The following is a 57,671-nucleotide window of genomic DNA, read 5'->3' as shown; positions in this document are numbered from 1 at the left end:
GGAGACCGCGGGTCCCTCCCGGGTGCTGCACCGGTCCCGCAGCCGGATGCTGCACGGACGGGCCGGCCACGTCGCGTACCCCCACTACCTGATCAACGGCCGCCTGCCCGAGAACCCTTCCGTGTTCCGCTGCCGTCCCGGTGACCGCATCCGGGTGCGCATCATCAACGCCGGCGCCGAGACCGCCTTCCGCGTCGCTCTGGGCGACCACACCATGACGGTGACCCATACCGACGGCTATCCCGTGCGACCGAAGGAGACCGACGCCCTCCTGGTCGGCATGGCGGAGCGGTACGACGTGCTCGTCACCGCCGGGGACGGTGTCTTCCCCCTGGCGGCGCAGCCCGAGGGGAAGAGGGGGCGGGCCCTCGCCGTCCTGCGCACCGGGAGGAGGACGCGCGCGCTCCCGCCGGTCGGCACCCGCCCGGACGAACTCGACGGACGGACCGTCCCGGCCCGCCGCCTGGTGCCGGACGACTCGGTGGCCCTCGACGACCGGGAACCCGACCGCGAGATGCGCATCCGCATCACCGGCGGCATGGAGGACTTCGACTGGGGCTTCGACCACCAGGCCTACTCGCCGCAGCGGCGCCGTCCCGTGCGGGCCGGTGAGCGGGTTCGCCTCACGCTCATCAACGCCACCGACATGTGGCATCCGATGCACCTGCACGGGCACACCTTCTCCCTCACCGGCCTGGACGGCGCCGGCGCCCGCAAGGACACCGCGGTCGTGCTGCCGCACCGCAAGCTGGTGGTCGACCTGGACGCGGACAACCCCGGGCTGTGGATGCTGCACTGCCACAACCTGTACCACTCCGAGAGCGGGATGATGACGGTCCTCGGCTACCGCAGGTAGTGGCGGCCGGCTCGTCGGCGTCCCGTGGGCCGGCGGGCCGGACCGGCCACCCCGGTGCCGCGCACCCCGCACGGGCGACCCGGTCCTGACGGCCGTTCCCCGCCTCCGCGCTCCCCTGCCGGCCCTGTCCCCCGCGTTGCCTCCGCCCCAGCGTCCCGCCTGCTCGCGAACGGTTTCCCGGCCGCCGGGCCGGTGGGCAACAGGAAACCCGTCGACCCCCGGACCGCCGCGGCGCAACTCTGGATCCGTCAGCCGACGGCGGTGAAGGGAGGCGGAGTCCATGCGACGGGCCCTGGTGTCGATCTGCGCGACGGTGGTGGCCACCGCGGCCGTCACGGCCGGGTGCACCGGCGGCGGTGAGGACGACGGCCGTGCGCCGAACCCCCTTCCGCGTCCTGCGGCGTTGACCTGGCAGCAGGAGGTGCGCGTCGCCGACGCGCAGCAGCGTCTGACCAAGCAGTGCATGAACCGCCAGGGCTTCACCTTCTGGGAGGACCGCGGTCTGACCCTCGACGAGAGCCGGCCGGTGCGCTTCGTGCAGGACGACGTGGCATGGGCCCGTACCCACGGCTACGGCGGCCGCATCGAGGCCAAGGGCCAGGCCCTCCATGCGCGCAACCCGGTCGGCACCTACCGCCGGAGCCTGTCCACCGGCCGGCGCGCGGCCTTCGACACCGCCCTGGACGGCGGTTCGGACGCCCGCGTGCTCACGGTGGCCCTGCCCGGCGGCGGGGAGATCCGCAAGCGGCTGGGCGGCTGCATGGAAGAGGCCGAGCGCAGGCTCTACGGCGACCCGGCCGCCTGGTTCCGTACCGGCAAGATCGTCACGGGCCTCAACGCCCTGTACGGGAAACAGCTCATGGGGGACCGTCAGCTCGCCTCCGCGCTGCGGGCGTGGTCGCGGTGCATGAAGCGGGCGGGGCTGGCCCACCGGGATCCCCAGGCCGCCCGCGACGCCGTCCGCGCCGACACCGGCCGGCTGGGACCCGAGCGGTCGGACGAGGCGTTCGCCGCCGAGCGGAGGACCGCCGTCGCGGACGCCACCTGTGCCCGGCGGGCCTCCCTGCGAGCCGTGGCCACGGCCCGGGAGACGTACTACCTGGACCGCCTGCGTGACCGGTTCGGCAAGGACATCGACACCTACCGGCACCTCGGTCAGCGGGCCTACGACCGGGCGGTGCGGATCGTTCCGGAGCGCCGCTGACCACTCGGCGCTCCGGAGCGGACACCGCTCACCGGTGCGATGCGCCGGGCCGCCGGCCCGGCACACCCGCACCTTCGCACGACCGGCAACACACCGAACAGTGACAGGAAAACGAGGGGAAACAGCATGCGCAAGATCAGCGTCACCGCAGCGGTCCTGGGGCTCGCGGCCCTGGGCCTCGCCGTGCCCGCCACGGCGCAGGCGGCCGAGAGCGCCGTTCCGGGCCCCGGCTGCAACAGCAAGTGGGGGCCGCGCAACGGCTCCATGTACGCCTGGCAGGACCTGGACTGCGGGGGCACCCTGCTGATCGCCACGCCGGGCAACAGCAGCAACTGGGGCACCGCCGCCAACGACAAGGCCACCTCCGTCATGAACCGCGGCTACACCGGCGGCCTGGACCACGTCGCCTTCTACGAGAACGACAACCACACCGGCGGCCACGCGTGTCTGGCGCCGGGCGAGCTGTACGCCGACAACCTGACCGACAACCGGTTCACCAGCGGCGTCATCGTCAACGACAACATCACCTCGCACCGTTGGGTGGCCAGGAGCGCCTGCGGGGCCTTCCTGACCTGACGCGCGGGCCGGAAGGAAGCGGGCGGCCCGCGACCGTGCGGGCCGCCCCGTCCTTCCGGTGACCCGCCCTGAACCAGGGGGAACACCATGCGCAAGAGCTACTTCGCCGCGGCGGTGCTGGGGCTCACCGCGCTCGGCCTCACCGTTCCGGCCACCGCGCAGGCGACGCAGACCACCGTTGCCGGGCCGGGCTGCGCCGCCCAATATGGCCCGCCCGACGGTCGGCTGTACGCCTGGGACGCGCAGGACTGCCAGGGCTCCCCGCTGGCGGTCCCGAACGGCTGGAACTGGGGCCCGGCCGCCGACAGGGCCTCGTCCCTGATGAACCGCGGCTACACCGGTGGCCTCGACCATGCGGCCGTGTACGACAAGCCCGACTACGCGGGCGGGCACGCCTGCCTCGCCCCGGGCGAGCAGTACGCCGACGATCTGGCCCACAGCCGGTTCACCGACGGCACCCCGGTGAGCGACGCCATCAGCGCGCACCGGTGGGTGAACAGGAGCGCCTGCGGGGCCTTCCTGACCTGACCCGGCGCCGCGAGCCATACAGAACGTCCGGAACCGCCCCATCGGTTCCGGACGTTCGCGTTTTCGCCATGCCGGGGGAAAGGCCCGGCTGCCCTCGACGCCCCCGCAGTAGCCTGGGCATCCGCCGTCTCACGGACGCACTGCCATGGGGGACACCGTGGGAGACCCGCAGCACGGGCATGACACCGACGACCGGAACGGGCGGGACGGGAGTGCGCCGACCACGCGCTCCTTCCCCGCACAACTGCGACGACTGCGGCAGGCACGCGGCCTGTCGCTGACCGATCTGGCACGGCAGACGCACTACAGCAAGGGCTATCTCAGCAAGATCGAGACCGGGACGAAGCGGGCGACCCTCGACGTCGCCCGCCTCTGCGACCAAGTGCTCGATGCACACGGGGAGTTGCTCAGACTCGTCCAGGAGAGACCGCCCTCCGACGGCGGCGACGCCCCCGAGACCGCGCTCACCGGGCGCCGGTCCGACGAACCGTGTCCCTACCGCGGCCTGTCGGCGTTCACCCCGCAGGACGCGGAGTGGTACTTCGGCCGGGAACGGGCGACGGCCGCCCTGGTGGAACGGGTCTTCGAACGGGTGGGCAGCGGCCCGCTGCTGGTGGTCGCTCCCTCGGGCGCGGGCAAGTCGTCGCTGCTGAACGCCGGACTGGTGCCCGCCCTGCGGCGCGGCGACTTCCCGATGCCGGGCGCCGACCGGTGGCCGGTGGTCACGTTCACGCCCACCTCGCGGCCCGTGGACGAACTGCTGGAGCGCACCGCCAAGGCGGTGGGCACCGACCTCGGCGTCACCGCGGAGGAGGCCCGGCGTCGCCCCGAGGCGGTGCCGGAGGCCCTCCGGACGGCGACCGAGGTCCCGTCCGGCCGTGCGGGGAACCGCCGGCCCCCTCCCTGCCGGCCGGTGCTGATCGTCGACCAGTTCGAGGAACTCTTCACGCTCTGCGCGGACGTGGACGAGCGCCGCTCCTTCGTCCGGGTGCTCCGCGCCCTGGCGGCGTCCTGGCCGGAAGGGAGCGGGCACGGCCCCGCCGTGGTGGTGCTCGGCATGCGGGCCGACTTCACCGGCAACTGCCTGGAACTGCCCGAGCTGGCGCCGGTCTGCACCGACGGCCTGTACGTGCTGCCCCCGATGTCCCTGGCGGAGCTGCGGGAGTCGATCACGCGCCCGGCTGAACTCGCCGGGCTGACCCTCCAGCCGGGCCTGGTCTCCCTGCTCCTGCGCGACGCGGGGCTGCGCGACGGACCGGGTGGCACTCCCCCGGGCACCGCCGAGGGGAACCGGCCCGGCGCGGACGAGACGCCCTCGGGTGCGCTCCCCCTCGTCTCCCACGCCCTGCTGGCCACCTGGCAGCGGCGGGAGGGCTCCGCGCTGACCGTCGCCGGGTACGAGCGGGCCGGCGGGATCCAGGGCGCGATCGCCCGCACCGCCGAGAACGTCTTCGCCCGGCTGTATCCGGCCGAGCAGAAGACGATCCGCCGCGTTCTGTCGCGCCTGGTGTACGTGGCGGACGGGGCCGGGGCGACCCGTCGCCGGATGAGCCGGGCGGCGCTGATGGAGCAGCTCGCCGACGCGGACGGCGCCGCCGCCGCCCTCGACGCCTTCGTACGGGCCCGGCTGATCACGATGGACAGCGACACCGTGGAGATCACCCACGAGGCCCTCCTGCACGCCTGGCCGCGGCTGCGCGACTGGATCCACGCCGACCGCGCCGGACTGCTGCTCCACCAGCAACTGGCCCACGCCGCCGCGGAATGGGAGCGCGAGGGCCGCGATCCGTCCGCCCTGTACCGCGGCACCCGGCTGAACACCGTGGGTTCCTGGGCCGAGGAGCTGGACGGATGGAGCCGGCTCAGTCCCGGCGAGGAGGCGTTCCTGCGGGCGAGCCTGGCCGAACGGCAGGTGCTGGAGCGGCAGGCCAGACGCCAGGTCCGGCTGCGGCAGTCCATGCTGGCCACCCTCGCCGTACTGCTGGGGCTCGCCCTGACCGCCGGCGCCCTGGCCTACCAGCAGCGCGAGAGCGCCCTCGACCAGGAGGCCGTCGCGCGTTCCCAGGCCCTCGCCGTACGGTCCGCGTCGCTCGCCGGGGGTCAGCCGGAGGCGTCGATGCTGCTGGCCGGGGATGCCTACCGGGCCCATGCCACCACCGAGGCGCGCGGCGCGCTGCTGAGCACGCAGTCCCAGCCGTTCTCCGGCCGGCTGGGCGGCCACCGGGGCCCGGTCAACGCGGTGGCCTTCGCACCGGGCAACCGGTCGCTGGCGACGGCCAGTTCGGACGGGACGGTGACGCTGCGCCGGGTGCGCGACCGGCGGACGACCGCCACGCTCCCGGTGCGCGGCCCGGTCCGGTCGATCGCCTTCAGCCCCGACGGCCGCCTCCTGGCGGCGACATCGGCGCTCGGACCCGTGAGCCTGTGGGACGTCGCCGCCGCCCGGCGCACGGCCGTGCTGGGCGACAGCACGCGCGGCGCCCGGACGCTGGCCTTCGACCCCCGCGGGGGCAGACTTGCCGTCGCGACCACGCGCGGGGCGATCGAGGTGTGGGACACCGGGCGCACCCCGCGGAGCACCGCCACCCTGACCGGGCACGAGGGATCGGTCAACGCCCTGGGGTACGCCCGGCACGGCCGGACCCTGGTGTCCGCCGGCACCGACCGGACGGTGCGGCTGTGGGACACCGACCGCGAGGAGCAGCTCACCGTGCTGAAGGGGCACACCGACGAGGTGCTGGGCGCCGCCTTCTCCCCGGACGGGCGCGAGGTGGCCTCCGGCGGCATCGACCGGACGGTCCGGCTGTGGGACGTGCGCGACCGCCGGCTCAGCGCGACGCTGTCGGGGAGCAGTGACGACATCAACGCCGTGACGTACACCCCCGACGGCGCCACCGTCATCGCGGCGGTCGGTGACGGCACGACCCGGCTGTGGGACGTCCGCAGCGGCCGGCAGACCGCCGTGCTGGCCGGTCACACCGACTACGTCATGGGCGCGGCCGTCACCTCCGACGGCCACCTGCTGGCCACCGCCGGGTTCGACCGGTCCGTGGTGCTGTGGGACCTGGGCGGCCCGGTGCTGACGGCGCGTCCGTTCACGGAGGTGTGGCAGGCGCGGTACAGCCCCGACGGGTCCCTGCTGGCCACCGCCGACACCGACCACACCGTGCGCCTGTGGGAGGTGCGCGGGCGGCGGCTGCTGGGGACGCTCCGGGGCCACACGGAGACGGTCTTCTCGGTGGCCTTCGCCCCCGACGGGCGCACCCTGGCGTCGGCGGGCTCCGACGGCACGATCCGGCTGTGGGACGTGGCCACCCGTTCGCCGCTGAGGACGCTGACCGGCCACACCGGGCAGGTGCTCTCCGTCGCCTTCGCGCCCGACGGGCGGAGTCTGGCCTCGGCCGGGGCCGACCGCACCGTGCGCCTGTGGGACGTGGGCGCACGCCGGCCGCGGGCGACGCTGACCGGCCACCGGGACTACGTCAACGGCGTCGCCTTCAGCCCCGACGGCCGGACCCTGGCGAGCGCCGGCGACGACCTGGCCGTCCGGCTGTGGGACGTGTCCGCGCGACGGCTGCTCGACACCCTGGACGGCCACACCGGCGCGGTCCGCAGCGTCGCCTTCGCCCCGGACGGGCGGACCCTGGCCAGCAGCGGCAACGACGGCACCATACGGCTGTGGGACGTCGGCCGGCGCCGCGCGCAGGCCGTCCTCACCGGACACATCGGCTCCACCCGGGGCATCGCCTTCTCGCCGGACGGCCGCAGGCTCGCCAGCAGCGGCAACGACCGTACGGTGCGCCTGTGGGACGTCGCCCGAAGGCGGCCGTGGGCGACGTTGACCGGACACACCAACGCGGTGTGGAGCGTGGCCTTCGCCCCGGACGGGCGCACGGTCGCCAGCAGCAGCACCGACGGCACCGTACGGCTGTGGGACCTCGACCCGGGGGCGCGGCTGGCGGAGATCTGCCGGCTGCGCGCGGACCTGGACGACGACGAACGCGCCGCGCTCCTGCCGGGGGTCCCCCTCTCGGACGAGGATCCCTGCGACCGGGACTGAGGCGGCACGCCTGCTCGCAGGGGGTTTCCCAGGTGTTTCCCGTTGCCCGTCGGCAGGAGTCGACGGGCGGGACGTCGACGGACCGGCGGCGCGGCCAGCAGGCTGCTGGCGACCACTTCTTCACCGCCTACAGGAAACGGGGGTCCTGGCATGGTCCGCCGGACCGGTCTCATCCGCACACTGATCGCTCTCATGGCCCTGATGTTCTGGGCCCCGGTGGCTGCCGCCGCCGCGCCCGGCCCGGCGGCCGCCCCGCGGGCGGCCGCCGCTTCGTGCGGCGCCCAAGCGCCCGGGGCCTCGCCCGCGGCCGAGCGGGCGATCGCCGCCGCCTGCGCCGAGGTGGCGGCCGGCACCTGGTACACGTGGGGCGGCGGCCACGGCTCCCAGCCGGGCGCCACCTATGGGCAGGTCGATCCCACCGACCCGGACAGCGCGCACGACCCCGAGCGGCTCGGTTTCGACTGCTCCGGTCTCGTACGGCACGCCTACGCCGAGGCGACGGGTTCCGACATCCTCGACGGCATCGCCAGCCAGCAGTACTACACGCACCGCGCGGCGGCCCGCTTCACCGCCGCGCAGGGCCTCGCCCCGCTGCTGCCCGGTGACCTGCTCGCCTGGGGCACGTCGAAGGACCTGCACCACATCGCCATCTACCTGGGCGCGGGCAAGATGGTCGAGGCGAAGGAGTCGGGCACCCGGCTCATGGTCAGCGACGTCCGGATGAACGGCTACTTCGGGGCCGTCCGCGTCAACACCGGCCAGGTCACCGGTCACATCCACCAGACCTGGGGCACCGACGTGTGGACCAAGGAGAAGCCCTCGCTCGGCGCGGCGCGCGTCTACGCCTTCCCGTACTCCACCACCATCCGGGTGCAGTGCCAGATCCACGCGGAGATGGTCAGCGCGGAGGGTTACGACAACGACGCGTGGTCGTATCTGCCGGACTACCGGGCCTGGGTGAGCAACATCTACATCAAGGGGCCGGCGTGGCTGGACGGTGTCCGGGACTGCGGGACGACGAATCCCGTGCCGATGGTGTGACGAAGGCGTGACGCCGTGCGCCGGGGCCCGGCCCGGCCGGGCCCAGTAGGCTCTGGCCGCGGCCGGGGACCGCGAGCCGTCGTCCGAGGTCGGGGCGGCGGCCGACGAGCCGCCGCACCAGGGCCGCTCGGGAGGGGACACGCCATGATCGCTGCGGAGTACGGTTACGAGGTGCTGCCCGGAGTGGCGGTCGACACCCCGGGTGTGGACGACGTCCTGCGGCGGCGTGAACGAGGACTGCGGTGGGGCGTCGGGGCGCTGACCGCCGAAGCGCTGCTGCTGGTGGCCGTCCTGTTCCTGGCGGGCCCGAACTCCGCCGCGGGCGTGGTCACCGCCGCCTGTCTGGCCCCCGTCATCGCGGTCACGGCCGGGCTGACGCTGCTGTGGCGCCGGGCCCGACGCCGGGAACGGCTGGTGGTGTCCACGTACGGCTGGCAGGTCTGGCCCGTGCGCACCCAGGACGTCCGGGTGGTCGACGCCGAGGGGCAGCGGGTCCGGGGCCGGCGCTGGGGGACGGACGGGCGGGTGGTGCTGCTCCAGCCGGACGGCCAGAGCCACTGCTCGTTCCCCGTCCCCGCGGACGGCTGGGACGGCCCCCGTCCGCAAGGGACCCGCCCGGCGGACCGGGTGTGGTTCGCTGGCGACACCCGGTTCGGCGGCATGGTCGCCGAACCGGGCGGGCTGCCCTTCCGCTACGTCGTCCGCGCCACGCCGGGCAAGCGCCGCGGCACGCAGGCCGAGGACGAACTGGCGCGCCGCGCAGGTTTGATGCCCCGGAACCGGCGGCCCTAGCGTCTCGTGAAGCCTCCTGGCCGGGGTGGGGTGCCGGACCTGATCGGCTCGCGCACCGGCGCCTGGGAACGCGGCGGGGCCGCACCCTGCCTGTGCAGGACGGGATCTGACGTGCTGTCAGGGAACCAGCGGGCCGGCGAGCACGGCCGATCCCGCCTCACGGTCCCCGGCCCAGCTCACCGACTCGGCATCGCGCGGCTTGCGCCCCCACAGCATCAGCAGCAGGTCCTCGGCGGTGCCCGAGACCTCCGCGACCGGCTCGCCCTTTCCGTAGGTCCAGCAGCGGCCGGAATCGGTGGCGGTGATGCGCACGGACTGCTCCGGAGCCGTGGCGGCTCCCCTGGAGATCATGCGGAGCGCCATGGTGTCGAAGACCTCGGCGACACCGTCGGAGGCAAGGGCGGGAGGCAGCGAAGTCGTCGAGCCGAGTGCGTGCTGGGCGTCCCACCGGTGCATCAGCGTCTCCTGGGTGCGGCGGCGACGCCAGAATCCGACCGTGCGGGGCGGGAAGAACGTCCAGGCCGCAGTCGAGGGGTCGACCGACAAGGCCGCCACGAGCGCGTCGGCCGACTCGGCGTACCAGGTCCTGAGACCCGCCCGGTCACGGGGTGCGGCGTCCTCCGCGTAGCCGTCGCCGTGCCCCTCCCGCACGGCCGCGACGACCCAGAGGTTCCCCGCTCCCATGTGGACGGCCAGATCGCGCAACGTCCACGCGCCGCAGTGCTCGACCGGAACCGACAGATCGCCGTCCAGCAGGGCACCGAACGCATCCAACTCACGCCGCAGTTCGACCAGATAGTCCACGGCGCCACGCTACAGCGGCCCGCGTCGCGACCGCCCGGTGTTTCGCTTCCAGGTGATCCTCAGCGCTTCCGGGCCATGCCCGCGGCGATGAGGTGTTCCCATACCGTGAGCTCTCGTCTCCCCCACGGGCCGTCGGTCTCGTCGGGACGCCACAGCGACGCGGGGACGATCCCGGGGTCGAGGATCTCCAGGCCGTCCAGCAGGGCGGCGATCTCGGCGTCCGTGCGCCACCGGCCCCGGCCGAAGGTCTGCTGGAGGACCTTCTCGGCCTGGGTGGTCTCCTGGTTGTCGCCGGAGCGGAAGTGGCTGAGGAAGAAGTAGCTCCCGCTCGGGACGTGGTCCCGCCAGTAGCGGACGATGCCGGCCGGGTCCTCGTCGTCGTTGACGTGGTGCAGGATGGCGCTGAAGATGACGGCTACGGGGCGGGTGAAGTCGATGATCTCCCGCGTGGCCGGGTGGGAGCGGACTCCTCCGGGGTCGCGCACGTCGAGCGCCACGACCCGGGTCCGGTCGTTGTCCTCCAGCAACGCACGGCCGTGAACCAGCACTTGGCCGTCGTTGTCGACGTAGACGACCCGCGACTCGGGAGCGTGGCGCTGGGCGACCTGGTGGACGTTGTCGGCGGTCGGCAGGCCACTGCCCAGGTCGATGAACTGCCGGACGCCGGTGGTCTTCGCGATCTCGCCGACCGCCCGGACCAGGGCAGCGCGGTTGGCGAAGGCGATGGCCACCGAGCCCGGCAGGTCACGCTTGAACACGTCGCCGATCTCCCGGTCCACGGCGTAGTTGTCCTTGCCGCCGAGCAGGTAGTCGTAGACGCGGGCGATACTCGGCTTGGTCGGGTCGATGAAGGAGCCTTCGAACGTCATGGCGGCCATTCTTCCGCCGGCGACGCCCACGCACCCGCCGTTCCGGGACGCCGGCCGGCCGCCGACGGTCGCCCTCTTCTCAGGACTCCACGCACTGCCTGCCGGCGGCGCGGCGCGGACGCCGTGGGCCGGTCAGAAGCTCAGCGGGCCGGCCTCGGTGATGCTCGCCCAGTCGTTCTCGGGGTTCGCCCAGAAGGAGATCTTCAGATAGCGGACGTCCACGGGCCCGGTGGTGAAGAGAACCGTCTCGGGCGCGGTGGTCGTCCCCGAACTGCGGCCCTCCCAGACCTTGGTGTAGGCGACGCCGTCCGCGGAGGCGTGCAGGGTGTAGTCGTTCCACCGCAGATCGCCGCGGTGCCAGGCCACCGTCGCGCCGCACACGTGGCGCAGCGTGCCGGTGTCCAGGATCAGCGCGGCGCCGAAGCCCTGGCCGGACCAGCGGGTCGTCAGATCGCCGTCGACTGCGTTGGCGGGTGGGTTCGCCGGTTCGTGGGTGGTGGCGGTCGCCGAGGTCACGGGTGCGGCCCGGGTGCAGGTCCGCTGCGGTGTGACGTCCTTGTGGACGGCGCGTTCGTCGCCGAGACGGAGGGCGTCGTAGTACATCACGCGCTGGGTGGTGCTGGACGGGGCGCCGGTGTTCCAGTCCCACTTGTAGATGCCGAACTTGAAGTACGGTGAGCGCGGGCCGCCGTCGTGGGTGGCGCCGGTGCGGTTCACGACGCGTTCGCCGTTCTTCCAGACCTGCAGCACGCCGCTGCTGTCCGTGCGCCAGGTGACGTGGAAGACCCAGTCGACCCAGGTACCGGTGGTGTACGCGCCCAGATCGAGGAACTGGCCCCGGAAGTCGATCTTCCAGCGTCCTTCGTCGGTGAGGAGCGCCAGGGGCGGGGAGCCGCCCGGGCAGCCGACGTCGCACTGGTGCCACTGGCTCACGATCTCGGCGGAGGTGTCGTAGGCCCAGCTGGACGCCAGATTGATGCTGAAGCCGTACCAGCGCTCGGCGTTCGCCGGCTGCTCGTCGCGCTGCGATATCTCCGCCCGTTTGCTGCTGGAGACGATGGGATCGCTCTTGCGCAGCTCGAAGCGGGCGGCGTGCGAGCCGTCGCGTGTGGGGCCGGTGACGTTGGTGGCGCCGTACGAGGTTCCCCACTGCTTCAGTAAGTTGGGTGGCGCGGCGGCCGGGAGCGTGCGGTCGGCGGCCTGTTCCCAGTCGAGGGTGCGCAGGACTCCGGCGGGGTCGGCGGCCGCCGGTTGCGCGGGCGACAACGCCAGTGCTGCGGTCAGCACGGGCAGGACGACGGCCACGAGCCAGGCTCTGGGGCGCGATCGTTTCATGGTGCAAGTCCTCCCGGGGGACGCGGGACGGGCTGCCGCGGAGGCGCGGCGCCCGATGGCGGGCCCGACTCTCCCGCCGGGAGGACGGGCGGGCAAGGCCCGGCAGCAGGGCGCGCGGGAGCATCCGGACCCCGGCCCGCACCACCGACCGATGGCGTAGACCTCCACCGACGACGGGCGTAGGCGTTGCGCGACGGCGTGTGGACGAAGGACGCATCACCTCACGCGAGCGCTTCGCGCAGCCCTCGTGGGGAGCCGCCCGGCCACGGCGCGTTCTCGACTGCGCGACCATGGCCGGGTGACCACAGCGAGAGGTCAGAAGCTGACGCGTGTGGTGCAGAAGTCTTCCGGCACTCCGACATCCGTCAGGGCGTCGTAGGCGGCCACTGCGACGGGTGGCGGGATCCGGCTCACGGCTCGTCGTGCCCGTCGTCGTGCGGGGACGGCAAGGGGTCCGTGACCCAGCCCGCGGTCAGCACGAGCCGTGTGTGGCGGTGCAGGGCGAGGAAGCCGAAGGGCCGGTCATAGGTGGCGCTGATCCGGGTGGTGACGTAGCGGAGGTCGGGCAGAGCTCCGCCGACGGCACCGAACGCCGTCACCGAGGCCGCCTCGAAACCCAGTGCGTTGAACGTGGCCGTCGTGTGCTGCTGGGCCGACCCGACGGCGAGCGGGAAGTCGCTGATGCCGGGGAAGTGCCCGCGCGAGGTGTCCCGTGCCGTCGTGAGCCCGAACAGCCGGTGCATCAGCAGGAGATCGTGGCACGCGGACATGTCGTACGCCGCGGTCGTCACGTCCAGCGACGGCGGTTCGGGCCGCGTGTTGCGCACCTTCTCCACCCGCAGGCCGGGACCGGCGTGCCCGTAGGGCAGCCGAGGGCCCGGCACGACCGCGTGCCGGCCGGCGAGGATGTCGACCCCGGCCTGCAGCACCTGCCCCGGCTCCATGCCCTCGTCGCCGAGCAGCAGGTGCACGTCCAGGGCGTTGTTGCCGAGCACCTTCAGCTCGGTGACGTGTCCGCCGGGTGTGTCCGCCACCGCTACCCGGTCCAGCACCGCACTGGAGCGCTGCAGCCCCAGCCGCGGCGTGGTGGCCCACGGCTCGTACGCCGTCTCCAGTTCCGTTTCGTCGAACGGGCTCAGCCACCGCGTGCGCAGGGTCAGCGCGCTCGCCAGCACCAGGTGCGTGTCGCGGGTCAGCCCCATTGGCATGCGGTCGATCAGCCCGTCGGTCCGCTTCGCCGCCCAGGCGTCCAGCGCGCGCCGGTCGGTGGCAACGTCCCCGGTGAGCACCCCGTGGGCGTCGGCCGGCAGGCTCTGCCGCCACTGCTCCTTCAGCTCCAGCGTGCGCTGCGTCCACAGCCCGAGGGCTGTGTCCAGTCCTCGCATGGCGTTCATGGCGGTGAGCACCTCACGGGCGGCGGCCGGCGCTTGTCCGGCGTCGAGTCCCAGCGCCTCGGTCAGCTCGGCGCGCGCCGGGCCCCCGGCTCCGTCGGCCAGGTGTGCCAGCAACGGCCACACCGCCGCCGCCGAGAACACCGTGCCGCCCTCCGAGGCACCCGCCCACCGCGCGGTCAACCCGTTCACCGCGCGGACCGTCGTCGTCGCGACTCTCATGCCACCCCCGTCGTCGGCGCCGCCGCCGCACCGCCGCACCGCAGCTCGGCGCCTCACTCCTCGAACGCTCCGCGCAACATACAGCGTGATCGCAGCGTGGCCGTCACGTCCGCGGGCAGGCCCTCGCGTCCGCGCCCCGGCGGGGTCGTGGGGCGTCCCGGCCGTCCGCCGCCCCCGCGCCCTCAGGGGGCCTCGGGCGGTGCGCCGAGCGTGTCGCCGTAAAGGCGGAACAGGCGCAGCTGCGCGGGCCCGTCGGTGCCGGTTCCGCGCAGGCGTTGCCAGCAGTCGGCGGTGAGGCGGCGTGCGTGGGCGCCGGGCCAGGGCCGGGGCAGCAGTTCCGGGGGGAGCAGCGGGTCGGGGTTCATGGCCCTGGTGAACTCGGCTGCCAGTTCGACGGCCGTCGCCAGCCGCCCGGCCGCCGCATCCACGGTGCTCTCGGCGTCTCGCGGTGCGTCCAGCTCGGCCAGGCAGTGCCGCGCGAAGGTGGTGAGCCGTTCGTAGCGGGTGGCGATGTCCGGCAGGGGCCACAGCGCGGCGGCCAGGGCCGCCGGGTCGGTGACGGAGCCGATGCGGAGGTCGGTGCTGGTGAGGAAGGTCATGGAGTCCAGGACGCCCAGGTGGCGGGCGTGGGCCTCGACGATGCCGGTGACCGGGTTGGCGGTGACGTAGAGGCCGCCCTGGAGAGGCGCCGCGCCGAGGTGCAGGAGGGTGTCGCGCAGGGCGTCGCGGACGCTCCGACGGGATTCGGGGACGGCGAAGGCGAACAGGTGCCAGACGCCGTCCCAGGGGGCGAGACCGGCGTCCTGCCGGTAGGCGTGGCGTACGTACTCCGCGTCCGGTGCCAGGGCTCCGGTCGGGTCGGCGACGGCCCGCAGGACGGCCTTGCGTCCCCGGCCGTCCTGGGTGAACCGGCCGTCGGCGACGAGGCGTTTGACGCACAGGCGCACCTGCTGGTCGGTCATGCCCAGCAGGCCCGCGACGCCGTACAGCTCGGCGGCGTCCACGGTGCCGTCCTCCCGCACGAGGGCGTGCACGAGCAGCCGGGTGGGGACCTCCGGCCGGGGCGGACGTGCGGCGCGCCCGCCGGTGACCGGGGTGCCGGTGTCACCGAGGCCGTCGGCGTCGGGGGTGCGGGTGTCACCGAGGTCGTCGGCGTCGGGGGTGCCGGCGTCCGTCACCGCGCGCCCCCGTCGGTCCGGTCCGCCTCGGTGACGGGGCGGTACATCGTCGTCACGGCGCCGAAGCCCAGCAGGCGGCGCAGGTAGGGCGTCCGCTCGGTGTGCCCGGCGACGAAGCCGTGCCGTTCGTACAGGGCGCGGGCGCGCGGGTTGGTGTCGATGACGTCGAGGCGGACGCGACGACAGCCGTTCTCGGCCGCGACGGCGGCGACCTGCTCGAGCAGCAGGCTGCCGATCCCACCGCCCCGGTGCCGCGCGTCCACCGCGATGCCGTCCATGACGAGTTCCGCCTTCGCGGGAGTGCGTTCGAACAGGGCGAGGACCGCGAGCCGGGGCAGGCCGCGGAGGACGCCGTAGGTGGACAGGACGTCCGGCACGTCGCCGCCGGTGAGCGCGCGCCCGCCGAGCCGGTAGCCGGCCACGCCGACCACCTTTCCGTCGACGAGGGCGGTCACACCCCGGTCGTGGTTGAGGTGGGCGGCGATGAACTCCCGCCCGGTTTCCGGGGGGTCGAGGGCGGGGCCGAGTTTGCGGCCGAACGCTTCCCAGTAGAGGGCGGCCACTTCCCTCTCGGCTCCTTCCGGCACACCTCGCCGGCACGCGACGGCCTCGGCCCCCCGGCCGCCGTCCGGTGGGCCCTCCGCCGTCGGGCGCTGCGGGCTCGTGGGCTCCATGCTCCTGCTCCTCCTGCCTTCCCGGTCACCGTCCACGATTGATTCTAGTACGTTCATTCCTGGCACGAGCGTTTTTCGAACGATAGATTTTGCTGGACGACGGATTGCGGAGGTCCGATGCCGGTACGACGGGGAGCAGTGCGCGCCAGGCGTGGTCGGCGGTGGCTGCTGTGGGTTCTGGTGGGCGCCGTGCTGGTGGCGGGGGGTCTCGGTGGGGTCGTGGTGTGGCAGAACACGTACGCACTCCGGGAGGAGCGCGTGGTGCTGCGCCACGAAGGTCACCGGCTGGAGGGCGTACTGGCCCGCCCGCCCTCGGGTGAGGGGCCGTTCGGGCTCGTGGTCTTCGTGCACGGGGACGGGCCCGTGGACGCGACCCACGACACCTTCTACCGGCCGGTGTGGGAGGCGTTCGCGCGGGCGGGTTACGCCTCGCTGTCGTTCAGCAAGCCCGGCGTGGGCGGCTCGGAGGGCGACTGGCTCGACCAGAGCATGGACGAGCGCGCCGAGGAGACGCTCGCCGCGGTCGCCTGGGCGCGCGAGCGTCCCGGGATCGACGGCCGTCGCATCGGGCTGTGGGGGGCGAGCCAGGCGGGATGGGTCCTGCCGAAGGTCGCCGCGCGGGACCGGCGCATACGGTTCGTCATCGCCGTCTCCCCGGCCGTCAACTGGCTGCGGCAGGGCCGGTACAACCTGCTCGCCGAACTCCGCCGCGAAGGCGCCGGCCGACGGCGTGTCGAGACGGAGCTGCGCCGCCGCGAGACGACGCTGCGGCTGCTGAGGCGGGGCGCGTCCTACGCGGAGTACCGCGCGACCGTGGGGGACGCGGGCGACATCACTCCCGGCCGGTGGCGGTTCATCGCGGAGAACCACACCTCCGACGCGGTCGCCGATCTGCGCGCCATGCGGGGGACGCCCGTCCTTCTCGTGCTGGCCGGCCACGACGTGAACGTGGACGTCGCGGAGACGCGGGCGGTGTACCGCAGGGAGCTGCCCGCCTCCGCACTGAGCGTCGCGCACTTCCCCGACGCCACGCACGCGCTGGTGGATCACGACATCGAGCGCTCGTCGTGGCGGCTGACCGCGACCGCCGTCTTCGCGCCGCGCAAGCTCTACGCGGCGGGATTCCTCGACCGGCAGGCCCGCTTCCTGCGGGAAGCCGGCGCGCGGGAGGGAGGGGAGTGAACCCCGCAGGGGCCGGTGCGCGCGCCGCGGCCGGTTCGGTCCCGGGCGGTTCTCACTCGACCGAGCAGGGTGTCGGTGACCGGACAGCTGTGTCCGCCGCACGACCATGACACAGATCCGGCAGGACCAGGCACGGGCGGACGTGCAGGACGACTCCCAGGTGGCCGGTGACCGCCGCGAGGCGCCGCCGGGACGCGAGGGGGGCGGGCAGGCCGGCGGCAGGGAGCCGTCGATCGGTCAATCGCTCGGTTGCGGAAGGATGTTGTGCGTGGACCGGAACAGGTTGTGCGGGTCGTACAGCGTCTTGACGCGGCGCAGTCGCTCGTAGTCGCCGGCCGCGAAGAGCTCCCGCACGTGCTCCGGTGACAGGGGGCCGCCGTCGTGGTAGACGGAGTTGAGGCTGCGGCCGACGGTCCAGGGTTCCAGTGCGTCGTAGACCTGCCGGTGGACCGGCCGGGCGGCCGCGGGCGGCGCGGCCGCGCCGCCGGTCATCACGCGCAGCATGTACGCGGCGTCCCTGGTCCCGACCGCGCCCCGGTCGGGGGACGGGCGAGCGAAGGCCCCGCCGAGGTGGCGGATCTCGATGCTGCACGGTACGGCCGCGCCGGGTCCGGCCACGTCCACGACCGTGCCCAGGGCCGTGGGGTCGAGTGCGCGCAGCAGGACGTTGCCGCCGAAGTAGGCGTGCGGGGCGTGCGGATCCCGGTAGATGTCGCCCACCCGCGTGTAGGGCATCTCCCGGACGGTGTCGAGCAGCCGCGGGCCGAGTGCCCGCAGGGGCGCAACGAGCCGTTCGCCCTCCTCGGCGGAACCTGTGAACGCGATCCGGATGTGTGCCGCGTAGCGTCCGTGCAGCGGCTCGGGGACGTTCGGCCACGGCGGGCAGGCCATGAGGCACAGGGAGGAGGTGAGTTCGTCGGGCAGGGTCGACGTCCACGCCCGGTAGGCGAGCAGCAGGTCGAGGGGGCGGTCCGCGGCGAGGTGGAGGCTGCCGCCGTAGAGCCGCGTGAGCGGCATGAGGGCCGTTTCGACGGCGGTGACAGCGCCGAAGTTCCCGCCGCCGCCGCGCAGGGCCCAGAACAGGTCGGGCTCGGACTCGGCCGTGACATGGCGCAGGACGCCGTCCGCGGTGACGACGTCGAGGGCGCGGACGTGGTCGCTGGCGTAACCGGTGCGGCGGCCGAGCAGTCCGGTGCCGCCGCCGAGGAGGTAGCCGACGACACCGATGCCGAGGGCCGAGCCGTTGACCGGGGCCAGACCGTGCGGGGCGGACCGCTCGACGACCTCTCCCCACAGCACCCCCGCCTGCGCTGTGACCGTCCCTGCGTCCGGGTCCACCGTGAGGGTCTTCATCCTGCGCGTGGTGATGAGCACGCCTTCGCCGTTCAGGGCGGTGACGATGCCGTGTCCGGTGGACTGCACGGCGACGGGCAGCCTCCGCTCGGCGGCGAACCGGACCGCGGCACGCACGTCCTCGGGGCGGGTGGCGCCGACGACGAGAGCGGGGCGGTGGCGGAAACCGGCCTGGAATCCGGCCCGTTCGTCGTCGTACCGGCTGCTGCCGGGCAGGAGTACGGGGCCTTCCACCTCGGCGGCCAGCGTGCCGGCGTCGCCCTTCATCCGTTGTTCTCCTTCCTCGGGCGTCCGGTCACCGCGACGCGAGGGCAGCCGCGCCCTCAAGTCCGTCAGCGCAGGGACGAGTTGTCCTGCATCCAGTGGAAGCCGCGGCTGACGAGAGGGAAGGTCTCCGGGGGGCGGCGGCGCAGGTGCAGGCGCAGGTGGGAGCCGTCGGCCTTGCCCTCCAGGATCAGCCGATCGTCGGCGGGCCGCTCGAAGGCGAACGTCACCTGCCAGGCGGGATCGGCCATCTTGACCAGGGAGAGGGAGCGGGCGTTCATGTCGAACGCCGCCATGCAGGGGTCGAGCGAGTCGTCCATGTGCTGGACGGCCGCGGCGTCGGCGGAGTCCACGACGAGGCGGCGCCAGCGTCGGCCGTCGGTCGTCACAGGCGGGCGCTGTTCGCCGTCGACCCGGAAGTCGGTGACGTCCCAGACTCCGTACAGTTCGGGCTTCTCGCGTCCGCCCGCGTGGTTCTTCCAGAACGTCCAGTCGTTGCGCAGCTGCGCGCCGAGGAGCCACAGCCCGGCCCCGGCCTGGAGGGCGGTGGCGATCCGGTTGGCCCGGCGGGAACGGAAGAGGTCCGTGAGGGCGGCCGCGGGCAGCGGGCGCTCCGTGAGCGCTGCCTCGGCCAGGCGGGGCGCGTGCGGGGCCAGCAGAAGCAGGCTGAGCAGGAGCAACTGGAAGGAGTGCACCTTGACGGGGACGTCGAAGGTCATGTTGAGCAGGAGCACCTGCGCCATCTCCGCGGCGGACAGCAGCGCGCCCAGCGACGCCGTGCGCGGCACGACGAGCAGCAGTCCGCTCGCGATCTCGGCACAGCCGAGGACCATCTGGTAGGGCGTCGAGGATCCCGTCTGCGCCCACAGCAGACTCATCGGGCTGAGCGCGCCGAGCGGCTCGACGAGCTTGGACGGCGGCAGCTGGAACTGCAGCGGGACGGCCTTGGCCGCGCCGTAGGAGAACATCTGGCCCGCGAGGCAGAAGCGGGCGGCCAGGCGGAGCCACTTGTCCGGCGTCGCACCGCCCGTCCGGCGCCGGTCCAGCACGGACCACAGCGGTGTGGCCGCGGCGGCGCCCGCGAGCCAGCAGAGCTGCCCCGCCCAGGCGTGCGCGTCGTCGCCGCCCTCGAAACGGTCACCCGGTTCCTTGCCGAGGACCCGGACGGACATCCAGTTGCGCACCGGGCGGATGGCCCAGAGCTTCGCCCAGGCGTCGGCCGCTTCCTGCAGACGCCCCATGCCGCCCCCGCGCAGCGCCAGGTAGACCTGCGGGGAGGTCAGGCAGTACAAGCCCGTGTAGACGCAGCCGAACCGGTAGGCGGTGCGGGCGGCCGCGAGCCGGTTCGGCGTGGCAGGACCGGTGGCCTGCGACGCGATCGCCCGCCTTGCGGCCCGGCCGGCCGGGGCTGACGCGGCGGTCCGCAGCCACTTGCCTACTCGCACCTTCATCGTTCCTCACCTTCTCGGGGACCGTGGTCGGTGGTCGCGGTCAGTCGCGGCGGAATCGTCCGAGCCAGGCGTGCACGTCGAGGAGTTCGGACGTGGTCGGGATGACGCCGCGCATGAGGGACTCGTCGATCGACTCGACCGTCCAGCCCTCGGCGAAACCGTCGCGCAGGTGCTCGGCCGAACGCTTGAGGGCGGGCGGCTCGTCCTCGTCCGGGAGCGGGGCGGGGATCTCCTCGATGGCGTCGGCCAGCCGCGCCTGCATCTCCGCGGACCCCCGGTCGCTGATCGAGAGGATGTGTGCCACCGCCCCGGGGCGGCAGGCGCGGTGCAGGGCCGCCGCGTAGGCGCGCAGCCTGTCGCCCTCGAAGGTGTGGGCGAGGCCGGAGTCGATCACGGTGTCGAAACGCCCTGCGTAGTCCGTCAGGTCGAGGGCGTCGGCGACCTCGAAGACGGCGCCCAGCCCGCGCGATCCGGCCTTGTCCCGGGCGAGGGAGATCGCCGTCGGGGACAGGTCCAGCCCCGTCACCTCGTAGCCCTTGCCCGCCAGGTGGAGGGCGTCCTCACCGGTGCCGCAGCCCGCGTCGAGCACCGCGCCGCGGATGAGGCCCGCCGACTCCAGGGCGACGTACGCGGGTTGGGGCGCCCCGATGTCCCAGGGCGGGCGCTTGCCGAAGGGGCTCTCCCCGCGGTAGACGGCGTCGAACACCTCGGTCATCACCGCGGCGGCGTCGGGTGCGCCGGCAGGTTCAGTCATGGCTGCCATGATTGCGGCGGCCCCGGCGCCTCCCCGGTTCTCTTGCGGACTTCTGTCACCGGTGCGCCCGGCGGCGGCCGGTCCTCAGTGGTGGACGGCAGCGAGCAGGGCCGCCATGTGGATGGCGTCGGCGGCGGCGGCGCCCGCCGCGGTCGACGCGGTGACCGACTGCTTCCAGCGACTGGTCAGGTCCCCGGCGGCGTACAGACCCGGCACGCCGGTGGACTGGGAGGCGTCGACGGCGACGAAGCCGGCCTCGTCGACGGTCAGCTTCAGCTCGTCGGCCACCCGCTGGACGACGGGTTGCTGGCGTTGGCGGGGCGTCCACACGAGGGTCTGCCGCTCCAGGACCCTGCCGTCGGCCAACTCGATGCCGTACAGGGCCCCTTCCCGGTGGCGGAGGCGGCGGACCGTGCCCGTGACGACGTCCCCTCCCCCGCTGCGGGCCGTCGCGCGAGCGGTCTCCAGGCCGGGCATCGTCTCGGGGCAGATCGCGATCGTGTCCTCGCTCCAGGCGCGGAAGGCGACGGCCGACATTCCCGCGAGTTCCGCGTTGTCCGCGACGGTCGCCCAGCTTCCGCCCGCGTTCTCCTCACCGAGGCAGAACGGGCAGTGGATGACGCTGCGGCCCCAGCACTCGGCGAAGCCGGCCACGTCGGCCGGGTGGACGTCGACGACACCGGTGGCGAGCAGGACGGTCCCGGCCTGGACGGTCCCACCGCTGCCGAGGGCGACCCGGAAGCCCCCGTCCGGAGCGCTGGACACGCCCTCGGCCTCGTCCTCCAGCCGCTCGACGGTCGTGTACCGGGAGAGTTCCCGCCAGGCCCGGGCCCGGAACTCGGCGGGAGTGACGCCGTCCATGCCGATGTGTCCGTGGACCCCCGCCGACGCGCTGTTGCGCGGTGCGCCGGGGCTGTCCACGACGATCACCGGGTGCCGGTACCGGGCCAGACACAGTGCCGCGGTGAGCCCGGCGGGGCCGGCTCCCACGATCACGGTGGGGTGGTCGGCGTGTGAGGACATCGGTCGATCCCTTCCGTCGGGCGGCATGAGCGGGTCCGCGCAGGAGGCGAGCGGTCGGGCGGGTGCTCGACGGGCACACCGGCGCGGGCGGTCGGCGGGCGGAAGCCGTCGGCCCGCATTCTGGTCGCCACCGCGGTGGTGGAAGGGGGCGGAGAAAGAGGTGCGCCAGACACGGGCGCGGCGGCGCGGTGGGAACGGTGGGTTGCCCGGTGGACCGCGTGGGCGCTCCGGTGCCGGGCTCCCTCCCGCACCGGCGGGGCCCGCTCCTCGGGACCGACGCAGTCCGGGACGCGGTCGTGCCCCCGCCCGGAGTCGCCGGGCGGGGGCGCGGACTTCCCGGCGTCAGGCGCCGACGTACTGCGCGAGGTGCTCGCCTGTGAGGGTGGAACGGGCGGCGACGAGATCGGCGGGGACGCCTTCGAAGACGACCCGGCCGCCGTCGTGCCCCGCGCCGGGGCCCAGGTCGATGATCCAGTCGGCGTGCGCCATGACCGCCTGGTGGTGTTCCACGACGATCACCGTCCTGCCGGCGTCCACCAACCGGTCGAGCAGGGCGAGCAGTTGCTCCACGTCGGCCAGGTGCAGGCCGCTGGTCGGCTCGTCGAGGATGTAGACACTGCCCGCTCCGCCCATGTGGCCGGCCAGCTTCAGCCGTTGCCGCTCACCCCCGGAGAGGGTGGTGAGCGGCTGGCCGAGGCTGAGATATCCCAGGCCGACCTCGGCGAGCCGGTCCAGGACGGTGCACGCGGCCGGCGTCCGCGCCTCACCGGTGCGGAAGAACTCGGCGGCCTCGGCCACCGGCATGGCGAACACCTCGCTGATGTCCCGGCCGCCGACCCGGTACTGGAGCACCGAGGGCTGGAACCGCTTGCCCCCGCAGTCGTCGCAGGTCGTGGCCACACCGGCCATGATCGCCAGGTCGGTGTAGATGACGCCGGCGCCCTTGCAGGTGGGGCAGGCGCCCTCGGAGTTGGGGCTGAACAGAGCGGGTTTGACCCCGTTGGCCTTGGCGAACGTCTTGCGGATCGGTTCGAGCATGCCCGTGTAGGTGGCCGGGTTGCTGCGCCGGGAGCCCTTGATCGGCGACTGGTCCACCGTGACGACTCCGTCCCGGCCGGCTACCGAGCCGTGGATCAGGGAGCTCTTGCCGGAGCCCGCGACCCCGGTGACCACGGTGAGCACGCCGAGCGGGATGTCCACGTCGACGTCGCGCAGGTTGTGGGCGTTCGCGCCGCGCACCTCCAGCACACCGGACCGCTCACGCACGGACGGCTTGAGCGAGGCCCGGTCGTCCAGGTGCCGTCCGGTGACGGTGCCGCTGGCGCGCAGCCCTTCGACGGTGCCCTCGAAGACGACCTCGCCGCCCTTGGTGCCGGCGAGGGGCCCGAGGTCGACGACGTGGTCGGCGATGACGATCGTCTCCGGCTTGTGCTCCACGACCAGGACCGTGTTGCCCTTGTCGCGCAGCCGCAGCAGCAGTTCGTTCATCCGCTGGATGTCGTGCGGGTGCAGGCCGACGGTGGGTTCGTCGAAGACGTAGGTGACGTCGGTGAGCGCGGAACCCAAGTGGCGGACCATCTTGACGCGTTGGGCCTCACCGCCCGAGAGCGTGCTCGAGGACCGGTCGAGCGAGAGGTAGCCCAGGCCGATCTGGACGAACGAGTCGAGGGTCTGGCCGAGCACCGTGAGCAGTGTCGTCACCGACGGGTCGGTGAGGCCGCGGATCCAGGCCGCGAGGTCGCTGATCTGGAGGGCGCAGGCGTCGGCGATGCTGAGGCCGTCGATCTTCGCGGAGCGGGCGGTCTCGCTGAGCCGGGTCCCGTGGCACTCGGGACAGGCGGAGAACGTCACCGCCCGGTCCACGAAGGCGCGGATGTGCGGCTGGAGTGTCTCCTTGTCCTTGGACAGGAACGACTTGCGCACCCGGGCGAGGAGGCCCTCGTAGGTGGTGTTGACGCCCTTGACCTTGACCTTGACCGGGTCCCGGTGCAGGAAGTCGTGCCGTTCCTGCTCGCTGTAGTCGCGGATCGGCTTGTGCGGGTCGAGGAAGCCCGACTCGGTGAACGACTGCACCACCCAGCCGTCGGGCTTCCAGCCGGGCACGACGATCGCCCCGTCCGCGAGGGACTTGGAGTCGTCGAACAGCTGGGCGGGGTCGATGTCCGAGACGGAGCCGATGCCTTCGCACCTCAGGCACATGCCGCCGACGACGCTGAAGCCCTTCTCGATCTTCTTGCCGTTGACCACGAGGACACCCGACGCGTCGGCCGAGGCGACGTTGAACGCGAAGGCCTTCTGCGAGCCGATGTAGGGCTTGGCGAGCCGGCTGAACAGGATGCGCAGCAGTGTGCCCGCGTCGGTGGCGGTGCCCACCGTGGAGCGGAGGCTGGTGCCCATCGGCTGCTGGTCCACGAGGATCGCGGTGGTGAGCCCGTCGAGGACGTCGACCTCCGGCCGCGCCAGCGTGGGCATGAAGCCCTGGATGAAGGCACTGTAGGTCTCGTTGATCAGCCGTTGCGACTCCGCGGCGATGGTGTCGAACACGAGGGAGCTCTTGCCCGAGCCGGAGACTCCGGTGAACACGGTCAGCCGCCGTTTGGGGATCTCCACCTGCACGTTCTTGAGGTTGTTCTCACGTGCTCCGTGCACACGGATCATGTCGTGGCTGTCGGCGGCGCACAGCTTCGCGGGCTGGGTGTCCGTCTGCGTGCCGGCGGTCATGGTGTCCCTCCCGTTGGTCGGACGCGGCACGCCTTCGTCAGGTGACGTGGTGACGAGTTCCTGAACGTCCCGGTTCATGGGTTCAAGCGTATACCTGCAAACTCGGTCGAGACTTTTGCCGAATCGGCCCTGAGAATCTCCGCTAGAGTCTCAAAGCGTGAAGCACCTGCGTCCCCACGATCTGGCCCGTGAGCACGGCATTTCCACCCAGGCGGTCCGCAACTACGAGCGGGACGGGTTCATCCCGCTCGCCGGGCGCACGCCGTCCGGTTACCGCGCCTACACCGAGGTCCACGCGGCGGCCCTGCGCGCCTACCTGGCGCTCGTCCAGGCCCACGGCTACGCCACGGGCGGCGAGATCATGCGGTCGCTGAACACCGGCGACCTCGACGCCGCGCTGACCGCAGTGGACCGCGGCCACGCCCAACTGCTGCGCGACCGCGGCACGCTGGACGCGGTGGGGCGGGCGGTGGAACATCTGACCCGCGACACCGGCGTCTCCGCTCGGGCTTCCTCCGACGGAGAGCCGCTCAGCATCGGCGAACTCGCGCGCCGTTTGGGGGTCACGGCGGCGACCCTGCGCAACTGGGAGGCGGTGGGCATCCTCTCCCCCGCCCGGGAGCCGGTGACGGGTCACCGTTCGTTCGGTGCCACGGACGTGCGCGACGCCGAACTGACCCATCTCCTGCGCCGCGGCGGATACCCGCTGGAGCACATCCGCACGGTGGTCCGGCAGATCCGCACGGCCGGCGGCACCGAGGCACTCTCCGACGCGCTCGACGACTGGCGTCGACGGCTCACCGTCCGCGGTGTCTCGATGCTCGACGCGGCGGCCCGCCTCGGCGGATACGTGGCCCTGCTGGGCATCGCCCCGGCCGGACCGCGGGCGGCCGCGGCACCCGCTCCTGGGCCCGAGTCCCCACCTGCGGTTTGAGACCTCACGGCTGAGCAGGTCCGGCCGCGGCACCGGCGGCTTCGCCGGAAGCCTCAACAGGTCTTTCAATGATTCGATGGACAGACATGAGCAAGGACTTCCACGACCTCCCCCTGACCTCGTGCTCCGTGCTGGCGCTCGGCGAACCCACCCACCGCGAACCCGCCTTCGGATGGGCGCGCAACGAGCTGTTCGCCCGGCTGACCCGCCTCGGCTTCCGTTCGATCGCCCTGGAGACCGACCGCGTGGCCGCGCTGCGTGTCGACGACTTCGTCAAGGGCGGCGAGGGGGACCTCGATGAGGTGGCCCGGGAGGGCTTCTCCCACGGCTTCGGCGACCTGGAGACCAACCGGCGCCTCATCGCCTGGATGCGCGAGCACAACGCGGGCCTGCCCCCGCGCGAGCACCTGACCTTCCACGGCTTCGACGTACCGACCGAGACGACCAGCGCGCCCAGCCCGCGGCGCTGTCTGGAGCACGCGCGGGACTACCTGGGGCTCGATCTCGACCTGAGCGGGCTGTCCGGCGCGGACGAGCAGTGGAGCCGTACGGAGGCGGTGACGGACCCGGCCATGTCGGTCGGCGCCACCCCGGAGGCCGCCCAACTGCGTTCCCTCGCCGAGGACATGCTCACCCTTCTCCACTCCCATGCCGCCGAGCGGATCGCCCAGACCTCGCGCGCGGAGTGGCTGCGGGCCAGGACCCACCTGACCGCCGGCCTCGGTCTGCTGCGCTACCACCGGCAGGCGGCGCAGCGCCTGGAGAGGAACGCCCGGCTGTCACGGCTGTTCGCCACCCGGGACGCGCTCATGGCGCAGAACCTCCTCGACATCCGCAGCATCGAGGGCGGCCGGGGCCCCACACTGGTCTTCGCCCACAACGTGCACCTGCAACGGACCCCGAGCAGCTGGAGCATGGGAGAGCTGCACGTCGAGTGGCCGGGGGCCGGCACCGTCGTGGCCCCGCTGCTGGGCGAGCAGTACGTCTTCGTCGCCGGCAGCCTGGGCCGCAGCGAGGCCGTCGGGCTGGGCGACCCCGAGCCGGGCACCTACGAGAGCGTCCTGCGGGACGGAGTCACCGACTGGGCCCTGGTCCCCGCCGGCTCGGTCACCGCCGCCCGGACCCGGACCGACACCACCCCTCAGCAAGGCTACTTCCCGCTCGAGCGGGCCGTCCTGGACACCGCGGACGCCGTCCTGCACGTCCCCGACGGCGCCGCCGTCACCTGCGCGGCGGACCTCCCGGGCGCCCTGGCCGGCGTCGGGAGCGAGCGCTGACAGAGACGGGAAGGATTCGCCGGGCTCCCCGGCCGCCGGAGGTTAGGTTCACCGTCGGTCAGGGAGCCTCCCGAAGGAGCTGAGCGCGCTTGAACACGGTTCCTGAACTGTTCGAGTCGATCGTCGCCCGGTGGGGCGGGGAGCCGGCGCTCATCGACGCGGAAGGCACCCTGCGGTACGCGGAGCTGAACACCCGGATCAACCGGCTCGCCCGCAGGCTCGTCGCGCACGGTGTCGGTCCCGACTCGCTCGTCGCGGTGGCGATACCGAAGTCCCGGGAGCTGATCGTGGCGATCATGGCGGTGCTCAAGGCCGGCGGTGCCTACCTCCCGCTCGATCCCGAGTATCCGGCGGAGCGCCTGGCGTTCATGCTGACCGACGCGCGGCCGGTGCTGCTGTTGCGGTCCTCCTCGGTGGCGCCCCTCGGCTCGGGCCCGGAGGAACTCGTCCTCGACGACCCGGCGTTGCGCGCCGCGTGCACGGCCCTGCCGGGGCACGACGTTGCGCAGCACGAGCGCCGTGCCGCGCTGCGCCCCGACCACCTGATGTACGTCATCTACACCTCGGGGTCGACCGGGACGCCCAAAGGTGTCGCCGTGCCGCACGGTGGTGTGCGCGACATGGCGGCCACCCAGGCGGCCGTCCTGGGGGCCGGTCCGGGTGACCGGGTGCTGCAGTGGGCGTCCATCAGTTTCGACGCCGCCTTCTGGGACGTGTCCCTGGCGCTCCTGTCCGGCGCGGCCCTCGTGATGGTGCCCGCCGAGGAGTTGCTGCCGGGCCACCCGCTGGGCAACACCCTGCTCAAGTACGGCATCACGCACGCGGTCCTGCCCCCCGTCGCGCTCAGCGAGACCGACGCCGACGGCGTCCTGCCCGGCGGGACGGTCATGTCCACGGGGGACAGCTGCACCCCGACGCTGGTGCGCAAGTGGTCGCGGACGCGGCGGATGTTCAACGGGTACGGCCCCACCGAGGTGACCGTCGGGGCGACGATCGCCGGGCCGGTGCGGGACGCCGGTGACGTAGCGATCGGCACACCGTGGGCGGGCAAGGAGGTGCACGTGCTCGACGAACACCTGCGCCCGGTGCCGTCCGGCACGGAGGGCGAGCTGTACATCGCGGGCAGCGGGCTGGCGCGCGGCTATCTCAACCGGTCGTCCGCGACAGCGGCGAAGTTCGTCGCCGACCCGTTCGGGCGACCGGGCACCCGGATGTACCGCACGGGCGACCGGGGCCGCAGGGGGCCGGACGGCCGGCTGTTCTTCACGGGCCGTGCGGACGGCCAGGTGAAGGTGCGCGGCTTCCGCGTCGAGCTCGGCGAGATCGAGACGCGGCTCGCCGCCCATCCGGTGGTGGACGTGGCCGTGGCCGTGGTGCGGGGTGAGCTGGCCGACGCGCATGTCGTCGGCTACGTCACCACCACGGCGCCGGTCGACTCCGCCGATCTGCGCGCCCACGTCGCCGCGTCGCTGCCCGCGCACATGGTGCCCGCACGGGTGACCGTGCTGGAGCGGTTCCCGACGCTGGCCAACGGCAAGATCGACCGGGCGGCCCTGCCGCGGCCGGAGGCGGGCCCCGAGAGGCCGGCGGGCAGCGGGCGGGAGTCGGGACCCGGGGAGGCGGACGACTGCGCGGCCGTGGTCTGCGCGATCGTGCGGGACGTCCTCGGGACCCCGGAGGCGACGACCGCCGACAACTTCTTCGAGCTGGGCGGGCACTCGGTGCAGGCGACCCGGCTGGTCTCCCGGATCCGGGAGCGGTTCGAGGTCGCGCTGCCGATGCGGACCGTGCTGGAGGCCGCCTCGATCGCCGAGCTGGCCGCGGTCGTCGAAAGCCGCCTGCCCGGCTGACACCACCTCAGCGGAAGGCGACCGGCAGACTGGCGTAGCCGTTGAGGAAGTTGGAGTAGATGGGGGCGGGCTCGCCGCAGATGTCGATCTCGGCGACGGAGGCGGCGAGTGCGCTCAGCAGGGCGCGCAGCTCCGCCCGGCCGAGGAACGCGCCGACGCAGAAATGCGGGCCGTGGCCGAAGGAGAGGTGCTTGTTGGGTGTGCGGGCCGGGTCGAACCGGCGTGGCCGGTCGAACACCTCCTCGTCGTTGTTGGCGGAGGTGTTCCACAGCGTGACGATGTCGCCCGCGCGCACCTGCCGGCCGCCTATCCGCAGGTCCCGGGTCGCCGTGCGGGCGAAGTGCATGGCCGGTGTGGCCCAGCGCAGCACCTCCTCGACGGCGGTGTCGACGGCGGCCGTCCCCTCGCGCAACGCCTGCCACTGGGCGGGGTGTTCGGCGAATGCCTTCACCGCGCAGATCGCCGACACGCGGGAGGACTCGTCACCGCCGAGCACGAGGCTGTAGCAGTTGAGGGCGACCTCCTCCAGGGTCAGCGGGTGGTCGCCCGCCTGCGCTGCGGCGATCATGCTGATCACGTCGTCGCCGGGGTCGGCACGGCGGTGGCGGGCGAGGTCCATGAAGTAGCCGATGATCTCGTTGCGGGCTTCCAGGGAGTCCAGCCGGTCCGACTCGGCGGCGTCCGAGGAGAGAGCCAGCTTGTTCCAGCGCAGGAGCTTGTCGCGGTCCGTCTCCGGGACGGACAGCAGATCGCAGATCGTGTTCATCGGGATGTGCTCGGCGACCTCCGCCGCGAAGTCGAACGCGCCCTGCCGGGTCACGGTGTCGATCAGCCGTGAGGTCCGCTCCCGCACCTTCTCCTCCACGGCCCCGAGGACGCGTGGGGAGAAGGCCCGCAGCATCAGGTTGCGCAGCTCGCGGTGGCGGGGCCGGTCGGTGACCGCGAGCATCTTGCCGCCGGCCGAGTCGCCGCCGCTCAGCAGGACGTCCAGGACGGTCCCGCGCGCGGAGCTCAAGGAGCGTGCGTCGGTGTAGCAGGACTGCACGTCGGCGTGCCGGGCGACGACCCAGAAGCCGGGGTTCCCCTCGTGCCAGTAGACGGGCCGGTGCCGGCGTACGTCGCGCCAGAACGCGTGGGCGTCGTGCTCGACGAAGACGCTCGCGCGGGTCAGGTCCAGCTCGGTCGGGGTGGTCATGCCGGAATCGTCACATCGGGGGCGCGGACGGCGGGCAGCTCTTGCCTACGTCTTTCCCCTGAATGAGAGAGGAAAGATTGCTGATCAGCCGGTTCCCTCCCGTGTCACGATCGGCACCACCGGTCCTCCTACGCGCCGGACAGTGCGGGTGCGGGCGGACCACGACGACGAGGAGGCGGCGTCCTGAGCACTCTGACGTACGGGGACTATCTCCAGATGGAGACCCTGCTCTCACTCCAAGAGCCGCACGTCCCTCACACAGCCGGCCGCGCGGTCGTCCTGGCCGAGCAGTTCTTCATCATCACGCATCAGACCTGCGAGCTGTGGCTCAAGCAGCTCGGTGCCGATCTGGACGCCGCCGCCGAGGCGCTCCTGCCTCCCTGCGACCCGCACGACCTGGAACTGGGGCTGGAGTTCCTGCTGCGGGCCGGCGACGTGGTACGGGTGCTCCAGCAGCAGTTGCTGGTGCTGGAGAGGCTTCCGCTGCGCTACTTCGCCGAGTTCCGGGCCTATCTCGGCACGGCGAGCGGTGCGCAGTCGGCGCAGTTCCGGAGGCTGACGGCCCTGCTCGGCAACAGCCACGACCAGGGCAGTCTGTACGAGGCGTTCGCGGCGGCGGCCGAGTACCACGGGCAGTCCGTCGACGAGGTCTGCCGGCGCGGCGTGGAGTGCGGGGTGCTGCACCGGCTCGCGGAAGCGCTGGTCGACCTGGGGAACGGATACTGGCACTGGAAGGTGGCTCACCTGGCGCTGGTGTCGAAGATGATCGGTGAGCAGAGCGGGACCGGCGGTTCGAGCGGTGTCGACTTCCTCGCCCGCCGGGTCACCCGGCCCTTCCCCGAACTCCGCCGGCTGCGCGGCAAGGTGCACCACGCTTAGCCTCCCGCCCGTCGCCTGTGTGCGTCCACGACAGCGGCGGCAACAGCGGGGAGGGAGTACCCGGCGCAGCCGGCGCCCGCTTCCGGCGGAGCGGTCAGCTGCGGGCTGCGAGGGCCTCGATGCCCGCGATCAGCAGGTCCAGGGCGAAGCCGAAGTCGCGGTCCAGCATCTCGGCCACCGTGTCGCCGGCCCGGGTCGCCATGACGTCCCCGGACCCTCCGGCGGCCTCGGCCGTGCCGGGGAGCTCGTCCACCAGCGTCATGGACTGCCGGAAGTACTCCTCCGGGGACAGACCCGTTTCGGCGATCCGGGTCAGGAAGTGGCTCTCGATCGTGCCGTAGCCGTACACGAACTGGAAGACGGCCGAGATCGCCCCGGTCACCCCGTGCGCGGGCAGCCCCGCCCGGTGGACGAGCCGCTGGATCACGCGGGCGAACGTGAGCGAGTTGGGTCCGATGTTGAGGTAGCGCCCGGCGAGCGGCGACAGCCAGGGGTGGCGGACCAGCAGTGCCCGGTAGGCCCCGGCCAGCCGCCGCAGCTGCCCGCGCCAGTCCTCGTCGGTGCGGTCCGCCTCGGGCAGCCGCAGTTCGGCGTAGACCGCGTCCAGGGCGAGTTCCAGCAGGTCGTCCTTGGTGTCGACGTACCAGTACAGGGACATCGCGGTGACGTTCAGTTCGGCGGCCAGCCGGCGCATGGAGAACCCGGCCAGGCCCTCGGCGTCCAGGAGCCGTACCGATGCCGCGGTGATCCGCTCCCGGTCGAGGCCGGAGGGCCGCTCACCGCGGCCGCCGCGCCGGACCTCCCGCCTTCGCCAGAGGCTGTCCCGCGCCGTCGTCTCCGCCTGCTTCGTCACCGGCGCACCTTCCTTCGACGGGATCATGTCCCGGCGCTCGATCCCCGTCGTCACACTCCCACCCGCTGCGCGTCGCTTCGCACGCCGTCCTCCGCGGCACACACCTGCCGCCGCGGGGCCGGTCCTTCGGGCGCGAGCGGGAGTGGGACGGGGGCACCAGGGCCTGTCGTTCGGATCATGACGCGGACAACGGTTCCTAGCGGGTCTCGACCTCCAGGGCGTACCCGCGGCCCCAGGCCGTGCGGATCACCAGGTCGGTCGGTGACAGGCGGCGGCGGAGCCGCATGATGTGGAGGTCGAGCGAGTTCCTCGTCGGCCGCTGCACGCGTTCCGCCAGCCGTTGGGCGAGTTCGTGCCGGTAGACCACCTCCCCGAAGTGCTCGATGAGCAGCTCCATCAACTCCGTCTGGACGTTCGAGACGGTGATCGAGTGTGCTCCGAAGGTGAGTGTCCCCGCGGAATCGAGGGTGGGTATCTGCCGGCTGTCGAGCCGGTTCTGCAGAGCCCTGACCCGGGCGTCGAGATCGTCCCGGGAGATGGGCGCCCGGACCCAGTCCTCGAACGGGTCGTTGCACACCGGCGGACGGGCACCCGCCTCCACCACGAGGAGGCGGGGTACGCCGTCCCTCCTACATCGGTTCCGAAGGTCCGTCTGGGCCGGCCATCGGACGAACATGACATCGCTGGTCGTACATCGCACAGCGTGCGCCTCCCCGTCGACGCATACAGGTGGTCACCGTCATCGCCGGCCGACGGCGCTCGCACGCCGGCCGGACAGGCACAGCAGGCCGCGGTCCGCGGCGCGGCGCTAACCGTTCGTCGTCTCCCGGAGGCTGCGCGGGCGCATGTCGGTCCAGTGCTCCTCCACATAGGCGAGGCTCTCGGCTCTCGCGGCGGGGCCGAAGACGCTGCGCCATCCGGCGGGCACCTCGGCGAAGGCCGGCCACAGGGAATGCTGGTCCTCGCCGTTGACCAGTACATGGAACCGGCCGCTGTCGTCGTCGAACGGGTTGGTGCTCACCTTGTGTCCTCCAGATCTCGTCTCAGCAGGTGCGGGCTCCGGCAGGGTCACTGCTGTGCCGCCCGCAGTATCCGGTTGATCGTGCGGCTGATCTCGGCCGCGTTGCGTGGCCAGTACATCTCGTTGTGCGCGCAGGCGATGTCGATGCGCTGCACACGGCCGTCGACGTGGTCCTGCCAGAGCACGTCGAGATCCTCGTCCAGTTCCCGCTTGTCGTGGGTCTCCGGGTCGAGGAGTGCGTTGAAGAAGACGACGTCACCTCGGTACCGCGGTGAGGTGAACCGCCGCATCTGCTCCATCTGTCCGATGAAGATCGAGGAAGCGGTGGTGACGAGCGACGGGTATTCCTCCATCCCCGCCAGATGTCCCATGTAGTTGGCGAGGTAACGGCGGACCACGGACTCGTCCAGCGCCTCGAGATCCGCGAAGTGGCTGGAGGGCGCGGCGTCCAGCAGTGCCAGGAGCGCCACCTCGTGCCCGCGGCGCTGGAGTTCGGCCGCCATGGCGTGCGCGAGAGTGCCGCCGAAGGACCAGCCCAGCAGGTGGTACGGGCCGTTCGGCTGGACCCGCAGCACCTGTTCGAGGTAGTCCTCGACCATCTCCTCGATGGAGCCGGCCGGCGCGGTGGTGCCGTCGAAGCCGCGCGCCTGGATGCCGTACAGCGGGCGGCCCGGGTCCACGTGACGGGCGAAGCCGAGGTAGGGCCAGCTCAGCCCGCCGCCCGGGTGCAGCCACCACAGGGGCGGCTGATGTCCTTCGGTGCGGATCGGCAGGAGCACGGCGAACGGGTCCTCGAAGTGGGCGTCGGCGTCGGTGGTCAGCTGTGCCGCCAGCTCCGCGACGGTCGGGTACTGGAACACCGTGCGGATCGGGACGTCCACGCCCAGCTTCTCGCGGATCTGCCAGGCCAGGCGCGTCAGCCGCAGGGAGTGGCCACCGCAGGCGAAGAAGTCGTCGTCGATGCCGATCCGGTCCAGGCCCAGCACTTCGGCGAAGAGCGCGGCGAGTTGCTCCTCGCGCGGGGTGCGCGGCGCGCGGTGTTCCCCGCCGACCGGGTCCGGTTCGGGAAGCGCGGCCCGGTCCACCTTGCCGTTCTCGGTGAGCGGCAGCCGGTCCAGCACGACGATCTCGGCGGGCATCATGAACTCCGGCAGCCGGCCCGCGAGCCGCCCGCGCAGCTGAGAGGGCAGCCGGGAGGCGCGGCGGGACACCGCGGGGACGTTGGCCTGCCGGGCCGTGGGCGCGCCGACGGGCCGGTAGAGGCCGTCGCAGCAGACGGCGTCGACGTCGGGCACGACGGCCGCCTCGAAGCAGTCACCCGCCTGGGCCGACCACGTGCAGTACACCGCGAGCCCGCGTCCGGCCCCCCATGCCTCCAGTGCGGCGGGGTCCAGGGTGCCGCCCAGTTCGGCGGGGGCGCCCCACTCGGCGGCCTCACCGGCCAGGCGGGCGTTGGGGACACGGGTGAGGCGGAGCCGGCCGCCGCGCCGGGCGAGCGCGGTCTCCAGGTCGTCCAGTGCGCGGACCTCGGCCCCCCAGACCGCCTCGGGCAGGTCGCCGAGGTCCAGCGGCTTCGCCGGCGCCTTGTGCAGCACGACCTCGTAGCGGTGGCGGGTCAGCTCGTTGTGGTAGGTGCCCTGCTTGAGGCGGATGTCGGCCGCGACGGCGTCCGGACGGGCCTCGGCGTAGCGGGTGAAGAAGCCCGGGTCGACGACGAGTTCCTTCTCGGCGAGCACCGCGCGTTCGACGGCGGCCTGCACGGCGGCGGGGCCGTCGGCGGGCTGCCGGCAGCGGTGCACGGCGGCGGCGAAGGTGCGCAGGGTGCGGTGGTTGCGCACGTCGCCGAGCACGACGCGCCCGCCGGGTGCGAGCCGGTCCATCGCGAGGTCGAGGACGCGGCTGAGGTAGCCGGCGTCCGGGAAGTACTGCACGACCGAGTTGAGGATCACCGTGTCGAAGTACCCGGCGGGCAGGCCGTCGGCGTCGTGGGCGGGCTGGCAGCGCAGGGTCACCTTGTCCGCGAGCCGCCGGTCGGCGCCGGTCTGGGCGCGCAGCCGGTCGATCACGGGTGCCGAGAAGTCGGTGCCCCAGTACTCCTCGCTCTTTGGTGCCAGCGGGCCGAGCAGCAGGCCGGAGCCGACGCCGATCTCCAGCACCCGGCGCGGGCGCAGGTCCCGCACCCTCCGCAGCACCGCTTCGCGCCAGGAGCGCATCTCCTCCAGCGGGATGGGGCGGCCGGTGTAGGAGCTGTTCCAGCCGGTGAAGTCCTCCCCGACCGTGTCGGCGGCGACCTCCGTCCCGCCGTACATGGAGTCGTAGACCTCGCGCCACTCGTCGACCTGTTCGGCGGCGTCACGGCCGGTGGAGGCGGTGCCGTCGGGCACCACGTAGGCGACCATGCGGCGTTCGCCGAGCCGGTCCCGGCGCACGGCGACCACCGCGTGAGCCACGCCCTCCTGTTCGCGCAGCACCGCCTCCAGCTCGCCCGGCTCGACGCGGAAGCCGCGCAGCTTGAGCTGGTCGTCGCTGCGGCCGACGTAGTGGAGGCGGCCTGCGGCGTCCCAGCGCACCAGGTCGCCGGTGCGGTAGACGCGGGTCCCGGGCCGCGCGCACGGGTCGGGCACGAAGCGGGTGGCGGTCAGGCCGGGTCGGCCGGTGTATCCGCGGGCGACTCCGTCGCCGCCGATGTACAGCTCGCCCACCACGCCGGGTGGCACGGGCCGCAGCCGGTCGTCCAGCACGAGGAGCCGGCTGCCGTCCATCGGGGTGCCGATGGGCAGCGGGTCGCCGCACTGCTCGGCGGAGGTCATCCGGTGCCGGGAGGCGAACGTGGTGGTCTCGGTGGGGCCGTAGCCGTTGACCACGGTGAGGCCGGGGCAGGTGTCGAGGACCGTGCGGACGGCTGTCGGCGACAGGACGTCACCGCCCGCCCAGATCTCCTGGACGGCGCCGAAGCACGCGGCGTGCTGTTCGGCCATGACGGCGAACAGCCCGGCGGTCAGCCACAGGGCCGTCACCTCCTGCTCGGTGATCAGCCGGGCGAGTTCCGCGGCGTCCGGCCGGCCGGCGCGGGCCAGCACGGCCGTGCCGCCGCCCAGCAGCGGCACCCACATCTCGTACGTCGACGCGTCGAAGGTGTGCGGCGAGTGGACGAGGACGCGGCGATGGGCGCCGGTGCGGAAGCAGCCGTCGAGGGCCAGGTCCACGACGTTGCGGTGGGTCACCTCCACGCCCTTGGGCCGGCCGGTGGAACCCGAGGTGTACATCACGTAGGCGGCGGCGTGCTCGTCGACGCCCTTCAGCTCGGGCGGCGTGCCGGGCAGCCCGGCCAGGTCCTCCTCGGCGAGTCCCTCGTCCACGGTGACCGCCGGTGCGAGGTCGGCCAGGAGGAAGTCGATGCGCTCGGGCGGATAGGCGGGGTCGACCGGCGCGTAGGCGGCGCCCGCCTTGAGGACGCCGAGTATCGCGGCGACCAGCAGCGGCGAGCGTTCCATGACGAGCGCGACGCGGTCGGCGGGGCGGACGCCCCGGGCGCGGAGGTGGTGGGCGATCCGGTTGGACCAGCGGTCCAGTTCCGCGTAGGTCCACGTGCGCGCGGTGTCCGGGGCGGCCAGCGCGGTGGCGTCCGGTGTCGCGGCGACCGCCGCGGCGAACCGTTCGGCGAGGGTGCCGGCCCGGAATCCGGCGTCCCGGGCCGGGCCGCTCCAGGCGCTCAGTGCCCTGCTCTCCTCCTCGGTCAGGACATCGACGGATCCGATGGGCGTGTCCGGTGCCGCGACCGCTCGGCGCAGGAAGTGGCGCCAGCGGTCGAGCAGTTTCCTGACCGTCTCCTCGTCGAAGAGTTCGGTGGCGTACTCCGCGAAGCCCTCGATGCGGGGCAGCGCGCCTTCCTCGTCCCGTTCGGTGACGCTGATGAACAGGTCGAAGCGTGCGGTGCCGAGGGAGAACGGCTCCTCGGTCACGGTCAGGCCGGACAGGTGGAACTCCGGCCGCGTGTTGTTCTGCAGCGCCAGGCACACCTGGAACAGCGGGTGATGGGCGGGCGAGCGGACGGGATTGAGCACCTCGACGAGGTGCTCGAACGGGACGTCCTGGTGGTCGTAGGCGGCGAGGCTGTTCTCGCGGACGCGGCCCACCAGTTCGGCGAAGGAGGGGTCGCCGGAGGTGTCCGCGCGCAGCACCCACGTGTTGACGAAGAAGCCGACCAGTCGGGTGAGCGCCTCGTCGGTGCGTCCGGCGATGGGCGAGCCGATGGGCACGTCGGTGCCCGCGCCGAGCCGGGTGAGGAGCGCGGCGAGGGCCGCCTGGAGCACCATCGACACCGTGGCGCCCGTCTCCCGGGCCGTCCGGCGGACGCCGTCGGTCAGCTCGGGGTCCAGGGCGAGCGGTACGAGATCGCCGGCGTAGGACGCGACGGCGGGCCGGGGACGGTCGGTGGGGGGCGTGACGGTCTCGGGCAGGCCGGCCAGCCGGGTCGTCCAGTAGTCCAGCTGCCGCCGGTAGAGGCTGCCCGGGTTCTCGCTGTCGCCCAGCAGGTCCCGCTGCCACAGCGTGTAGTCGGCGTACTGCACGGGAAGCGGTTCCCACTCGGGCGCCCGGCCCGCGCGGCGGGACTCGTAGGCGGCGGTGAGGTCCTCGGCGAGCGGGAGGGCGGACCAGCCGTCGGCGGCGATGTGGTGGGCGCCGACGAGGAACACCGCTTCGCGGGGGCCGGTGCGCAGCAGCCAGGTGCGGAAGGGGATCTCGGCCGCCAGGTCGAACGGGCGCCGCGCCGCCTCGCGCAGGAGGCCGGGCAGCTCGGCCTCGGTCACCTCGCGCTCCTCCCAGGGGACCTCGACCGCGGCCGGCGGCAGGATCCGCTGGTACGGCTGCCCGTCGGCCTCGCCGAAGACCGTCCGCAGCGATTCGTGCCGTTCGACGACGTCGTGCACGGCGCGGCGCAGGGCGGCCGCGTCGAGGGCGCCGCGCATCCGCAGGGCCAGCGCGATGTTGTAGGTGGCCGAGGGGCCTTCGAAGCGGTGGATGAACCACAGCCGCTGCTGGGCGTAGGACAGGGGCAGCCGTTCGGGCCGGGTCTGGGGGACCAAGGGCGGGCGCAGACGGTTCAAGGTGGTCAGGTGCGCCGCGAGTTCGGCGACGGTGGGTGACTGGAAGACGGCCCGGATGGGGATCTCCACGCCGTGCTCCGCCCGGATCCGGCTGACCAGCCGGGTGGCCAGGAGCGAGTGGCCGCCGATGGTGAAGAAGTTGTCGTCCACGCCGACCCGGTCGAGGCCGAGGACCGCGGCGAACAGCGCGCACAGCGACTCCTCCTCCGGCGTGGCGGGAGCCCGGCCGCCGCCGGCGGTGTAGTCGGGTGCGGGCAGGGCGCGCCGGTCGGGCTTGCCGTTGTCGGTCAGCGGCACGGAGGCGATGGGCACGACGGCGGCCGGGATCATGTACTCGGGCAGCGTCTCGCGCAGGTGGCCGCGGAGCGCGGGCAGCAGTGCCGTGACGGCCGCGGCGACCGCGGGGTCGTTCGCCGCGGTGCGTCCGTCGGTGGCCGGCAGGTAGGTGCCGGTGAGGGGGGTCCCGGCCGGCGGGCCGTCGAGCAGCACGACGACGTCGAGCAGGTCGACCGCGTCGGCGGACCAGGTCGGCACCGCGTCCCAGCCGTGCCGGGCGGCCCAGGCGCGGATCTCGGCGGGGTCGAGCGGCGGCAGCCCGGGGTCGGCGCGGTCGTCGAGGGCGAGAGCACGTGCCGCTGCGGCCTCGCCGGTGAGGCGGGCGTTCGGGATGCCGGTGATCCGCACCGCCGGTTCGGGCCGGCCGGCCAACTGCTCGGCGAGGCGGCCCGGGTCGCCGTCCCAGGCCAGGGCGGGTACGGCGGCGAGGTGTCGCGGGCTGCCCGCCGGGCCGGTGCCCGGCTTGTGCAGCACGGCCTCGTAACGGTGCCGGGTCAGCTCGTTGTGGTGGACGCCGTCCTTGAGGCGGATGTCGGCCCCGGCCGCCCCTGCGCTCCGCGCCCAGTGCAGGAACCACTCGGGGTCGACCACCAGTTCCTTCTCCAGCAGGACGGCCTGCTCGACGGCGGTGCGCAGGACGGCCGGTGGCGCGTCGGGGTGCTTCGCCCGCTGGACGCCTGCCTGGAGTGTGCGCAGGGAGGCCGCCCGCCGGATGTCGCCGAGGACGATCCGGCCGCCCGGGGCGAGCAGCCGCCAGGCGCCTTCCAGGACCCGGGCCAGGTAGCGCTCGTGGGGGAAGTACTGCACGACGGAGTTGAGCACGACGGTGTCGAAGACGCCTGAGGGCAGTCCGGTCAGGTCGTCGGCGGCCTGGTGGCGTAACCGGACCCGGTCGGCCAGGCCGGCCCGGGCCACCTGGCCGCCGAGCCGGTCGAGCACGGCCCGGGACAGGTCCGTGGCCCAGTACTCGGTGACCCGGCCGGCGATCCGGGCGAGCAGGAGGCCGGTGCCGGCGCCGAGTTCGAGGACGCGCTCGGGCGACCAGCGCAGGACGCCTTCCACCGCGGCGTCGCGCCAGGCCCGCATCTCCTCGAGCGGGATCGGCTCACCGGTGGCGGAGTCGTTCCAGCCGGTGAAGTCCTCACCGAACTCGTGCCCGCCGCCGTCGGAGTAGGTCAGGTCGTAGACCTCCTGCCACTCCTCCACCTGGTCCCCGGTGTCACCCGCGGGTGGCAGGGCCCCGGTGTCCGGGACGACGTAGGCGACCAGGCGCAGGTCGCCGGGCTGGTCCTCGCGGGCGGTCACGATGGCCTGGCGGACGGCCGGGTGCCGGACCAGGGCGTGCTCGATCTCGCCGGGCTCCACGCGGAACCCGCGCAGCTTGACCTGGTTGTCGGCGCGGCCGAGGAAGCAGAGGGTGCCGTCCGGGAAGAAGGCGGCCCGGTCGCCGGTGCGGTACAGCCGGTCGCCCTCGCGCGTGCTGAAGGGGTCACGGACGAAACGTTCCGCCGTCAGCTCGGGCCGGTTGACGTAGCCGACGCACAGGCAGTCGCCGCCGATGTACAGGTCGCCCTCGACGCCGACGGGAAGCGGTTCCATGTGCTCGTCGAGCACGTAGTAGCGCGCGTTGTCGATGGGCCGGCCGTAGGGGATGCTGCGCCACGAGGGGTCGATCTCCCGGACCCGGAAGTAGTTGGACCACACCGTCGCCTCGGTGGCGCCGCCGAGGCTGACGATCTCGGCGCCGGTGAAGACGCGGCGGACCTCGTCGGGCAGCGACAGCGGGGTGTAGTCGCCGGAGAGGAACACCAGGCGCAGGTCGTCGGTGCCCTCGTACCGGTCGTCCTGCGTCAGCAGCGAGGCGACCTGGTTGAGGGTGGTGGGCACCGAGTCCCAGAAGGTGATCGGCTCCGTGAGCAGCACGTCCAGGAGGAGTCGGGGATCGCGCTGCTGCAGGGCGTCCGCGATGTAGACGCCGCCGCCGCAGCCGAGCAGGCCGAAGATGTCGAAGACCGACAGGTCGAAACCGAGCGAGGTGACGCACAGGACGACGTCGTCGGGGCCGAACGCGAACGTGCGGTAGCACCAGTCCAGCAGGTTGTGCACCGGGCGGTGGGTGACCGCGACGCCCTTCGGCTTCCCGGTGCTGCCGGAGGTGAAGATGATGTACGCCGTGCTGTCCGGCCCCGCGACCGGTTGGGGGTCGTGGTCGGCGCCGGGCGAGCCGGCGACGGCGAGGTCGACGAGCCGCACACCGTCCGGCGGGGCCCAGCGCTCGGTGTCGGGCGTGGACAGCACGAGGGCGCACCCGGCGTCCTCGAGCATGCCGGCCACGCGGTCGGCGGGCAGCGCCGGTTCGAGCGGCAGATAGGCGCCGCCGGCCTTGAGGACGCCCAGGACGGCCGCGATCATGGCCGGTCCGCGGGGGACGCAGACGCCGACCACGGTCTCGGGACCGACCCCGTGTGCCTTCAGGTCCCAGGCGACGCGGTTGGCCCACCGGTTCAGCTCGCCGTAGGTCATGGTGCCCGCGGCCCAGCGCAGGGCGGTGGCGTCCGGACGTCGTGCGGCCTGCTCCTCGAAGAGCAGGTGGACCGGTCCCGGGCAGTGCACGGGGTGGGCGGTGTCGTTCCACTCGACGAGAATCCTGTGGCGCTCGGCGGCGTCGAGGGTGTCGCCGGACGGGCCGGGTTCGTTCGTGACGGCCGTGCCCACGGGGACGGCCGGGTCGGCCACGACCTCCTCGACGACGGCCACGAAGCGTGCCGCGACGTCCTCCACGGTGGAGCGGTCGAAGAGGTCGGTGGCGTACTCGATCTCACCGACGACCGAGCCGGTCACGTCGTCCGGCGCCAGGTTGAAGAACAGGTCGAACTTGGCGCTGCCGGTGGGCAGCGGTTCCATCGTCACGCTGAGGCCCGGCAGGTCCAGGTGCGGCGCGGTGTTGCTCTGCCACGCCAGCACGACCTGGAACAGGGGGTGGTGTGCGGTCGACCGCTCCGGCCGCAGGAGTTCCACGAGCCTTTCGAACGGCACGTCCTGGTGATCGTAGGCGGCGATCGCCTTTTTCCGGACCTGTTCGAGCACCCACGCGAAACTCCGGTCCGCGGTCACCTGCACGCGCAAGGTCCACGTGTTGACAAAGAAGCCCACCAGTTCATTCAGTGCCTCCTCCGTACGGCCCGCGATCGGCGAGCCGACGGTCACATCCTTGCCTCCCCCCAGCCGGTGCAGCAACACCACCAGAGCGGCCTGCAGGACGATGGCCGTCGTCACACCGTTGGATTGCGCCAACCTTTCCACGGCGGTGCGCAGTTCGGCCGGCAACCCGACCGGGACCGAATCGCCGCGGAAACTCGCCACCTCCGGGCGGGGCCGGTCCAGAGGCAGGGGAAGAGGTGTGGACACACCGGCCAGTTCTTCACGCCAATAGGCGCTCTGCACCGAGACGATGCTGTCCGGATCCTTTTCGTCGCCCAGCATTTCCTGCTGCCACAGCGCGTAGTCCGCGTACTGCACGGGCAGTTCGGGCCAGTCCGGTGCCGTGCCCGTGACCCGGGCCCGGTAGGCCGTCGACACGTCACGTGCCAGCGGGGCCAGCGAACCGCCGTCGCCGGCGATGTGGTGGAGCACCAGGACGACCAAGAACTCCTCGTCGCCGCTCTGCAGGACGCAGCCGCGCAGCGGCACGTCCGCCGCCAGGTCGAACCAGCTGCCGCTGACCGACTCCACGACGCCGGGCACCCGCTCGGGGGCCACCCGGCCCCAGTCCTGCCACGGCAGGTCGATGTCGGCGGGATCGAGAACGCGTTGATACGGCCGGCCGTCGGTCTCCGCGAAAACCGTGCGCAGGACTTCGTGGCGCACCATCACGTCCAGGAACGCCGCCCGCAGCGCGACGGTGTCGAGCGGGCCGCGGCAGCGCAGGAGCAGCGGAATGTTGTAAGTGGAAGAAGGGCCTTCGAAGCGGTTGATGAACCACATGCGCCGCTGCGCGTACGACAGGGGGGTCATGGTTTCTCCTACCTTTCGGTCATTCTCCGCAGCGGCATTCGGGTGGAGGCCGACATCTCGTTCCAGCGGGCGGTCAGTCCGGCGACGGTCGGGGTGGTGAAGAGGATGCTCATCGGGATTTCCACGCCCCATTCCGCGCGCACCCGGGACACCAACCGGGTGGCCGTCAGGGAATGGCCGCCCAGAAGGAAGAAGTCGTCGTCCAGGCCGACGCGTTCGGCGCCCAGCACCTCGGCGAACAACGCGCACAGCCTCTCTTCCCGGGCGGTGCGAGGAGGCCGGTACCCGTCCCCGGCGAACTCCGGGCGGGGCAGGGCGGAACGGTCGAGCTTGCCGTTGGGCGTCAGGGGCAGTTCCGCGAGGGTGACGAACGCGGCCGGGAGCATGTACGCCGGCAGCCGCTGTCCGACCGCGTCCCGCAGCAGCGCCGCGGTGGGTTCGGCACCCGTCTCCGGCACCACGTAGGCCACCAGCCGGCGGTCACCCGGGCGGTCCTCGCGGGCGACGACGACGGCCCGGCGCACCGCCGGGTGGCGGGTCAGGGCGTGCTCGATCTCGGCGGGTTCGATCCGGTGACCGCGCAGTTTGATCTGGTGGTCGGAGCGGCCGAGGTACTCGACCTCGCCCGTGGCCGTCCAGCGGGCGAGGTCCCCGCTGCGGTACATCCGGGCGCCCGGTGGACCGAACGGGCAGGCCACGAACCGCTCCGCGGTCATGCCCGGCCTGTGGTGGTATCCGCGGGCCAGGCCCTCGCCGGCGATCCAGAGGTCGCCGATGGCGCCGGGCGGCACCGGGCGCAGTGCCCGGTCCAGCACGAGGATCCGGGTGCCGGCGACGGGTCCGCCGACGGCGGGGGGCATGCCGCTGCGGCCGGGGAGGACGCGGGCGGCGGTGGCGTAGACGGTGGTCTCGGTCGGGCCGTAGAGGTTGGTGACCTCCGCGGCGTGCCGGGACAGGGTTTCGGCGAGTCCCAGCGGCAGGGCTTCCCCGGTGGAGATCACGCGCAGCCCCGTCAGGCAGGCCGGCGCATGGGTGACCAGGCTCTGCCAGAGCGCGGGGGTGGCCTGCATGACGGTGACGCCGGACTGTTCGACGAGGTCCGGCAGCGCCGTCGGCCGGGTGAGGTCGTCCTTGCCGGCCAGGACGACCCGGCCGCCGGTGAGCAGGGGCAGGAAGAGTTCCAGCGCGGCGATGTCGAACGCGACGGTGGCGCAGGCCAGGAGCCGGTCGTCCGGCGTGAGGGCGAAACGCTCCTGCATGCCCGTCAGCAGGGTCGCCAGCGCACCGTGCCGGACCACCACGCCCTTGGGTGTGCCGGTGGAGCCGGACGTGTAGATGACGTAGGCGGCGTGGTCGGGGCCGAGCGGCACCCGCGGGCCTTCGGCGGGGTGCGGGGAGCGGTCGGACAGGTCCACCGCAGCCAGCCGCTCGTCGTCGAGGACCAGGACCGGTGCGCTGTCCTCGACCACGGCACGCACCCGGGCGGCCGGATACTCCGGGTCCACCGGCACGTACGCGCCGCCGGCCTTCCACACGGCCAGCAGGGCCACCACCAGGTCGGCGGAGCGGGGCAGCAGCACCACGACCCGGGACTCCGGGCCGACGCCCTGCCCGGCCAGCCAGTGCGCCAGCCGGCCGGACCGCTCCTCCAGCTCCCGGTAGGTCAGCCGGTCCCCGCGGAACTCGACACCGACCGTGCCGGGCGTGCGGGCCGCCTGTGCCGCGATCAGCTCGGGTACGGTCCGCCCGGGGGGCGTGACCGCGGTGTCGTTCCAGCCGTGCAGCACCTGTGCGCGCTCGGCGTCGGACAGCACGTCGAGCGCACCGGCGGTGAGCGGCGAGCCGGCGGCGAACTGGCGCAGGATCCGCACCAGCCGGTCGGCGAGCACCTCCGCATCGGCCCGCCCGAAGACGTTGCGGCGGTACTGGAAGGAGATCCGCAGCAGCGGGTCGGCCGCCGCGATCACGGTCAGCGGGTAGTGCGGCGGGGCGTACGGGCGGATACCGGTCACCACCGGCCGCGCCGACCCGGACCGCGCGGAGGGGCCCGCCGCGTGACCGGCCCGGTCGACCGGGAACGACTCGAACACCACCAGCGTGTCGAACAGTTCGCTCAGCCCGGTCGCCCGCTGGATCCCGGCGAGTCCCACGTGGTGGTGTTCGAGCAGCCCCGCCTGGGCGTCCTGGAGCCGGCCGAGCACCTCCGGGACCGGGTCGGACGGTGTCCAGCGCACCCGTACCGGCACCGTGTCGATGAACAGGCCGATGGTGGTGTCCGCGCCCGGCAGCCCGGTGGGCCGGCCGGCGACCGTGGCGCCGAACAGCACGTCCTGGCTGCCGGTGAGCTGCGCCAGCACCATGGCCCACGCACCCTGCACCAGGGTGTTGGTGGTGACACCCCACTGCGCGGCTCGGCGCGCCAGCCGGGTGGTGTCCTCGCCCGTGAGCGGCACGTCGATCTGCCCACTGCCGCTGTCGGCGGGCCGGGCACCGGCGATCGTGGGTGCCAGCAGCGTCGGCTGCGCCACACCCGCCAGTTCCCGGGCCCATGCGCGGGCGGAGCGTGCCGCGTCCCGCCGCGACAGCCAGTGCAGGAAGTCGCGGTACCCGTGCGAGCGCACCGCGCCGCCCGTGCCGCCGGCCGTGTACAGGTCCAGCAGTTCACGGCCGACGAGGGGTACGGACCAGCCGTCGAGCAGCACGTGGTGGGCGGTGAGGGCCAGTTCGGCGTGCCGGGGGCCGAGAGTGACGAGCGTCAGGCGCAGCAGCGGCGGGCTGTCGGGGTGGAAGCGGGTGTCCCGCTCCCCGGCGAGGATCTCCTCGAGCCGCTCGGCCGCGTGGTCGTCGCCCGTGAGGTCGTGGTGCCGCCAGGGCAGCCGGACGTCGTCCACGACGACCTGTACGGGTGCACCGGTGGCGCTCGGCTGGAACGCGACGCGCAGGTTCGGGTGCCGGTCGAGCAGCGCCTGGCCCGCCGCCCGCAGGCGCGCGGGGTCGACCGGGCCTTCGAGGCGGAAGACGAACTGCGTCTGGTACGCCTCGGACGCGCTGCGGGCGAGCATCGTGTGGTAGAGCAGCCCGTCCTGCAGCGGCGTGAGCGGCCAGACGTCACTGATCCTTCCGAACCGACCTTGCCAGTCGTCGAGTTCCTCTTGGCCGACCGTGACCAGCGGGACGTCGGACGGGGTCAGTCCCCGTCCGCCGGATGCGACCAGGTCCCGCAGGCCGCGCAGGGCCGCGCACCAGGTACGGCAGAGGGCGCGGACCTCGTCGGCGGTCAGGACCCCGGTGGCGAAGGTGAACAGCGCGGTGAGGCGGGCGTCGCGGCCGGTCCCGGTCACCAGGGCGTTGATCTCGAGGGCGCTGGGCGCCGGCATGTCCGCGGCCGGTGCCGCGACCAGCTCGGGGCACTCGGGCGCCGGAACCCATCCGGAGCCCTCGCCGGGTCCCTGGCCGGGTGCCGGCTCCGGCCCGGTGAAGGAGAAGCGGCCCAGGAAGTTGAACCCGATGTCGTCCGCCGGGTACGGGCGCAGGAGCGCGGCGGTGTCGTCGTTGACGTAGCGCAGCAGGGTGTAGCCGATGCCCCGGTCGGGCAGGGCCCGCCGCTGCTCCTTCACCCGTTTCAGGGCCTCGCCCGCGGCGGCCCTTCCGCAGACGGCGGCGTCGACGTCGATGCCCGAGACGTCGAGGCGTACGGGGGTGACCGTGGTGAACCAGCCGACCGTGCGGGACAGGTCCGCGCCCGGCACCAGTTCCTCCTGCCTGCCGTGCCCCTCCAGCCGGACGACCGTCGTGCCGTCGGTGAGGCCCCGCCGTTCCCGGGCCAGGGCGAGGACCAGGGCCGTGAGCAGGACGTCGTCCGCTCCGCTGCGGTAGGCCGCGGGGACGGACGTGAGGACCGCGTCCGTGAGGTCGGGCGGGAGGTCCACCCGGACCGTGCCGGTGGTGGAGGTGAGGTCCCGGGCGGGGTCGAGCGGCCGGGAGCCCACGGGTGCGACGGGAGCCGCGAGCCGTTCGCGCCACCACGCCGCCTCCGCCGCCCGTTCGGGCCGGGCCGCCTCCTCGGTGAGCGCCTGCAGCCATCGCCGCAAGGAGGTGCCCACCGGCGGCAGTGCGGGAGTGCGGCCCTCTCGGACCTGATGCCAGGCCGCGGCCAGGTCGGGCAGCAGGACCCGCCAGGACATGCCGTCGACGACCAGGTGGTGGGCCGCGACCAGCAGCCGCCCGGGCCCGCCCGCGCTCCCCCGGAACCAGACCAGCCGGAGCATCCGCCCGGCCCGGGCGTCGATGTGCGCCACGGTCTCGTCCGCCCGGGCGCGCACCGCGGTCTGCCACGCCTCGTCGGCCCAGTCCCCCGGGCAGTCGACCCGCTCGATGAGCGCGCCGGCGTCCACCGTGCCGGGTGGCTGCACCAGGAGGCCGTCGTCGGTCAGCCGTGAGCGCAGGACGTCGTGCCGGTCCAGCACACAGCGCAGGGCCTCGGTGAGGCCCGGGAGGTCCACGGCCGCGGGCACGTCGAGCACCAGCCACTGGGCGAGGCGGTCCAGGCCCGGTCCCCGCTCGGCGTGGAGCCGGGCCATGGGGGGCAGCGGCAGCAGCCCGACGCCCCCGCCCTGCGGTTCGGCGAGGGCGGCCGGGGTGGTGGCGCGGGTCGCCGCCCGGGCCAGTGCGGCGACGGTACGGCACTCGAACACGGTGCGCGGGGTGAGCGCGAGGCCGCCGTCGCGGGCCCGGGCCACCACCTGGATGGCTCGGATGCTGTCGCCGCCCAGAGCGAAGAAGTCGTCGTCCAGCCCGATGTCGCCGAGGCCGAGCACCTCGGCGAAGGCGGCGGCCAGGAGGCGCTCCTCCCCCGTCGTGGGCGGCCGGTGGGCCCGGCGGGTGATCTCCGGATCGGGCAGCCCGGCTCGGTCCAGCTTGCCGTTCGCGGTCACCGGCAGGCGGTCCAGCGCGACGAAGGCGGCGGGCACCAGGTGGGCGGGCAGCCGGGCCGCGACGAAGCCGCGCAGTTCGGCGAGGTCCACACCGGCGTGGAGGTCCCAGTCGGCGTCGTTCGCGCCGCTGCCGCCGGCGGTCACCGGAACGACGTAGGCGACGAGTTGCGCGGCCGCGTCCGCGCCCCGGCCGGGCCGGGCGACGACGGCCGCCCTCAGCACCGCAGGGTGCTCCGTCAGTGTCTCCTCGATCTCCTGGGGCTCCACCCGGAAGCCGCGGATCTTCACCTGGTGGTCGGCGCGGCCGGCGAACTCCAGCTCGCCGCGGGTGTTCCAGCGCGCCAGGTCGCCGGTGCGGTACATGAGGCGTCCGGGTTCACCGAAGGGGCAGGCCACGAAGCGCTCCGCGGTCAGGGCCGGGCGGTCGTGGTAGCCCCGGGCGAGACCGGCGCCCTCGATGTAGAGGTCGCCGAAGACGCCGGGCGGCAGCGGCCGCAGCCGGCTGTCGAGGACGTGGAGCGCGGTGTTCCAGATGGGGGTGCCGATCGGCACGGTACGCGCCCCGGGCCGGTACTCCCAGGCGGTGACGTCCACGGCCGCCTCGGTCGGCCCGTACAGGTTGTGCAGGGGGACGCCGAAGGTGCGGTGGAACCGCTCGGCCAGGTCGGCCGGCAGGGCCTCTCCGCTGCACACCACCCGGCGCAGGCCGGTGCACGCGGCGGCCGCTTCGCCGGTGACGAACTCGGCCAGCATCGACGGGACGAAGTGCGCGGTGGTGACGCCGGTCCGCCCCATCAGCTCCGCGAGGTAGTCGGGGTCGCGGTGCCCGTCCGGCCGGGCGACCACCAGGGCCGCGCCGGTGATCAGCGGCCAGAAGAACTCCCAGACGGACACGTCGAAGGAGGCGGACGTCTTCTGCAGCACCCGGTCGCCGCCGTCGAGCCGGAACCGGTCCTGCATCCACAGCAGCCGGTTGACGATCGCGGCGTGCGTGACGACGACTCCCTTGGGCCGTCCGGTCGATCCCGACGTGTAGATCATGTAGGCGGGATGGCCGGGGCCGTGCGCGGCGGGGGTGACGGGCCCGTCGGTGGGCGGGGCGTCGTCGACGAGGACCACGGGGACGTCCGTCGGCGGCAGCCGGTCCGCCGTGTCCTTGACCGTCAGCAGCAGAGCGGGCCGGGCGTCGGCGAGCATGAAGCCGACGCGCGCGGCCGGGTAGTCCGGATCGACGGGGACGTAGGCGGCGCCCGCCCTGAGGACCGCCGTCAAGGCGACGACCAGTTCGGGGGAACGGGGCACGGCGACCGCGACGAAGCGCTCGGGCCCGGCGCCGCGCTCGGTCAGCAGGCGGGCGAGGCGGCCGGACCTCTCGGCCAGCTCCCGGTAGGTCGTCGAGGAGCCCTCGAAGACCAGCGCGACGGAGTCCGGTGTGAGGCGGGCCTGCCGGTCCAGCAGTTCGGTCAGGGTCGCCGGCGGCGGGGTCACCGTGGGACCGGCGGACGCGGCGAGCAGCGCGGGGTGCTCACCGGGGTGCAGCGCGGTGACGGTCCCGACCGGGGCGTGCGGGTCGGCCAGGGCCTTGCGCAGGAACGTGACGAACCGGTCCGCGAGGCCGGCGACGTCCTGGTGGTCGTACGCGGTACGCGGCGCGTCGAACCTGACGTACAGGTCGCTGCCGGCCCGTCCGTCGGTGTAGACGCAGATCATGACCTCGTCGATGACGCCGAAGGTGCCGCCCGCGAAGTGCCCCGTGGCGCCCGCCAGGTCCAGCGCCTCCACGGCGGGCAGGACGTTGACGACGGTGCCGTACGGGCTGCGGGCGTCCGCGGCGTGGCCGGTGGCGCGTTTGATCAGGGAGATGTCGTGCCGCGCGTGCCGAAGGACCCGGCGCCGCTCCTTGGCCAGGGCCCCGGCCAGGTCGACGAAGTCGGCCGCGGGGTCCACCCGCGAGCGCAGCGGCACCCGGTTGGAGAGCAGCCCGAGGGAGCGGCGCAGCGCGCCGACGCGGTGATTGACGGTGATGGTCAGCAGTGGTTCGTCCAGACCGCACAGGTGCCCGAGGAACGCGGTGGCGGCCGAGGCGATCAGGTCGGCGACGGAGGTGCCGGCCGCGGTCGCGGCGCGTTCCCAGTCCGCGCGTTCGGCGGCCGGGACCGCCGCGGTGACGGTGGACATGGACTGCGGTGCGGTCAGGCCGTCCCAGTGACCGGGCCCGCCGGCGGGGGCGTCGGCGTGCGGACGGACACCGGCGGGCAGACGGGCGGCGGGCAGGTCTCCGGCGAGGTAGTCGGGCCAGAACCGCTCGGCGTCGGCGAACCGCGTCGACGTCCGGTAGGCGGCGTCCTTCGCCGCCGCGTCCTGCGGCGGGTTCGGGGCGCCCTCCGGCACCGCCGAACCGGCGCGCAGCGCCCGGTAGATCTCGGCGATCCGCCGGGACAGCAGGGTGAGCACGCCGTACGCGTCGGTGAGGACGTGGTGGAAGACCAGCACGAGCAGGTGGCGTCCGGGGCCCAGCCGGATGGAGCCCGTCCGCCACAGTGCGTCCTCGGTCAGGTCGAACGGCCGGCGCACGAGGTCGGCGACGACGGCGCGGGCCGCCTCGAGCGGGTCGGCGGCATCGCCGACATCGAGGCGGAACGGCTCCCAGGCCCCGGGGTCCCGGGCGACCTGCCGCAGTCCGTGCTCGTCCCGGCGGAAGTTCACCCTCAGCGCGTCGGCCTCCGCCACCGCCGCGCGCAGGGCGTCGGCGAGCAGGGCGGTGTCCAGCTCGCCGTCGATGTCCCAGAGGGTCGCCACGTTGTTCGGTACGTCGGGGCTGAACTCCTGCGCGAGCCACATGGCTTCCTGCGCGGATGTGACGCCGGTACAACCCATCCAGATGCCCCCAGCACAGTGGTTTCCCGGTCAACGGCCCCTTTGCCGTGCCCGATGCTTGTCTCGGTCCAGGTGGTCGAACAACTGCGATGAAAGATGTTGGCCAGAGATCGAAAAGGAATTGGCCATCACCCGGAACGACTCCGCCACGCGCCCGGCGCAGGTGTCCTTCCGGCTCCGACCGGCGTCCGCGCCGGACGTCCTCGCGGCACGTCCCCGGCCCGCCGCCCGGACGGCGTCACGCCGGTCCGCGTGCCTGCCGGCGCGGTTCCTCGGTGGCCTCGGCCGGGCTCCGGTTGGCGTGCGCGCTGGTCCGGATCACCTGCGCGACGGTCAGCTCGTAGGCCGCGTACCAGTGCTGACGGCCCATGCGCTGCGCCACCCGGTGTTCGGGGTCGCACCGCCACCGGTCCAGCGTCTGCCCGTCGCGCCACATCATGACGGCGAGACGCTCCCCGTCCTCCCCGGTGTAGTGCTTGACCTCCACCGGGTCGGACCCGGCGATGGCCCGGACCCGCTCCTGCATCCGCTCCTCGGTGGCCTCGTACTCCGCGCCGGCCTGCTCGGACAGGTGCGACTTGAACAGGATCACGAACATCCGGAGTCCTCCAGGGTGGCTGTGTTCGGGGCGTGGGCGGCGGTGCAGGCGCGCACCCGGTCGTCGGAGGCCGAGACCAGTCCGGTGCCGTGCCGGGCCAGCAGATCCGCCACGAGCCGGTCCAGACGCCGGTCGTCACGCAGTACGGAGGCGTAGCCCTCCTCGGTGAACGCGCACCGCTCGTACAGCGGAACGAACCGGTCCGGGAAGAGGGCCGCCAGCCGCCCGCGGAGCACGTCGGCAGCGCTCTCCTCGCGGGGTGGATCGGCCATCGCGAAGTAGTGCCGGTAGGAGAGTTCGGCGATCGCGTCGGCGTCCTCGGTCCGTGACGTCTCGTAGGCGGCCAGGCCCGAGGACCAGTCCGCGCAGGCGTCGAGGCGGTCGACGAGGACCCGGGCGTCCTCGAAGCCGCAGTTCATACCGTGCCCCATGAAGGGCGCCATCGCGTGACAGGAGTCACCGAGCAGCGCGAAGGTGTCCCGCCACACCCAGCGGTCGCAGCGGACAGCCGTCAGGGTGGAGACGGCCTTGCCGTCGAGCTGTTCCGCGATGTCGGGGATGAGGCCGGTCAGCTCGGGGAAGTGGGCGGCGAACATCTCGTGCAGGTCCCGGCCGTCGCGGGCCGCCGCGTAGGAGGGGGCCGGGCCGTCGAGGCGCATGAACAAGGAGCCGGACAGCTTCCCCGACGGCAGGGGGTGGGCGGCGAACATCGCCTTCCCGGTGGGCCAGACGTGCGTGATGTCCGGCTCCAGCCGGCCGGCCGGCACGTCGATCTCCTGATACGCCAGGTCGAGTCTGCGCACCTCGACCCGGGCTCCGCGCGCCTCGAGGGCGGCCCGGGCGGCGGAGTGCGCACCGTCGCAGCCGAGGATGCGGCGGCACGTCAGCCGGTGGGAGCCGTGCCGGTCCTCCACCTGCACCGCGGGCCGGTCGAGGTCCACGGAACGGACGCGCTGCCCGAAGCGGAGGCTCACACCGGGGGTGGCCTCGGCGGCGTCCAGCAGGATCCGGTGCAGCCGCCGGCGCTCCACCGCCCAGATGGGCTGTCCGTCCCGGCTGTAGGGCGTCACCCGCGTCCGGCCGTCGGGCAGGTGTGCGCACCGTCCGTGCAGGGGGACGCACATCCGGCGCACGCTGTCGGCGACGCCCAGGTCTTCCAGGGCGCGCCAGCCGCGCGCCGACAGCATCACGACGAGTGACCGCCGTTGCGGGCCGGGGCCCGGTCTGGGATCCGCCCGCTTCTCCAGGACGGTGACCGGCCCGAACCGGGGGGCGAGGTAGCAAGCCGCGACCGCGCCGACCAGACCGGCGCCCACGATCACGATCTCCGGGTCGCGGTCCGTGCGGTGCGCCCCGTCGCGGATCGTGCGGCTCGCGACGTCGCGGTCGGTGGCACGTGTGCCTGCACCCGGCGTGCCGGGCGTGCCGTTGCCGTCCGTGGGGCTGGTGACGTTGCCGTGCGTGCCGTTCGCGTTCGTGCGGCTGGTGACGTTGCCGTTCATGCTGTCCCGTCCCTCGTCCGTTCCTCCGCCCGCCGGTGCGCGGGCGGGTCCGCGTCCGCGTCCGCACCCGTCGTCATGGCCGCCGCAGTTCCGCCAGAACCGCGCTGCCCACCTCCTTCGTGCCGAGGGATCCGCCCAGGTCGGGGGTGACGCGGCCGGTCGCCACGGTGGCGGCGACCGCCCGGCGGACCGCGTCCGCCTCCTCGCTGCGGCCCAGGTGCTCGGCCAGCAGGGCCACGGAGAGGATCGCGCCGAACGGGTTGGCGGTGCCGGTTCCCGCGATGTCCGGGGCGCTGCCGTGCACCGGCTCGAACAGCGCCTTTCCGGTCACGGGATTGAGATTGGCGGACGCCGCGACACCCAGGCCGCCGGCGAGCGCGGCCGTGAGGTCGCTCAGGATGTCGCCGTAGGAGTTGTTGGTGACGATGACGTCGAAGGCGGTCGGGTCGGTGGCCAGCCGCAGCGCGGCGGCGTCCACGTAGAGGTGGGACGTCTCGACGTGCGGGTGCCGTGCCACCGCCTCGCTCCAGCACCGCTGCCACAACTGACCGCCGTTGCGCACGGCGTTGGCCTTGTCGACGAGGCACACCGACCTGCGTGCCGCGGAGAAGGCGAACTCCAGCACTCGCGACACCCCGTGACGGGTGCTCAGGTCCACGTCCATGGCGATCTCCTGGGGGGTCCCGGTGCGCGCACCGCCGCCGATGCCGCTGTAGAGCCCCTCGGTGTTCTCCCTGACGATCACGCAGTCGATCGCCCTGCGGGCCGGGTCGCGCAGCGGACTGAGCCTGTCGTGCCAGAGCCTGGCGGGGCGGTAGTTGACGTAGAGGTCCAGTTCGAGGCGCAGGGTGGTGAGGACGGCGCGCACGTACGGGGTGTCACTGAGCCGGGGATCGCCGACCGCGCCGAGGAGCGCCGCCTCGCTGGACCTGATCCGGTCGAGGTCGGATCCCGTCAGGGCCTCCCCGGTGCGCAGGTACGTGTCCGCGTTGACGTGGTCGAGGACGTCCGTGCGCGTCCCGAGGCCGAGGGCCTCGAGGACGTCCAGGGCCGGCCCGATCACCTCGGGGCCGATGCCGTCGCCGGGGATCACGGCGATGGTGGTCAAGGCCGCCTCACTTCCGGCCCTGGCTCAGGACGTCCGCGACGAGTTGCGCGCTGTCGGCGGTGACGTGGAAGTGCCCGCCCGGCCGCACGGCTCCCGTGAAGCCGCCGGTGGTGACGGCCGCCCATCCCGCCAACCGGCCCTGGTCCACCAGAGGGTCGCCCTCCCCGTGGTAACAGCGCACGGGGCAGGTGAGCGGACGGGTGCCGGGCCGGGGGCGGTAGGTCGCGTGGGCACGCAGGTCCGAGCGGAGGACGGGCAGGAGCAGATCGCGCAGTTCGGCGTTCCCGGCGATCGCGGGTTCGATGCCGCCGAGCGCGCACAGCGTGGTCCAGAACTCGTCGTCGGGTGCCCGGTGGATGTCCCTGTCGGTCATCCGGCCGGGCGGCAGAGCGGCGGAGACGCAGAGCGCCCTGGGTTCCTCGCCGGCGTCCCGCAGCAGCAGCGCGGTCTCGTAGGCGACCAGCGCGCCCAGGCTGTGCCCGAAGAGAAGGTGCTCGCCCGGCGGCATCCTCTGCAGTTCCGCCGCCACGCAGTCCGCCATCGCGGCCACGTCGTCCACCGGCGGCTCCCCGAAACGGTCACCGCGGCCCGGGTACTGGACGGCCATCAGCGACACACCGGGCGGCATCGCGGCGGCCCACCCGCCGAAGGCGGTACCCGAGCCCCCCGAGTGGGGGAAGCACACGACCCGCAGGCCGAGCGGGTCACCGGTGGTCATCGAGCGCACCCATCCGCGTTCCCGTGTCCGGCTCATCCTGTTCGCCCTCCCGGCAGCCGTCGTCCCGTCCGCACCATGTTTTCCACTAGCCGAGGATTCGCACGGCCCGCGACAGATGTCGGCAAGAGATCACGGGGCGGTGGCCCGCGGCACTGACCATTTCCAGGGCAACCGACGTCACCACGTCAGCGCACGCTGCCGGGGGACCTGACCGCCCGGGAGGGACAGGACGGCAGGGAGCCGTGGAAGCACACCCGCCCGCCACCGCCTCCAGGCACCTGTCCGCCGGCCGCGGGGCGCCGACGCCCGCAGGCACGCCTCGCTCCACGCCCCGACCGACCGCCGAAAGGAACGCGACCATGCTTGACGGTGTTGTGCCCTGGCCCGAGCACCTCGCGAAGGAACTGCGCCGGACCGGGGTCTGGCTCGGCCGGCCGATCGGCGACCTGCTGCTCGCGTCGTGCGAGCGGAACGCCGAGCGCGTGGCCGTCGTCTGCGGCGAACACCGGATGACCTACGCGGAGCTGGCCCGGCGGGCGGACCGGCTGGCGCGCGGCCTCGTCGGACTGGGCGTCAAACCCCTGGACCGGGTGGTGGTGCACCTTCCCAACGTCCCGGAGTTCGTCGTCCTGGTCTTCGCGCTGATGCGCGCCGGAGCGATTCCGGTGCTGGCGCTGCCCGGTCACCGCAGGGCCGAGATCGCGCATCTGTGCGCGCACTCCGAGGCGGTCGCGTATGTGGTGAAGGACGAGTTCGGCGGGTTCGACTTCCGGACGATCGCCCGGGAGATCCCGCCGGTCCCGCACGTCGTGGTCAGCGGCGACGCCCAGGAGTTCACCTCGCTGGAGTCGCTGGAGGCACCGCACCACCAGGACGTCCCGCTCCCCCGGGTGGACGCGTCCGACCCCGCGCTGTTCCTGCTCTCCGGAGGCACCACCGGGCTGCCGAAGCTGATCCCCCGGACGCACGACGACTACGAGTACGTCATGCGGGCCTGCGCGGAGGCGATGCACGTGGGCCAGGAGGTCGTGTACCTCGCGGTCAACCCCGTCGCGCACCAGGCGGCTCTCGCCTGTCCGGGGGTCTTCGGAAGTCTCCTGCTGGGCGGCAAGGCCGTCCTCACATCGAGCGTGCGTCCCGACGACGTCTTCGCGCTGATGCGCCGGGAGGGGGTCACCGTGACCACGGTCGTGCCCTCGGTGCTGCGGCTGTGGGCCGACGCCGGACGACCGCCCGGCGACCTGTCCCGCCTGCTGATCCAGGTGGGCAGCGCACCGCTCGACCCGGCCCTGGCGCGCCGCGCGGCCCAGGTGCTGGGCTGCAGGATCCAGCGGTGGTACGGCATCAGCGAAGGGCTGCTGACCCACACCCGGCTCGACGACCCGGACGACGTGGCCGTCGACACGGACGGCCGCCCCATGTCGCCGGGTGACGAGGTCAGGATCGTCGACGAGTCGGGGAACCCCGTGCCGGACGGGGAGGCGGGCGAGATGCAGGTGCGGGGCCCGTACACGATCCGCGGGTACTACCGCGCCCCGGAGGAGAACGCCCGCTCGTTCACGCCGGACGGCTTCTTCCGGACCGGCGACCTGGTGCGGCGCGGGCCCGACGGCAACATCATGATCGTCGGGAGGATCAAGGACGTCATCAACCGGGCCGGCGAGAAGGTCTCCGCCGAGGAGGTGGAGCGGCACCTGCGCACCCACCCCGCCGTGCAGGACGCGGCCGTGATCGGCGTGGCGGACACCGTGCTCGGTGAGCGGACCTACGCGTTCGTCGTCCTCGGCGAGGCGGACGTCCGCCCGTCCGCCATGAAGGAGTTCCTGCGGGCGCGTGGCCTGGCCGCCTACAAGATCCCCGACCGGCTGATCCCGACGCAGCGGCTTCCGCGGACGCCGATGGGCAAGGTGGACAAGAAGGCGCTGCGGGCGGGGGTCGCCGCCCCGGAGCGCTGACGACGCCCGGGCGCGGAACGAATCCTGCCGGGCCCCGCGCGATCGGTCCCGCGCCGAAGCGCTCCCCGCGGGCCCGGTGCGCCCGCGCCGCGGGAAGTCTGCCCGTGGGCCGGTTCCGCCCGGCGACCGGCGGACACCCGGCCCACCGGCGCAGGCGCACCCCGTCCCGGCGGCAGCCGGGAGGTGATCTCGCTTCGGCCCGGCCGATGAGGTTGACTCGTGTCTCCGGCCCGGACCACGACAGGAGCTCCCACCTTGACCTACGACATCGCCGCCCTGCGCTCGCTGTTCCCCGCTCTGGCCGCGGGTACCGTCCACTTCGACGGGCCCGGGGGTACCCAGACGCCGCAGCCGGTCATCGACGCGATCGCCGACGCGCTGGCGCACCCGCTGTCCAACCGCGGGCAGTACTCGCTGGGCGAGCGCAACGCCGAGACGGTCGTCACCGGTGCGCGCCGGGCCGTGGCCGACCTCCTCGGCGCGGACCCGGCCGGGGTGGTCTTCGGGCGCAGCGCCACCCAGCTGACCTACGACCTCGCCCGCACCCTGGCCGCTTCCTGGGCGCCGGGCGACGAGGTCGTCGTGACCCGGCTCGACCACGACGCCAACGTCCGCCCGTGGGTGCAGGCCGCGCAGCGGGCCGGCGCCACCGTACGCTGGGCCGATTTCGATCCCGCCACCGGCGAGTTGACGCCCGACGACATACGCGCCGTCCTGTCCGCACGCACGCGCCTCGTCGCCGTCACCGCCGCCTCCAACCTGATCGGCACCCGGCCTCCGGTCGCCGAGATCTGCCGCCTGGCCCACGAGGCCGGAGCGCTGGCCCACGTCGACGGCGTCCACTACACCGCGCACACGCTGGTCGACCTGCCGGCGCTGGGCGCGGACTTCTTCGTCTGCTCGCCGTACAAGTTCCTCGGTCCGCACCACGGCGTCCTGGCCGCCCGGCCCGCGCTGCTGGAGACTCTCCACCCGGACAAGCTGCTGCCCTCCAGCGACGCGGTGCCCGAGCGCTTCGAACTGGGCACGCTGCCCTACGAGTTGCTCGCCGGTACCCGTGCCGCCGTCGACTTCCTGGCCGGCCTTGACCCGGACGCCACGGGCACCCGGCGCGAACGCCTGGCGGCCTCCTTCGCGGCCCTCGGCGTCCATGAGACCACCCTGCGCACCCAGCTCGAGAAGGAGCTGGCCGCGCTCCCCGGCGTCACCGTCCACTCCCGGGCCGCCGACCGCACCCCCACCCTGCTGCTGACCTTCGCGCACCACGACACGACCGACGCCTACCGCTTCCTCGCCGCTCGCGACATCCACGCCCCGTCCAGCCACTTCTACGCCGTCGAGACGTCCCGTCACCTGGGTCTGGGCGACACCGGCGGCCTGCGGATCGGGCTCGCCCCCTACAACGACGCGCGGGACGTCGACCGACTGCTGGCGGCGCTGGCCGAGTTCCTGGAGCAATGAGCAGCCGGACCGGGCGCCCGCTCGCGCACGGGGCGCTTCCCGGCGGTGCTCACCGGGCCAGCGCCTGCTCGATCTCCGCGGCGTCCGCGGCCTCCGCCGCCCAGGCCACGTATCCGTCCGGACGCACCAGGACGGTCGTCCGCCGGTCGCTCGCCCAGCGCTCCACGGTCAGCCACCCCTCACCGGCACCGGGGCCGTCGTACTTCCCCGGTGTGATCAGCACGAACCGGCCGCCGCGCAGCGCCTCGTAGAGGCGGCCGTCCCGGAGGGCGACGTCCGGGGCCCGCCTGCCGACGAGGCGGTGGGCGCCGCGTGGGGCGGGATACGTGTAGCCGATCCCGGTGATCTGGCCCAGGGCCTTGCGCTGGAGGGGCGGGGCCGAGCCGGCGCAGGCGGAGACCACGGCACGGACGGTGCGCAGCAGCGGGTTCCCCGCGCGGGCCAGCCGGACCAGTCCGCCGCTGCTGCGCAGGACGGCCCTGCCGACCGGGTGGCGCTCGGTCTCGTAGCTGTCCAGCAGCCCCTCGGACGCCCGGCCGTGGAGGGTCGCGGCGAGCTTCCAGCTCAGGTTGGCGGCGTCCTGGAGACCGGTGTTCATCCCCTGACCGCCGGCCGGGGAGTGGACGTGCGCGGCGTCCCCGGCCAGGAAGACCCGCCCGACCCGGTAGTGCGGCGCCTGGCGCTCGTCACTGTGGAACCGCGACAGCCAGCGGGCGTCGTGCATGCCGTGATCCGTGCCCAGGGCGCGGCGGGTGATCTCCTTGACCTCGTCG

General features: G+C 73.4%; 35 protein-coding genes and 2 pseudogenes (2 of these 37 only partly in view). 14 read left to right on the top strand and 23 right to left on the bottom strand.

Features of this window, described 5'->3' with window-relative positions; translation table 11 throughout:
* From ACFYWG_RS09970 to ACFYWG_RS09940, 7 genes are all read left to right on the top strand, one after another.
* Nucleotides 1-856, top strand: the 3' portion of a protein-coding gene (locus tag ACFYWG_RS09970) for a multicopper oxidase family protein (protein WP_389200450.1). It extends 773 nt beyond the left edge of the window; only the last 856 of its 1,629 coding nucleotides appear in the window; its start codon lies beyond the left edge, outside the window; the stop codon is at nucleotides 854-856.
* Between the two features lie 280 nt (nucleotides 857-1,136).
* Nucleotides 1,137-2,060: a hypothetical protein gene (locus ACFYWG_RS09965; RefSeq protein ID WP_389200448.1), complete on the top strand. Its 924-nt coding sequence runs from the start codon at nucleotides 1,137-1,139 to the stop codon at nucleotides 2,058-2,060.
* A gap of 126 nt (nucleotides 2,061-2,186) precedes the next feature.
* A complete protein-coding gene (locus ACFYWG_RS09960; RefSeq protein ID WP_383500805.1) occupies nucleotides 2,187-2,636 on the top strand; it encodes a peptidase inhibitor family I36 protein in 450 nt (149 codons plus the stop codon).
* A gap of 87 nt (nucleotides 2,637-2,723) precedes the next feature.
* The gene (locus ACFYWG_RS09955; RefSeq protein WP_389200445.1) at nucleotides 2,724-3,164 is read left to right on the top strand and encodes a peptidase inhibitor family I36 protein; all 441 of its coding nucleotides are present in this window, start codon (nucleotides 2,724-2,726) and stop codon (nucleotides 3,162-3,164) included.
* Between the two features lie 145 nt (nucleotides 3,165-3,309).
* Nucleotides 3,310-7,224 carry a helix-turn-helix domain-containing protein gene (locus tag ACFYWG_RS09950; protein ID WP_389200443.1) on the top strand — a complete coding sequence of 1,305 codons (3,915 nt, stop codon included), beginning with the start codon at nucleotides 3,310-3,312 and terminating at the stop codon, nucleotides 7,222-7,224.
* Nucleotides 7,225-7,374: 150 nt separating this feature from the next.
* Nucleotides 7,375-8,265 (top strand): C40 family peptidase, encoded by an 891-nt coding sequence (locus tag ACFYWG_RS09945; RefSeq protein ID WP_389200441.1) that lies wholly within the window; start codon nucleotides 7,375-7,377, stop codon nucleotides 8,263-8,265.
* A 144-nt stretch (nucleotides 8,266-8,409) separates the two neighbouring features.
* Nucleotides 8,410-9,057, top strand: coding sequence for a hypothetical protein (locus ACFYWG_RS09940; RefSeq protein ID WP_383500794.1), 648 nt, complete (start codon nucleotides 8,410-8,412; stop codon nucleotides 9,055-9,057).
* Between the two features lie 117 nt (nucleotides 9,058-9,174).
* Here ACFYWG_RS09940 and ACFYWG_RS09935 read toward each other — a convergent pair whose 3' ends face one another.
* From ACFYWG_RS09935 to ACFYWG_RS09910, 6 genes are all read right to left on the bottom strand, one after another.
* Nucleotides 9,175-9,861: a maleylpyruvate isomerase family mycothiol-dependent enzyme gene (locus tag ACFYWG_RS09935; protein WP_389200438.1), complete on the bottom strand. Its 687-nt coding sequence runs from the start codon at nucleotides 9,859-9,861 to the stop codon at nucleotides 9,175-9,177.
* 59 nt (nucleotides 9,862-9,920) lie between these two features.
* A complete protein-coding gene (locus tag ACFYWG_RS09930; RefSeq protein ID WP_389200436.1) occupies nucleotides 9,921-10,730 on the bottom strand; it encodes an SAM-dependent methyltransferase in 810 nt (269 codons plus the stop codon).
* Between the two features lie 132 nt (nucleotides 10,731-10,862).
* On the bottom strand, nucleotides 10,863-12,065 hold the full coding sequence (locus tag ACFYWG_RS09925; RefSeq protein ID WP_389200434.1) for a heparin lyase I family protein: 1,203 nt from the start codon (nucleotides 12,063-12,065) through the stop codon (nucleotides 10,863-10,865).
* Between the two features lie 410 nt (nucleotides 12,066-12,475).
* Nucleotides 12,476-13,678 (bottom strand): serpin family protein, encoded by a 1,203-nt coding sequence (locus tag ACFYWG_RS09920; protein WP_389200431.1) that lies wholly within the window; start codon nucleotides 13,676-13,678, stop codon nucleotides 12,476-12,478.
* Nucleotides 13,679-13,860: 182 nt separating this feature from the next.
* Entirely contained in the window at nucleotides 13,861-14,718 is an 858-nt protein-coding gene (locus ACFYWG_RS09915) for a PaaX family transcriptional regulator C-terminal domain-containing protein (protein WP_389200766.1), read from the bottom strand.
* Nucleotides 14,719-14,852: 134 nt separating this feature from the next.
* The gene (locus ACFYWG_RS09910) at nucleotides 14,853-15,419 is read right to left on the bottom strand and encodes a GNAT family N-acetyltransferase (RefSeq protein WP_389200429.1); all 567 of its coding nucleotides are present in this window, start codon (nucleotides 15,417-15,419) and stop codon (nucleotides 14,853-14,855) included.
* Nucleotides 15,420-15,668: 249 nt separating this feature from the next.
* Between ACFYWG_RS09910 and ACFYWG_RS09905 the strand changes: the two genes are divergently transcribed.
* Nucleotides 15,669-16,712: an alpha/beta hydrolase family protein gene (locus ACFYWG_RS09905; RefSeq protein ID WP_389200427.1), complete on the top strand. Its 1,044-nt coding sequence runs from the start codon at nucleotides 15,669-15,671 to the stop codon at nucleotides 16,710-16,712.
* Between the two features lie 237 nt (nucleotides 16,713-16,949).
* Here the strand turns inward: ACFYWG_RS09905 and ACFYWG_RS09900 are convergent, their stop codons facing one another.
* From ACFYWG_RS09900 to ACFYWG_RS09880, 5 genes are all read right to left on the bottom strand, one after another.
* A complete protein-coding gene (locus ACFYWG_RS09900) occupies nucleotides 16,950-18,332 on the bottom strand; it encodes an FAD-binding oxidoreductase (RefSeq protein WP_389200425.1) in 1,383 nt (460 codons plus the stop codon).
* A 65-nt stretch (nucleotides 18,333-18,397) separates the two neighbouring features.
* Complete coding sequence (locus ACFYWG_RS09895; protein WP_383500767.1) at nucleotides 18,398-19,780, bottom strand: DoxX family protein; 1,383 nt, start codon at nucleotides 19,778-19,780, stop codon at nucleotides 18,398-18,400.
* A gap of 40 nt (nucleotides 19,781-19,820) precedes the next feature.
* The gene (locus ACFYWG_RS09890) at nucleotides 19,821-20,534 is read right to left on the bottom strand and encodes a class I SAM-dependent methyltransferase (protein WP_383500764.1); all 714 of its coding nucleotides are present in this window, start codon (nucleotides 20,532-20,534) and stop codon (nucleotides 19,821-19,823) included.
* An 84-nt stretch (nucleotides 20,535-20,618) separates the two neighbouring features.
* Nucleotides 20,619-21,557 (bottom strand): NAD(P)/FAD-dependent oxidoreductase, encoded by a 939-nt coding sequence (locus tag ACFYWG_RS09885; RefSeq protein ID WP_389200422.1) that lies wholly within the window; start codon nucleotides 21,555-21,557, stop codon nucleotides 20,619-20,621.
* A gap of 342 nt (nucleotides 21,558-21,899) precedes the next feature.
* Nucleotides 21,900-24,278 carry an ATP-binding cassette domain-containing protein gene (locus tag ACFYWG_RS09880; RefSeq protein WP_385421256.1) on the bottom strand — a complete coding sequence of 793 codons (2,379 nt, stop codon included), beginning with the start codon at nucleotides 24,276-24,278 and terminating at the stop codon, nucleotides 21,900-21,902.
* A 157-nt stretch (nucleotides 24,279-24,435) separates the two neighbouring features.
* On the opposite strand from ACFYWG_RS09880, the gene ACFYWG_RS09875 reads away from it, so the two are divergent.
* The 3 genes from ACFYWG_RS09875 (at nucleotide 24,436) to ACFYWG_RS09865 (ending at nucleotide 28,339) form a co-directional block, all read left to right on the top strand.
* On the top strand, nucleotides 24,436-25,212 hold the full coding sequence (locus tag ACFYWG_RS09875) for a TioE family transcriptional regulator (protein ID WP_389200420.1): 777 nt from the start codon (nucleotides 24,436-24,438) through the stop codon (nucleotides 25,210-25,212).
* Between the two features lie 86 nt (nucleotides 25,213-25,298).
* On the top strand, nucleotides 25,299-26,489 hold the full coding sequence (locus ACFYWG_RS09870; RefSeq protein WP_385421203.1) for an erythromycin esterase family protein: 1,191 nt from the start codon (nucleotides 25,299-25,301) through the stop codon (nucleotides 26,487-26,489).
* Between the two features lie 89 nt (nucleotides 26,490-26,578).
* Nucleotides 26,579-28,339: an amino acid adenylation domain-containing protein gene (locus ACFYWG_RS09865; protein WP_389200418.1), complete on the top strand. Its 1,761-nt coding sequence runs from the start codon at nucleotides 26,579-26,581 to the stop codon at nucleotides 28,337-28,339.
* Between the two features lie 7 nt (nucleotides 28,340-28,346).
* Here ACFYWG_RS09865 and ACFYWG_RS09860 read toward each other — a convergent pair whose 3' ends face one another.
* On the bottom strand, nucleotides 28,347-29,534 hold the full coding sequence (locus tag ACFYWG_RS09860; RefSeq protein ID WP_389200416.1) for a cytochrome P450: 1,188 nt from the start codon (nucleotides 29,532-29,534) through the stop codon (nucleotides 28,347-28,349).
* Nucleotides 29,535-29,717: 183 nt separating this feature from the next.
* Between ACFYWG_RS09860 and ACFYWG_RS09855 the strand changes: the two genes are divergently transcribed.
* Nucleotides 29,718-30,413, top strand: coding sequence for a tryptophan 2,3-dioxygenase family protein (locus tag ACFYWG_RS09855; protein WP_389200763.1), 696 nt, complete (start codon nucleotides 29,718-29,720; stop codon nucleotides 30,411-30,413).
* A gap of 94 nt (nucleotides 30,414-30,507) precedes the next feature.
* Here the strand turns inward: ACFYWG_RS09855 and ACFYWG_RS09850 are convergent, their stop codons facing one another.
* The 10 genes and pseudogenes from ACFYWG_RS09850 to ACFYWG_RS09805 all read right to left on the bottom strand — a co-directional run bounded on the left by ACFYWG_RS09850 (nucleotide 30,508) and on the right by ACFYWG_RS09805 (nucleotide 53,482).
* Entirely contained in the window at nucleotides 30,508-31,293 is a 786-nt protein-coding gene (locus tag ACFYWG_RS09850) for a TetR/AcrR family transcriptional regulator (protein WP_389200761.1), read from the bottom strand.
* A 169-nt stretch (nucleotides 31,294-31,462) separates the two neighbouring features.
* A complete protein-coding gene (locus ACFYWG_RS09845) occupies nucleotides 31,463-31,870 on the bottom strand; it encodes a winged helix-turn-helix domain-containing protein (protein WP_376332150.1) in 408 nt (135 codons plus the stop codon).
* A 204-nt stretch (nucleotides 31,871-32,074) separates the two neighbouring features.
* On the bottom strand, nucleotides 32,075-32,287 hold the full coding sequence (locus ACFYWG_RS09840; RefSeq protein ID WP_383500746.1) for an MbtH family protein: 213 nt from the start codon (nucleotides 32,285-32,287) through the stop codon (nucleotides 32,075-32,077).
* Between the two features lie 47 nt (nucleotides 32,288-32,334).
* Nucleotides 32,335-41,745, bottom strand: coding sequence for an amino acid adenylation domain-containing protein (locus tag ACFYWG_RS09835; protein WP_389200413.1), 9,411 nt, complete (start codon nucleotides 41,743-41,745; stop codon nucleotides 32,335-32,337).
* 8 nt (nucleotides 41,746-41,753) lie between these two features.
* A pseudogene (locus ACFYWG_RS09830) lies at nucleotides 41,754-41,990 on the bottom strand (phosphopantetheine-binding protein); the annotation flags it as partial.
* Nucleotides 41,991-42,116: 126 nt separating this feature from the next.
* Nucleotides 42,117-49,556: pseudogene (locus tag ACFYWG_RS09825) on the bottom strand (amino acid adenylation domain-containing protein); the annotation flags it as partial.
* 238 nt (nucleotides 49,557-49,794) lie between these two features.
* Complete coding sequence (locus ACFYWG_RS09820) at nucleotides 49,795-50,154, bottom strand: antibiotic biosynthesis monooxygenase family protein (RefSeq protein WP_389200411.1); 360 nt, start codon at nucleotides 50,152-50,154, stop codon at nucleotides 49,795-49,797.
* On the bottom strand, nucleotides 50,145-51,656 hold the full coding sequence (locus ACFYWG_RS09815) for an FAD-dependent oxidoreductase (RefSeq protein WP_389200409.1): 1,512 nt from the start codon (nucleotides 51,654-51,656) through the stop codon (nucleotides 50,145-50,147). The genes ACFYWG_RS09820 and ACFYWG_RS09815 overlap by 10 nt, the downstream gene beginning before the upstream one ends.
* Before the next feature lie 73 nt (nucleotides 51,657-51,729).
* Nucleotides 51,730-52,764 (bottom strand): isocitrate/isopropylmalate dehydrogenase family protein, encoded by a 1,035-nt coding sequence (locus ACFYWG_RS09810; protein ID WP_389200407.1) that lies wholly within the window; start codon nucleotides 52,762-52,764, stop codon nucleotides 51,730-51,732.
* Nucleotides 52,765-52,771: 7 nt separating this feature from the next.
* The gene (locus ACFYWG_RS09805) at nucleotides 52,772-53,482 is read right to left on the bottom strand and encodes a thioesterase II family protein (protein ID WP_389200405.1); all 711 of its coding nucleotides are present in this window, start codon (nucleotides 53,480-53,482) and stop codon (nucleotides 52,772-52,774) included.
* 359 nt (nucleotides 53,483-53,841) lie between these two features.
* Between ACFYWG_RS09805 and ACFYWG_RS09800 the strand changes: the two genes are divergently transcribed.
* Nucleotides 53,842-55,437 (top strand): (2,3-dihydroxybenzoyl)adenylate synthase, encoded by a 1,596-nt coding sequence (locus tag ACFYWG_RS09800; RefSeq protein ID WP_383500728.1) that lies wholly within the window; start codon nucleotides 53,842-53,844, stop codon nucleotides 55,435-55,437.
* Between the two features lie 255 nt (nucleotides 55,438-55,692).
* A complete protein-coding gene (locus ACFYWG_RS09795; protein WP_389200403.1) occupies nucleotides 55,693-56,898 on the top strand; it encodes a cysteine desulfurase-like protein in 1,206 nt (401 codons plus the stop codon).
* 49 nt (nucleotides 56,899-56,947) lie between these two features.
* Here the strand turns inward: ACFYWG_RS09795 and ACFYWG_RS09790 are convergent, their stop codons facing one another.
* On the bottom strand, nucleotides 56,948-57,671 hold the 3' portion of the coding sequence (locus ACFYWG_RS09790; RefSeq protein WP_389200401.1) for an FAD-dependent monooxygenase. 713 nt of this gene lie beyond the right edge of the window; 724 of the gene's 1,437 nt are visible here — the last part of the coding sequence; its start codon lies beyond the right edge, outside the window — the gene reads right to left on this strand; its stop codon occupies nucleotides 56,948-56,950.

The organism is Streptomyces sp. NPDC003456 (assembly GCF_042878735.1).
Taxonomy (GTDB): Bacteria; Actinomycetota; Actinomycetes; order Streptomycetales; family Streptomycetaceae; genus Streptomyces.
This window is presented reverse-complemented; position numbering and strand designations above follow the sequence as displayed.

Coding starts and splice junctions, on each gene's coding strand:
- ACFYWG_RS09965 (WP_389200448.1), top strand. CDS start 1,137: ATGCGACGGGCCCTGGTGTCGATCTGCGCGACGGTGGTGGCCACCGCG.
- ACFYWG_RS09960 (WP_383500805.1), top strand. CDS start 2,187: ATGCGCAAGATCAGCGTCACCGCAGCGGTCCTGGGGCTCGCGGCCCTG.
- ACFYWG_RS09955 (WP_389200445.1), top strand. CDS start 2,724: ATGCGCAAGAGCTACTTCGCCGCGGCGGTGCTGGGGCTCACCGCGCTC.
- ACFYWG_RS09950 (WP_389200443.1), top strand. CDS start 3,310: ATGGGGGACACCGTGGGAGACCCGCAGCACGGGCATGACACCGACGAC.
- ACFYWG_RS09945 (WP_389200441.1), top strand. CDS start 7,375: ATGGTCCGCCGGACCGGTCTCATCCGCACACTGATCGCTCTCATGGCC.
- ACFYWG_RS09940 (WP_383500794.1), top strand. CDS start 8,410: ATGATCGCTGCGGAGTACGGTTACGAGGTGCTGCCCGGAGTGGCGGTC.
- ACFYWG_RS09930 (WP_389200436.1), bottom strand. CDS start 10,730: ATGACGTTCGAAGGCTCCTTCATCGACCCGACCAAGCCGAGTATCGCC.
- ACFYWG_RS09925 (WP_389200434.1), bottom strand. CDS start 12,065: ATGAAACGATCGCGCCCCAGAGCCTGGCTCGTGGCCGTCGTCCTGCCC.
- ACFYWG_RS09920 (WP_389200431.1), bottom strand. CDS start 13,678: ATGAGAGTCGCGACGACGACGGTCCGCGCGGTGAACGGGTTGACCGCG.
- ACFYWG_RS09900 (WP_389200425.1), bottom strand. CDS start 18,332: ATGAAGGGCGACGCCGGCACGCTGGCCGCCGAGGTGGAAGGCCCCGTA.
- ACFYWG_RS09895 (WP_383500767.1), bottom strand. CDS start 19,780: ATGAAGGTGCGAGTAGGCAAGTGGCTGCGGACCGCCGCGTCAGCCCCG.
- ACFYWG_RS09890 (WP_383500764.1), bottom strand. CDS start 20,534: ATGACTGAACCTGCCGGCGCACCCGACGCCGCCGCGGTGATGACCGAG.
- ACFYWG_RS09885 (WP_389200422.1), bottom strand. CDS start 21,557: ATGTCCTCACACGCCGACCACCCCACCGTGATCGTGGGAGCCGGCCCC.
- ACFYWG_RS09880 (WP_385421256.1), bottom strand. CDS start 24,278: ATGACCGCCGGCACGCAGACGGACACCCAGCCCGCGAAGCTGTGCGCC.
- ACFYWG_RS09870 (WP_385421203.1), top strand. CDS start 25,299: ATGAGCAAGGACTTCCACGACCTCCCCCTGACCTCGTGCTCCGTGCTG.
- ACFYWG_RS09860 (WP_389200416.1), bottom strand. CDS start 29,534: ATGACCACCCCGACCGAGCTGGACCTGACCCGCGCGAGCGTCTTCGTC.
- ACFYWG_RS09850 (WP_389200761.1), bottom strand. CDS start 31,293: ATGATCCCGTCGAAGGAAGGTGCGCCGGTGACGAAGCAGGCGGAGACG.
- ACFYWG_RS09835 (WP_389200413.1), bottom strand. CDS start 41,745: ATGACCCCCCTGTCGTACGCGCAGCGGCGCATGTGGTTCATCAACCGC.
- ACFYWG_RS09820 (WP_389200411.1), bottom strand. CDS start 50,154: ATGTTCGTGATCCTGTTCAAGTCGCACCTGTCCGAGCAGGCCGGCGCG.
- ACFYWG_RS09815 (WP_389200409.1), bottom strand. CDS start 51,656: ATGAACGGCAACGTCACCAGCCGCACGAACGCGAACGGCACGCACGGC.
- ACFYWG_RS09805 (WP_389200405.1), bottom strand. CDS start 53,482: ATGACCACCGGTGACCCGCTCGGCCTGCGGGTCGTGTGCTTCCCCCAC.
- ACFYWG_RS09800 (WP_383500728.1), top strand. CDS start 53,842: ATGCTTGACGGTGTTGTGCCCTGGCCCGAGCACCTCGCGAAGGAACTG.